This window comes from [Clostridium] clostridioforme AGR2157 (assembly GCF_000424325.1).
GTDB classification, from domain to species: Bacteria; Bacillota; Clostridia; order Lachnospirales; family Lachnospiraceae; genus Enterocloster; species Enterocloster clostridioformis_A.
The window spans coordinates 1-57399 of record NZ_AUJR01000036.1 but is presented as its reverse complement, the minus strand read 5'-3'; the positions used below and the strand labels follow the sequence as shown (position 1 = coordinate 57399).

Sequence of the window (57399 nt, the reverse complement as noted above, 5' to 3'; positions counted from 1 at the left end):
AACGCTATAATGGGGATAGGTTCTTATATGGCTTGCCGGAACAGGAGGCTGTATGGGAAAAGAATACCTGCGTGAACAGGAATCAGCAGGGGCCAGCGGGTTCAGCCAGCTGGAGGACAAGGTAATGAAGACAGCGGCACAGTTTTTCGGGGAGGATTTGCTTCCCTATGCTGGTATAAAGGGCCGGATTGCCTGCGTGGCACCTACAGAGCATGTCCATCTGGAGATGCGAAGGCTGGAAGAAGACTTTAATTTCATCATGAAGGACGGTTCGTGGAGACATCTGGAATTTGAGAGCGACAGCATACGGGAGAAAGACTTGAGACGGTTCCGGGAATATGAGGCTTACATAGGGCTTACATATGATGTTCCGGTCACCACAACTGTAATATGTACATCCCGGGTGAAAATCCTGAAAAAGGAACTGGTCAACGGAATGAACGTATACAGAGTAGAGGTGGTTCGGCTAAGGGACAGGAATGCGGACAAGGTCTTTGAAAAGCTGAGGCGGAAAATCAACCGGGGCAAGACCCTGAGACGCCATGATGTATTTCCTCTGCTTTTGACCCCTTTGATGTCGGGAAAGATGGAGATGAGCCAGCGGATTTACCAGGGCATGGAGTTTCTTCAGTGTAAGGAACTCAAAGCAGGGGATGATGAGCGAAAAAGAATGCAGTCAGTACTATATGCGCTGGCAGTAAAATTTTTGGACAGAGATGAATTAAAGATGATAAAGGAGAGGATCGGAATGACTGTTTTAGGCAAAATGCTGTTTGAGGACGGTGTGGAGAAAGGAATAGAAAAAGGCGTTCAGCAGGGGCTGGGGCGCGCAAATGCGCTGAATATGAAGCTGGCAGATGCAGGTAGGGCGGATGATATCATCCGGGCAGCATCGGATAGGACTTATCAGGAACAGTTGTTTAAGGAGTTCGGAATTTAGTAATTTTAAAAAACTTTATATAGCAGACTGCCCATCGGCTTAAGGATTTTTTTGAGTATATTGGCCTTTACTGAGTAGTGTTGTTCATTGTAAAGAGCAGACATTGTACCACTTAAATACGCTTTATTATTGTATTGATTACAGAACCATCATTGGTAAACCGAAACTCAATATTAGAAAAACCTTGAATAAATTACCAAAATCTGCTATTATATAAACATAAAAGAAACAACCGCCCACAAGGGGTTAGCTGAATATGAAGATAGAAATACCACCCTCTTAACTGCCAAGTATCAGGGTGGTTTTTCTATGTAGCTTCTTACAAAACGTAAAAACGAATGTAAATAATGCCAAAAGGAATAGACCAAAGGTCATCATATCCTTAAAATCAAAATGATTTTTCATTGGCATCACCCCCATTAGAATGAGGCCAACACACCCTGTAACACGATAACTTCTTAAAACAAGAATAGCATAATTTACCAGGAGTGTCATTAATTACTTATATGTTACAATTAGTTTGTCAGGAAAATTCCTGGGGATTGAAAAAAAAAGTGCATAAAACAATAACAGACTCTTCTTTATTTTTTCATCAGTCCGAACTTTGCCTGCATCCATTTTCCGGCACTGACTTAGTCACAATTACATCCGCGTCATACCCCAGCAAATGCGGTATAACAACGGTTCCCGCTTTCACAGGGGCGGTCAGGGTACATTTCTTTATCTCACCCATTGCATCAAAAATCCGGTCCCGGGGTATGGGGTTTGTCAGCCTCACGCTGGCCAGGGGGAGTATACCGCCCTTTACCAATACAGATGTGGCAATATTTCTCTGGGGGTTCGTCAATTCCTGTTCCACATACGCCCTGCCCTTTGGGCATGCGGCGCCCTCCACGGAGCAAATCCGTCTGGTTCCGTCTTCCCTCTCTTCAATCTGCGCCCTTATATCACATCCGTTGGGGCAGATAATACATGTATATTCTCTCAACATTCAGCGCTCACCTCCAGCCGGCTCAGGGACACCAGTTTATCTGCCTTAACGGCAAGTTCAATCATCTCGGCCGGTATCGCCTTCTTCATTTTCCTGGATGCCACCAATATTCCGTCCTGCCTTACCTCAATGCGGCATTCCTTCAAGGGACTGTTTACCCTCAGGGACAGCTTAAAATCCCTGGTGCCGCTCACTCTCTGGGGAACGGTATGGTTAATATGGCTGTCTGTTCCTATATCGATGGGACAGGGGGCCAGGCATCCCTTCTGCACATATTCCGCGGCTGAATCCGCCAAGCTCTCTGCTTCCATGGAAACAAAGTCCACTAAATCATGGACGTGGAGCACGTTTCCCGCGGCAAAGATTCCCGCCACATCCGTCTGGAAATGTTCATCCACCACAGCGCCTTTTGTCCTGTCATCCAGGGTCACGCCAGCGTCCAGAGAAAGTTCATTTTCGGGAATCAGGCCCACGGAAAGTATCAGGGTATCACACTTGTATTCCTTTTCTGTTCCCGGAATGGGTCTTAAGTGTTCATCCACCCGGGACACCGTGACGCCTGTCAGGCGGTTGTCCCCGTGGACAGCCGTTACCGTATGGCTCAGGTACAGCGGAATGCCGTAATCATTCAGGCACTGCTCCACATTGCGGGGCAGGCCGCTGGGATATGGCTGGATCTCAAACACGGCCTGGACATGGGCGCCTTCCAGCGTAAGCCTGCGGGCCATAATCATGCCGATGTCGCCGGAGCCCAGGATGACCACTTCCTTTGCAGGCATTGCATTGTAAAGGTTAATATAAGCCTGGGCAACCCCAGCCGTAAACACACCGGCAGGACGCTCACCCGGGATTCCCAAAGCGCCTCTGGTGCGCTCCCTGCATCCCATGGTAAGGATGACGGACTTGGCCTTCCACACCTTAAGCCCCTGGCGGGTTGCTGCTGTGACAGTCCTGTCTTCTGCCACCTCCAGCACAGTCGCGTCCGTGATATAAGGAATTCCTAATTCCTCCACCTCATCGATAAATCTCTGGGCATATTCCGGCCCGCTCAATGTGGTTTTAAAACGGGTCAGTCCAAAACCGTCATGAATGCACTGCCTGAGTATTCCTCCCAACTGTTTTTCCCGTTCCACAATCAATATGTTATGTATTCCCTTCCTGTATAACCGGACAGCCGCAGCCAGTCCCGCCGGTCCGCCGCCCACAATGAGTACGTCCATTTCCATTCCCTACGCCTCCTCCCGTACTCTGCCGAAAAACATCTGTGAATCTTTTCTGGCATACCTTACTTCTGTTTCCTTTTTTCCCAATTCCTCTTCTATCATCTGCGCAATACGCATCTGGCAGTATCCTCCCTGGCACCGCCCCATCATGGAACGGGTCCTGTATTTGACCCCTGCCATGGTGTCAACTCCCAATGGATTATGGATGGCTGCCAGGATTTCCGCCCTGGTTACCTTTTCGCATCGGCAGACGACCTGGCCGTAATCAGGATTCTGCCTTATCATCTGCTCCTGCTCTTCTTTAGTCATCCCGGCAAAATGAGGAATTCCTTTTCTCACAGGATTAAACTCTGGATTCGGCGTCAGCTTCTCCCTTTCTTCCATAAGGCTGATTGCATGACGGGCAATGGGGACTGCCGCAGTAAGCCCTGGAGACTCGATGCCCACCAGATTAATGGCGCGGGGCGCAATGTCATCCCTTATCTCTATCTTAAAATCCTGTATAACCCCGTTCTCATCCACCCATTTAGGCAGAATACCGGAATAGTTGCGGATATAATCCTTTTTATGGATACATGGCCACAGGTCTGAGCTCTTAGCCAGGTAATCCATATTTTCCTGGGGGACACCATAGTATGTAAAATCTGTTACCATCTCCGCGTTGGGACCAATAATGACATTGCCGTCTGTAGTGTTGGTCACATGGATTCCCATGTATGTGTTGCTGGGAACCGGATATACAGGCATGGGAAGAAGAGGACCTGTGCGCTTGTCCAGAATAATGTAATCACCCTTGGAACCAATCACCTTATATCCGCGGATACCCAGCATATCGGATATTTTACCGCAGCCCAGTCCCGCACTGTTCACCACCCACCGGGTGTAAAATTCACCCTTTGGCGTCGTAAGAATATAATTGCCCTCGCTGTCCCGCCGTATTCCTGTCACTTCATGGTCAAAATAATACGCTGCCCCGTTGGCATGGGCATTCTCCGCCAGGGCTATGGTATAATTGAATGGGTCCACAATTCCGCTGTTCGCCGAAAACATGGCAAATTCCCCTACCACAGCAGGAACCAGTTGATGGAGCCGCTCCTTTCCGATGAGCTCCAGTCCTGAAGCCCCATTTTCCTCCCCCTGCCTTATGGTCCGTTTCAGGGTTTCCATGTCCTCCGCCGTATTGCCCACCAAAACCTTACCGCAGCGGATGAACTTAAAATCCAGCTCCTCTGCCAGTTGTCCCATGAATTGATTGCCTTCCACACAGAGCCTGGCCTTCAACGAGCCTGTGTCATAGGCAAACCCGCCATGGACCACACCGGAATTCCTGCCGCTGGTCTCATAACAAACATCCAGGTTCTTTTCCAATACGCCTATTTTCAGACGGTATCTGGACATTTCCCTGGCAATGGCGCTGCCCACCACGCCGCCGCCGATAATGATTACATCATACAGTTGTTTCATGCCGCTTTCCTCCTAAAGGATAATTGCAAAAATTCATCCTATGAATATATTTTATTTTTACCATATTCGGCGGGTATAGTCAATACAAAATCGAAGAAAACGAAAATATTTATAGGATGAATATTTTTCTATTTTCATTCCGCCACAAAAGTTATCCTTATCTGAAAACAAGCACAAAAACCTGCTAACAAAAGTGCAAAAAAAAGACCGGATAACCGGTCCTTTTTATGGTGAGTTATTTTGAGAGCCATAACCACAGCGCCCCCAGCCTCAATTCTATTCCATACTTTCCACTATTACTTATTTCCCGCTATTCCTCAACTCTCATCCCCCTGCTTCTCTTCCCGCATTTCGCCTTTATACCGGTTGTCATTATACATCAGGTGGAAATACATAGCCTGCTGCGCCTCCACAGGTTTCCTGTCCCGGATAGCCTCAAATATCCTGCGATGGGATTTAAGCGTCTGCTCATACTCTGTTTCCTGGACAGCGCCGGCAAACACACGGACGCCGTCTGTGATTACCGGCACCAGGTTGGTCATGACCAGATTATGGGAACAATTTGCAATCTGGGCGTGAAACTGCGAATCCTTGTCCGAATAGTCCTCCCTGTGCATCATCTGTTCCTCCAGCCCCAGAAGTATGTCCTCCAGCTCGCGGATATCCTCCTTCTCAGCGTTCTGGGCTGCCAGGGCCGCAATGGGCGGTTCCAGCATGACACGCACCTGGATCAGGTCCTCTGTCAGTTTTCTTCGGTCCTCTATCATGGCAAACCCCAGGGGATCATCGGATACACCGTTTTTATCTGAAATAAAGGTGCCTGAACCCTGGCGTATGGTGACGATATTTCTGGACATGAGGATTCTAAGAGCTTCCCGCACCGTGTTGCGGCCAACCCCCAGAAGTTCCACCAGCTCGGCTTCCGTGGGAAGCTTATCTCCGGCCGTATAGCCGTCCTTTTGTATCATCTCAAAAAGCTTTTGGGAAGCAATCTCCCCTAAGGTCTGTTTTTCCATGTTTCCTCCTGCCTGATGCATTACACCTTTACAATCTTATATCCCGCCGCCTTGGAAAGCCGGTTCATGATGGCCTGCCCCAGGTGATCCTTCGGAAAGCTCTCCGAAAATATGTAATCCACTCCCAAATCATCAAATTCCCTGAGCAAAGCGTAAAGATTATGGGCCACGGATGCCTGGCTTTTTCTTGCGCCGATGCTGCGCACCGCGCCGTCTGTATAGCAATCCCTGGACTCGTCCGTACAGATGACTCCCACCTTGTATCCGGCCTCAATCTTCTCATGGGAGAGCTCCTGCACCTTGCGAATCATGGCCTGAAGCTGTCTCTCATCCAATCCATTTTCCGGGTCCGCGCCCGTGTTCCGGTCTGTTCCATTCTTCCAGTCTGTTCCGTTCTCCCGGTCTGTTCCGTGCTTCCGATCTGTTCCGGTCTTCCAGTCCGTTTCAGCATTCGGCTCCACCAGTGTAAGGTCAGCCTTGGGGGCATAGTGCTTATACTTCATTCCCGGCGCCTTTGGCCTGACATCCGCAGAAAGAGGGCCCAGGATAGCCGGGTCCACGCTCACCTCCCCCAGCACCTCCTCAAGCATTTCCATGGTGATGGCCCCGGGCCTCAGAACAGCCGGCACTGCGGATGAAACATCCACTATGGTGGACTCCACCCCGATTCCCACGGGACCCCCGTCTATAATCATCTCAATCCTGCCGTTCATATCCTGCCATACATGGTCGGCCGTAGTGGGACTTGGACGGCCAGATGTGTTGGCGCTGGGCGCGGCCACAGGTACTCCGGCCAGGGCGATGAGCCGGTTTGCCACCGGGTCGTCCGGCATCCGGATTGCCACGGTATCCAGCCCGCCGGTTGTGCCGCAGGGGACCTTGTCACTCTTGGGAAATATCATGGTCAGGGGACCCGGCCAGAAAGCCTCCATCAGCTTCCTCCCTGCCTCCGGTATCTCCTTTACAAGAGGCGCAACCTCCTCCATGCAGGAGACATGGGCAATAAGAGGATTATCGGAAGGCCTCCCTTTTGCGGCATAAATTTTCCTCGCCGCGTCCTCGTCCAGTGCATTGCCGCCCAGACCGTATACGGTTTCCGTGGGAAATGCCACCAGGCCCCCAGAACGCAGTATACCGGCTGCCTCCCTCAGTTCCTCATCCTTTATATGATTCCTGTCTTCTATAATAATTCTTTTTGTCTCCATGATTCATACCTCGATTGTTAAATACCGTTTGCTCTATGTCCAGTTTATTTTAGCACCCGCCACAGCCAATGTAAAGCCGGGAAATCTCACCTATCCGGCTCCTGTCTCTTGAAGATTAAGGACATTTCGTGTAAACTTAAGTCATCACAAATGACAGGAGGCTTTACCAATGAACAACATTAACAGCGTAATGAAAGAATTCAAGGCATTTATCCTCAAAGGAAACATCATCGACATGGCTGTGGGCGTCATTATCGGCGGCGCTTTCAGCAAGATTGTGACTTCCCTTGTCAATGACATCCTGATGCCCCTACTGGGCGCCCTGACCGGCGGCGCAAGCTTCAACACACTCAAATATGTCATCCATCCCGCGGCCACGATAAACGGGGCAGAAGTAGAAGAAGCCGCCATACTCTATGGCAGCTTCCTGCAAAATATATTGGATTTTCTCATTATCGGCGTGTGCATGTTCTTTATGATTAAGACAGTTGCCGTCATCAGCAGCCGGTTACGCCATGAAGAAGAAGTCAAGGAAGAGGCACCTGCACCGGCTGGGCCCACACAGGAAGAACTTCTGGCTGAAATCCGCGACCTTTTGAAGGAACGAAAGGACATAGCCTGATATTCCTAAAAGAAACGTATCCGCTTGGCATTCTCCACAAATTCCCTGTTATTCCTGGTCCTTGCGAAAAGGTCAAGTATCTTTTCCACTGCGTCCTCGGGTTTCAGGGAATTGGTGGCTTTGCGGATGATATCCACTGCCTCGGCTTCCTCCTTAGACAGCAGGAGATCATCCCTTCTGGTACCGGACTTCAATATGTCGATGGCCGGGAAGATACGTTTCTCAGACAGTTTCCTGTCAAGCACCAGCTCCATATTGCCGGTGCCCTTAAATTCCTCATACACAACATCATCCATACGGCTTCCCGTCTCCACCAGAGCAGTGGCCAGAACGGTCAGGCTTCCGCCCTCGCGCATATTTCTGGCTGCGCCGAAGAAACGCTTTGGCATATGAAGGGCCACCGGATCCAGACCGCCGGATAATGTACGGCCGCTGGGCGCGACCGTCAGGTTGTATGCCCTTGCCAGCCTGGTAATGCTGTCCAGCAGGATGATAACGTCACGTCCGTGCTCCACCAGACGCTTGGCCCGCTCAATCACCATCTCGGATACCCTCTTATGACGGTCAGGCAGCTCGTCAAAGGTAGAGTAGATGACCTCTACATTGGGGCCCACAATGGCTTCTTTTATGTCCGTAACCTCCTCAGGGCGCTCGTCGATCAGAAGGATCATCAGATGCATGTCCGGATTATTGGTTGTGACTGCCTTTGCTACCTGCTTTAACAGTGTGGTCTTGCCTGCCTTTGGCGGGGATACAATCATGCCACGCTGTCCCTTGCCAATGGGAGCCAGAAGATCCAGGACACGCATGGCCATTGTATTCCTCTCGCCAGGTGTTTCCATGTGAAGGCGCCTGTTGGGGAAGATTGGTGTCAGGTCCTCAAAGTTGGGCCTTGTCTCCGTGGCGCTTAACGGATAGCCGTTCACCGTCTTGATGTAGAGCAGGGCCGCAAACTTCTCTGTTGCAGACTTCACCCTGCGGTTTCCCACTATTATATCTCCTGTTTTCAGATTGAAACGGCGGATTTGGGATGGCGCCACATAGACGTCGTTTTCACCTGGAAGGAAATTTTCACAACGGATGAATCCAAATCCGTCCGGCATGACTTCCAGTATGCCGTTTGCCTCAATCCCGCTGTCTAACTCAGCCATATCCTGGCTGGATAGGCCGATTGCGTCACTCCTATTGTCCGCTCTGGTAAAACGCTCTCCCTCACTCTGGGAAGGCGCGCTGTTCTGTCCCATGCTGTTATTCATACTGCTGTTTCCATGGGGTTTGGGAGACTGGGTCCTGTTCTGCGTATACTTGTTGTCGTACCCTCTTGAAACAGGGCGGCGGTTATCCGTTCCTCTGCTGTCATTCCGGTTTTCCTGATAATCCTGGCTCCTTGACTGGTTACGCTCAGGGGCATGGGACTGGTCCTGGGAACGGTAGGATTCCTGGCTCCGAGACGTTTCCTGGCTCCGGGGCATATCCTGGCTGCGGGGCGTTTCAGCCTTTTCTTCCCGTTTTATCTCCGCCGGCTTTACTTCCGGGTTTTTCTCCGCCTCATCGCAGAGCAAATCAATGATTTCTGCCTTTCTCAATGAGCTGATGCCCTTAATTCCACGGCTCTTGGCCATTTCCTTTAGTTCTGAAAGAGGCAGGGTCTGCAGTTTTTCACGCATAGTATCTCTCCTTATTAAATTGAATTCTTCACCCGCAAAATGAGCCGGTGTATGCCTTCTGTCTAAGTTCATATTATCTTCTGTTCATTCAAATTCGGGGTTTATTCCAGATTTGGGAATTGCTCAGGGACTAACAGACTGCCGGCAGTATCAAGAAAACTGCCAGCCAATCTATGTATAGCCCTATTATATACACGAATATCAGAGATTGTAAAGTTAAAATTTGAGAAATTCAGCTTTTAAGCCATTTCATATGCGAACTTATCTGTTTCTCGTAACCATTGTCAGAAGGTTCGTAAAATACGGTTCCCTCCATTCCGTCAGGCAGATACTGCTGCTGCACATAATGCTTGGGATAGTCGTGGGCATACCGGTAGCCTGCCCCATGCCCCAGCTTTTCCGCTCCCTTATAATGCTTGTCCTGCAGATGGACAGGCACAGGCATGGTCCGTTCATTCCTCACCGCTTCCATGGCCTTCTGTACCGCCATACAGGCTGCGTTGCTCTTTGGCGCCGTGGCCACATAGGTCACTGCCTGTGAAAGGATGATATTGGCCTCGGGAAGTCCGATGCGCTCTGCGGCCTGGGCTGCGTTTACCGCCACCACGAGGGCCTGAGGGTCCGCATTTCCCACATCCTCCGCAGCGCATATCATAATTCTTCTGGCTATGAACTTGATGTCTTCCCCCGCGTACAGCATCCGCGCCAGATAATACACGGCCGCGTCCGGGTCCGACCCGCGCATGCTTTTAATAAACGCGGATATGGTATCATAGTGGTTGTCCCCGTTCTTGTCATACCGGACAGCCCTTTTCTGAATGCATTCCTGGGCCACTGCCATATCAATGTGAATCCGCCCGTCCGGTCCCTTTGCAGTGGTCAGTACCCCCAGCTCCACGGCATTTAACGCGGCCCTCGCATCCCCGTTGGCCGTGTCCGCCAGGAAATCAGCGGCATCCTCGTCAATGTCGGCATCGTAAATGCCCATTCCACGTTCCCTGTCATAAACCGCCCTGCGGATCAGCTCCTTGACATCGTCCTTTTCCAGGGGCTTAAGCTCAAATATCCTGGACCTGGAAAGAAGCGCTCCGTTTACCTCAAAATAAGGATTCTCCGTAGTGGCCCCTATCAGTATCAGCGTCCCGTCCTCCACAAAGGGCAGAAGGTAATCCTGCTGTCCTTTATTAAATCGGTGGATCTCATCCACGAACAGTATGGTCTTCCTTCCATACATGCCAATGTTGTCCTTGGCCTCCTTCACCACTTCCTCCATGTCCTTTTTTCCTGCCACCGTGGCGTTAATCTGCCTGAAATCCGCACTGGTAGTATTGGCAATGACCTTGGCCAGGGTTGTCTTACCGGTTCCCGGAGGTCCGTAAAAAATAATAGACCCCAGCTTATCCGCCTGTATGGCCCGGTACAGCAGCTTATCCTTTCCCACAATATGCTGCTGCCCCACCACCTCGTCCAGGGTCCTTGGACGGAGCCTGGATGCCAGAGGCGACTCCTTCTCCATATCCTTTTCTCTCATATAATCAAATAAATCCATATCTGTATTCTCCTCAGTCAATCAGCAGTTCATCCACCGTAACAAAAGTATAGCCCCGCTTCGTGAGCGTGTCAACGATTTCCAGGGCTGCTTCCACAGAAGTGGGAAAAATATCATGCATCAATATGATATCCCCGTTCTCCACCTCCTTTAGCACGCGTTTCACAACACGGTTGGTATTGCGCAGTTTCCAGTCCAGCGAGTCCACGGACCATAGAACGGTGGTCATGCCGACCCTGCACTCCAGCTCCTCATTCCAGTCCCCATAGGGCGGGCGCATATACTGGGGCCGCTCTCCCGTAATCCCTTCTATCATCCGGCTGGTTCTGTCCACGGCCTGGCAGACCTTTTCAGAGCCGGCCTTTGTGAGCTGCACATGGCTGTAGCTGTGGTTTCCAATCAAATGCCCCTCTGCCTTCATGCGCTTTACGATTTTCTCGTTTCCCACTATGTTCTGTCCCATAAGGAAAAAGGATGCCCGGACATTTCGCTCTTTCAGCCCGTCCAGCAGTTTTTCCGTGTAATCCTCATTTGGTCCGTCGTCAAAGGTCAGAGCCACAAATTTCCCTTCCAGCCCCTTGACCCGGTCCAGGGTATCCCCTCCCTCCCTGACCCAGGAGCCCTTGTCAGCGGACACATGGGCCGGCATTTCCCCCCTTACCGCATGGATAAGGCCGCCTAGCAGCAAAAGGTCCGCTATGCAGACAGCTGCCAGGATTTTTGACTTATTTATCAGCTTCACCCTGTTTTCCCTCGCTTATTTCACATCCTTATCTATCCAGTATATGTGCAGGGACAATGTAAAAATGCTTTTACCTTTTCCTGACTTTCTAAGACTTCACAAAATGTGTGAAAAGAAGAAAACAGCGCCGGGATGTTCCCGGCGCCGCTCGGCTGAACTTACATCATATTGAATTACTGTCCTGTTCCTATTGGTGTGACCACCACGCCCGGTCCGCCGGATGAACCTGTGACAGACTGACCGGAACCCGGAGCCTGGTTAGATACCACGCCGTTCTGTGAAGGCTGAGGTGCCTGTCCTCCCTGGCTGCCGTCCGGCGCCTGAGTCCGGACATTTCCTGTCTGGACATTTCCTGTCTGGCCGTCCCCGGTTTCATTTCCCGTTTCTTGAACAACCTGGCTGAGCACTCCGCTTCCGTCAGCAGTATAGGCCACGCCGCCTATATCCACGGTGGTGCCTGCCGCCATCCGGCCTGTGGACGGGTCCATGTAGTAGTGGAGTCCGCCCACATCTATCACACCTTTAGCCATACGTCCGGAGCCCTCAAAATAATACCAGGCCCCATCCATCTCACGCCAGCCCGTGGCCATGGCGCCGGACCCCTTAAGGTAATACCGCTCACCGCCTTCATCCAGCCAGCCTGTCTGCATCACGCCCTCCTGGTTGCTGTAATACCAGGTTCCATTGTCATTAATCCACCCCCTGGAAAGGGCTCCTAAGCTGTCCAGATAGTACCACTTCCCGTTCTGGCTGGTCCAGCCTTTTGCCATGGCCCCATTCCCCTCGAGGAAGTATCTGCGGCCGCCTTCATCCAGCCAGCCTGTCTGCATCACGCCCTCCTGATTGCTGTAATACCAGGTTCCGTTGTCATTGATCCAACCCTTGGAAAGGGCTCCTGAGCTGCCGAAGTAATACCATTTCCCGCTGTCGGATTTCCAGCCGGTTATCATCTTGCCGGTGGCGTCATCCAGATAGTAAGACTTGCCGGACTGGTTGAGCCAGCCCTTGAACACCAAACCGTCCCCGTCCATATAATACCACGCGCCGTCATCCTGAATCCAGTTGTTCTTCTGCTTTGCATAGTTCTGGTAATAGTAGGTCTGGCCGTTGATGGTCCTCCACGTATTAGCCGGAATCACGGAGGTGAAATCCCTGAACTGAAAATCAATATCCACATTTCCGCTTATACCGTTTACAGCGCCGGTGCTGGTTGCCTGCCACATAACCGGATTCTGGTAGGCCGGTTTGGCGGAATAGCGCGCCACCCATACAGGATAGTTCATCTTGCTCATATCCAGCTTATTGACAAGCCAGTTGTCATTGGCATAGATGACCGGATAATAGCCCGCCTCTGAAATCCGCCCGCAGAACGCATTGGCGATGGCTGCCAGCTCATCCTTGGACAGGGTTCCCTGGGTGGAATCCTCCATGTCAAACGCCACCGGATAGGAGACCGGATAATCGTGAATCAAGTTGAGGACAAAGTTCGCCTCCTCCACCGCCATCTCCGGTGTCATGGCCAGGGAATAGATATATACGCCCACCTTGACGCCTGCCGCGCTGGCCTGCTGGATATTCCTGTGGAAATAAGGGTCCACCGCGCCCTTTGAACGGGTGCCCAGCATGACGAAGGACACGTCGTCCGCAGCTACCTGGCTCCAGTTGATATCCCCCTGCCACCTGGATACGTCGATTCCCCGGAACAGCACATTATTGATGGCTGAGCCGTCCGGCATCTGGTATACGCCGTTTGCCTTCTTCCACGCATTAGGATTTGCGGTGGAAGCAGACTGTCCTGAAGTGCTTCCTGTTCCGGAGGTGGTTCCTGTGCTGCCAGTGGAACTCTGCCCAGGCCCTACGGGAGATATGACCGTGGCGGACTGGGTCTCCCCCGGTCCCACGGCCAGGGTTGTACCTGCGGGCACGATTGTACCTGCCCCGATGAGCCCTGCCAGAGCGAGTGCGTGGCAGCGCCTCATTATCTGCGTCGTATTTTTCATAGTCTTCTCCTCATCCCTTTGTATTTTTCAAAAAAAGAAGGGATGTCCAGCCATCCGCTGTCACACCCCCCTTATTAAACTGCAGTAAATCAACCTGGTCCGTCTGTCCGTCCTGGTTCAAGCGCAGTTGATGAGCCGGATGGGCTGTTATTGGAATTGCCGCTGGTCGGGCCGTTTGTACTGTTTCCGGATCTGCCTGGTGTGCCGCTGCTGTTTCCGGAGCTGCCCGGTGTGCCGCTGCTGATACCGGAGCCGGAAGAACCGGATACGCCAGGTCCGCCGCTGCCGCCGGAACTGACGGAATTATTGTTCACGGTACCCGGTGTCTGGGCCGATACGCCGTTGGCATTCTGGCATATGCCGCTGCCGTCAAAATTATACTGTACGCCGTTGATGGTAGCTGTCGTGCCTGCAATCATCTTGCCCTCGTTGGCAGGGTTCAGATAGTAGTACTTGCCGTCCAGCTGAATCCATCCCGTCATCATATGTCCATTGCTGTTGAAGTAATGCCAGGAATTATCAATCTGCTTCCAGCCTGTGGACATCTTACCGTTGCTTGTATCCATATAATATTTGTTGCCTTCGCTGTCGCTCAGCCAGCCTATCAGCATCCGGCCATCCGTATTCAGGTAGAAATAATCATTATCCACTTTAGCCCAGCCCGTCATCATCTTGCCGTCCGTGCCAAAGAGGTACCAGTTGTCCTTAATCTGTGCCCAGGAATTAACCACGCACTTTCCGTTGCTCTGGAAATAATACCATGCGCCGTCCATCTCACGCCAGCCGGTTGCCATGGTTCCGTTGCCACGCATGAAGTAGTAGTCATTGCCAATCTTCAGCCAGCCTGTAACCATACTTCCGTCGTTCAGCATATAATACCACTTGCCGTCCTCCGGATTAATCCAGCCCATGGCCATGAGGCCGTTCGGCCTGAAGAAATACCATTTTCCGTCAATCTGCTTAAAACCAGTAGACATATATCCCGTGGATAAATCCATATAATACCAGCCCTCGCTGGTCTGAAGCCATCCTGTATGTATCTGTCCATTATAGATATAAGTCCAATTATCATTGGATTTACTCCATCCGTCTGCCGCATAGCTGGTAAATACAGACCCCAATGACATGGCCCCAATCATACCGGCTGCCGCGATTGCTGCCCAGTACTTTTTATATCCCATTTGTCATCCTCCTCGCCTGGTATATCTGGCCAGGGGCATAGTAGTCCCCAACCTTTTACATATCTTCGATTATAGCACAATCCCATATTCATTTGGTAACAAATTTATTACAATTTCCGTAATTTACTATAATATTTTTTTGCATACCGGTACATGATAATGGTGTATTCCCCAAACTCCTCTCCCAGGAAGCTTTTATATACAGCCCACAGACACCACAGGAATCCGCCCAGAGCAGCATTGGCATAAAGGGCGAACAGTTCGTCCTCCGAGGGCTCCCTCCGGAGATAAAGCCTGAAGAGCCGTTCCATGTCCTCTTCATTGTAATAGGAATAAATAGCGCACATGGACACATCCATCACCGGGTCACACATGCCTGCATACTCCCAATCCAGAAGTTTTACACTGCCGTCCTCAAAAAAGAGAAAGTTATCCACATTTGCGTCAATATGGCACAGGCATTTTGGGCGTTCCATGGAATCAAGCGTATCCATAAGCCAGTCCATCCCCCTCTTCACTTCCTCGTAATCCTCAAACAAAAGAGTCCCGTGGCTCCCGCACAGCTTTTCGTAAAAGCTGATTCTTTCCCGGATGTCAAAGGAATGGGCCACCGTGATGCCAGACTGATGAAGGCAGCGCACCATGGACATGCATTTTTCCATATCATCCCAAACCGCTGAATCCGCATTTCTGGTGCCTTCATAGTAATCCGCTATCTTATACCCCGTCTTTTCGTTCATGTACAGCACATGCTCGGTAATTTCAAGTGGAGCAACCGCATCGTAGACAGTTTTTTCCTGTTCCCTGTTAATCAGAAGTTCTGTACCCGGACCCGGTATGCGGCAGATGCAGCGGCGGTCCTCCACCTTAAACAGAAACGACTTGTTGGTCATGCCTGCTTTCAGGCAGCGGATATCCTTAATGTGGGATTCCGGTACATTGAATACCTCTGCGACCAGCTTCATGGCCGCATTGTCAGAATGATTCTGATAGCGGGGGTCAAACAGGCGCAGCTCCTCCAGGTTCTCAAACTCATATACCTGGTCATCCGGCTGACGGTTCACATCCATCTCTATCTCATCCCATCTGGAAGCTGCCAGGCCGCTGGCTTCCTGGGCCGCTTCCAGCAGTCCGCCGGCTTCCTCCTCCAGACGCTGTCTGGCCTCTCCTTCCAGCATGTCCGCATAGACCTGTTCCCAGTAGAACTGCTCTGTTCCCGGCGTCTTATAATAGGCTTCCAGCACGGGAAGAAACTGCCGTGAAAATTCCCGGGAAAAATAAGCCGGACCATACATGACCCACTGGTCCCGCCCGCCTACTTTCACATCCGTGATCCTTCCCTTTTTATTAAAATAAAGGCACCATTCCCTGGTTTCTCCCCTCTGAAAGACTGAGCTGTACCAGGCCCCGCATTCATAGGCATGATACATGTTCTTCCGCATCCAGTTGTCCGATGACAGGATGTACATATTGCGTCCTTCCAGCACCTTCCTGGCCCGATAGATGGTGGTCAGGGTGTTTTTGCTGGTATATTCAGGATTGTACAGAAGCTCCACACCGTATTTATCAATGAGGTATTCGAACTTCTCCTTCAGATATCCCACTGCTATGGTTATGTTCCTTATACCAACTTCGTGGAGCTGCTTAATCTGACGCTCAATCATACGCTCCCCAAAGACCTCCAGGAGCCCCTTGGGCGTCTCAAAGGTCAGGGGTACAAAACGAGAACCGAATCCGGCTGCAATAATAAGAGCGCCGTCCACCTTATATTGGTCTAACAGTTTCTGTCCAGCGGGCATAAGCCTCCATCGGGCCTTGCCCTTTTGGCTGCTTTCCTCTCCTATATATCCCTTTGCCAGGCATTCCTTAATCAAACCATTGGCCGTGCCCAGGGAGACGTCCAGCTTTCCGGCCAGCCCCCTTTGGGTGATATCCGGCTGCTCCAGCACCGCCCTGCATACAAGTCCATGTCTGTCCATTGTGTAATCCTCGCTTCCCTGCCTGTTTATGTTCAAATTTATCATTTTATAAAAATATATGAACATTATATCACACCCGCTTAAAAAAGCAAGCAAAATGGAAATATTTCCTTTTTGAAACCATAAGCACTAAAAAGCCAGGTTCCGAAGCATTTCCCGGAGCCTGGCTTTCCTACCTATAAACTTACACTTCAAATATCAAATCCCCATAACTTGGCATTGGCCACAGTTCCTTATCCACAATCATCTCCAGCTGGTCCACAGGAGCCCTGAGTGCTTCCATGGCCGGTACTACCTGGCTGTGGTAGACGACTGCCTGAACCTTACCGCCCTCGGCGGCGGAGGCCTTTTCTGTCACCTCCAAAAGGTGGGCAAGGGCTGTCCTTATCTCAGTGAGCAGCTTTGAGGTCTTTATAAGCAGCTCTGTCTGGGTGCTCACATCTGCCTCCTGGCATACGCCTTTCACGGCTCCGATGGATGCAGCCAGCTGTGTGGTATACTTGATGACTGCCGGGATGATGGACTTGCTGGCCATGTCATACATGGTCCTGGCCTCAATGTTAATGGCTTTGGAATAGTTCTCATATTCCACCTCAGACCTGGATTCCAGCTCAGCCTTTGTAAATACCCCAAACGCCTCGAACAGCTTCACTGCCTTATCCGTTGTCAGGGCCGGGATTGCATCCACCATGGAGCGGATGTTTGGAAGGCCTCTTCTCTCAGCCTCGGCCACCCACTCATCTGAATATCCATTTCCATTGAAAATGATTCTCTTATGGGCGGCCAGGGTCTCCTTGATGAAATCATGTACAGCCATATCGAAGTCCTCTGCCTTCTCCAGTATGTCTGCCGCTTCCTTAAAGGCTTCTGCCACAATGGTGTTCAGCACGGTATTGGGAGAAGCGATGGAATCCGAGGAACCCACCATGCGGAACTCGAATTTATTGCCGGTAAAGGCAAAGGGTGATGTACGGTTCCTGTCCGTGGCATCCTTATCCAGGTCAGGAAGAATGTCAACGCCGGTCTTTAAGGTGCCGCCCTGTTTGGAGTGGGTGGCTTCGCCGGTGCTGCACAGCTGATCGATTACATCCTCAAGCTGCTCTCCCAGGAAAATGGATATGATGGCAGGCGGCGCCTCGTTGGCTCCCAGTCTGTGGTCATTTCCCACAACGGATGCAGATTCCCTAAGAAGGTCTGCATGGACATCCACAGCCTTGATGATACATGCCAGTACCAGGAGGAACTGGATGTTTTCATGAGGCGTGTCGCCAGGATTCAGAAGATTGGTACCGTCATCAGCGGTCAGGGACCAGTTGTCATGCTTACCGGAACCATTGACGCCCGCGAAGGGCTTCTCATGAAGGAGGCAGGCCATGCCGTGGCGTCCGGCCACCTTCTTAAGTGTCTCCATGACAATCTGGTTGTGGTCAACAGCCTGATTCACACCCTCGTAGATAGGCGCAAGCTCATGCTGGGCCGGAGCCACCTCGTTGTGCTGTGTCTTGGCAGGCACGCCTAATTTCCACAGCTCTTTATTTACATCGTTCATGTAAGAACCGATTCTCTCACGGATGGCGCCAAAGTAATGGTCCTCCAGCTCCTGGCCCTTGGGAGGCATTGCGCCGAATAAGGTGCGGCCGGTGTAAATCAGGTCCTTGCGCTGCAAATATTTCTCTCTGTCTACCAGGAAATATTCCTGCTCCGCGCCTACGGACGGTGCGACCCGCTTGGCTGTGGTGTTGCCAAAAAGACGGAGTATCCTTAAGGCCTGCTCATTGACAGCCTGCATGGAACGCAGCAATGGGGTCTTCTTATCCAGCGCCTCCCCCTTATAGGAACAGAAGGAAGTGGGGATGCACAGGGTCACGCCGATGGCGTCTTCCCGCAGGAAGGCCGGTGAGGTACAATCCCAAACCGTATATCCCCTTGCTTCAAAGGTGGCGCGCAGGCCGCCGGATGGAAAGGAGGATGCGTCCGGCTCGCCCTTAATCAGCTCCTTGCCGGAGAATTCCATGATTACTTTTCCGTCGGAGGGAGCAGAGATAAAGGAATCATGCTTCTCTGCAGTCACGCCTGTCAGCGGCTGGAACCAGTGGGTATAGTGGGTGGCTCCCCTCTCGATTGCCCAGTCCTTCATGGCATGGGCAACCACATCTGCAATACTGGGGTCCAGCTCTGCCCCGTCTTCAATCGTTTTCTTCAACTTCTTGTACACGCTCTTTGGCAGACGGTCCCTCATCACCGCATCATTGAATACATTTTTACCGAACATCTCCGAGACATTCAATACATCGCTCATAGAATTATCCATCCTCTCTTTTTTTATCTTCCTTTTCCAAAATCGTTTCTAAAATCCTCAGGTCATAGTTCTCTCAGGTCATACATCTCTTTTCACGTAATTATATTAAGTCCGCACGGATATATAATAAAAAGGCGTTCCCCCTCTGAGAGAGAACACCTTTGTTCTTTATTAAAATAAACCATTTCCACCGAAATTGCAAGTGGTTTTTAAATAAAAATACATTTTTATTCTTTTGCCTTGCCAACAGAACCGAACAGCTCCATCTTTTCCTTAACAGTTGCCCTGATAGCATCAGCGCCCGGAGCCAGAAGCTTCCTTGGATCAAAGCCCTTGCCCTTCAGGTCCTTGCCAGCCTCGATGTATTCCCTGGTGGCTGCTGCGAAGGACAGCTGGCACTCTGTGTTTACATTGATTTTTGCAACGCCCAGGCTGACAGCCTTCTTAATCATATCCTCAGGGATACCTGTACCGCCGTGAAGAACCAGAGGCATGTCGCCTACAGCTGCCTTTACCTGCTCTAATACGTCGAAACGAAGGCCTGGCCAGTTCTCAGGATATTTGCCGTGAATATTGCCGATACCTGCTGCCAGGAAGTCAATTCCCAGATCAGCGATGGCCTTGCACTCCTGAGGATCAGCGCACTCGCCTAAGCCTACCACGCCGTCTTCCTCACCGCCGATGGAGCCAACCTCTGCCTCCAGGGACAGACCCATGGCATGTGCTACCTTAACCAGCTCCTTTGTCTTCTCGATGTTCTCTTCGATGGGATAGTGGGAACCATCAAACATGATGGAGGAAAATCCTGCTTTGATACATTTATAGCAGCCATCGTAAGTACCATGGTCCAGATGCAGGGCAACCGGTACCGTGATGTTCAGTTCTTCCATCATAGCCCGGACCATGGCTGCAACTGTCTTAAATCCCGTCATATACTTTCCTGCGCCCTCGGATACGCCCAGGATAACCGGAGATTTCAGTTCTTCTGCTGTCAGCAGTACGGATTTGGTCCACTCAAGGTTATTGATGTTGAACTGGCCAACTGCGTACTTGCCTTCCCTTGCTTTCTCAAGCATGTCTTTTGCTGAAACTAACATATTATACCTCCTTATAACTTTGTTATTTTATTAACCATCTCACCCATTATATCGCATACGCGAACAAAAAGGAAGATGGTTTTTATTAAATCAGCTGAGGCCAAGGATGTCCTTTACCTCGTTCTTCATATCATCCACGCCGCACTCCCTGTTATGGTGGATGGCTGCATGGCGGATTTCCTCCACTGCCTGGGGAACAGCGACGCCGGACAGGGCGCTTAATGCATCTACGATTTCAAATTCATCCTTGCCCTCCAGTCCTTCCCTGCCTGCAATGGCTTCCATGACACTGCGGGAGAATTTATAAGGGCTGGCAGTGGACGCTATGACTGTCTTTGTGTCATCCCCGCTTTCCTTCCTGTAATTTCCGTATACGGCAGCCGCAACGCCTGTATGGGTGTCGATGAGATAACCCGTATCATCAAACAGCTTCCTGATGGTGACAGCGTTCTGCTCCTGTGTGGCAAAGCCTCCCACGAAATCGGACATGAAGGCGCGCATCTCAGGCGTCACCTCATATCTTCCCTCCTCGGAAAGCCCCCGCATCAGGTTTTCGTTGGCCTGGGCATCACATCCTGTACTCAGATAGATGAGACGCTCCAGGTTGCTGGATATAAGGATATCCATGGACGGTGAATTGGTGAGGATGAACTCTCTCTTCCTGTCATAAATTCCTGTGGTGAAAAAGTCATACAGGACTTTATTATCATTGGAGGCGCATACCAGAGTCTTTACAGGAAGTCCCATACGCTTCGCAAAATAGGCTGCAAGGATGTTGCCGAAATTACCTGTTGGCACCACCACATTGATTTTCTCGCCCTTTTCTATCTCTCCTGCTTCTAACAGTTTGGCATAAGCATATACATAGTACACAATCTGGGGAACCAGACGGCCAATGTTAATGGAGTTTGCCGAGGAAAACCGGAAACCCTTTCCCGCAAGCTCTGCTTCCAGGTCCTTGTCCCCGAAAATTTTCTTCACGCCGGTCTGGGCGTCATCAAAATTGCCGTGGATTGCCACCACAGAGGTGTTGTCCCCTTTCTGGGTACGCATCTGAAGCTCCTGGACCTTGCTGACTCCGTCCTTGGGATAGAATACAATGATCCGGGTCCCGGGCACATCCGCAAATCCGGCCATGGCCGCCTTGCCCGTATCCCCGGACGTGGCCGTGAGAATGACGATTTCCCGGTCCACATGGTTCTTCCTGGCCGCTGTGGTCATAAGATGCGGCAGGATGGACAGAGCCATGTCCTTGAATGCAATGGTGCTTCCATGGTACAGTTCAAGATAATATGATCCGTCAGCCTTTGCAAGGGGCGCTATCTCCTCTGTATCAAACTTGCTGTCATAGGCCCTGGCAATACAGTCCTTAAGCTCTGCTTCCGTATAATCTGTCAGGAACAGCTTCATGACCTCGTACGCTGTTTCCTGGTATGTCATGGACGCCAGCTTTTCAATGGGCACATCCAGCTCCGGAATACAGGACGGCATGAACAGGCCGCCGTCCTTTGCAAGGCCCTGTAAGATGGCCATGGAAGCCGTCACTTCCTTTTCACCGCCTCTTGTACTCTGATAGGTTAATCCCATACTCTTTTTCCTCGCTTTTAAAATTCTCAATTAGTAATGTTACCAAAATATTAACATATTTCCCGGACAGACGCAACTGTAAACACGGATACCTTCCTTTTCCGCCCTTTATCTGGTATACTGATACAGCCTGTCCCGATACTGCCGTGTCCTCATCCCCCGCAGGATCCGGGGCAGGCCCAATAAGCCCGGGAGGAACATCATCATGACCTATGAACATATAGTTGCCGGAACCTTCATAAGCCGGCCCAACCGCTTTATCGCCCATGTGGAGACAGAGAACAGGACGGTGGTATGCCATGTAAAGAACACCGGACGGTGCAGGGAGCTTCTGATTCCCGGAGTCACGGTTATACTGGAATTCCATTCGGATGCAGCCCTTTCCGGAAGAAAGACCGGGTATGACCTGATTGGCGTATATAAAAACGGTCTGCTCATCAACATGGACTCCCAGGCCCCCAACAAGGCTGCATGGGAGTGGCTGGCCTCACTGGGCGACGGCCAATGTACGGAAAAAAAACGCTCCCCCCTTGGTTCTTATGTACCCTTTGACATACGGCGGGAGGTCACCCACGGCGACTCACGGTTTGACCTGGCATTCTCCCTGAGAAACCGGAATACGAAAGCAGTGTCCCCGGCCTTCATGGAAGTCAAAGGCGTGACCCTGGAGGAAAATGGTCTGGCTATGTTTCCTGACGCGCCCACGGAACGGGGCATCAAACACCTGAAAGGCCTTATAAGGGCCCATGAGGAGGGCTATGAGGCTTATGTCCTGTTTGTCATACAGATGAAGGGTATCCGGGGTTTTACCCCCAATGACATTACCCATCCGGCCTTTGGGGATGCGCTCAGGCAGGCCCGTGAAGCCGGCGTTCATGTACTGGCATATGACTGCCTCGTAACCCCCGATACCATGACTGTGGATTCGCCGGTAAAGGTCATGCTGGATTAGATCGTGTCATAACATACACTTCAAACGCTCCGGGCCAGGGCTTCCGCGAAGGAGGCCCTGGCCGGTTTAGAATTCATGTTGAATATTATAACCCCAAGCTGCAGGTATTTTAGGAGCGGCAGTTATTCCAGTTGCTGCAATTGTTCCAGTTACGGCAATTATTGCAGTTATTGCAGGAGCAGCGGCAGTTTGAAGCCCCAGCGGTCCGGCCTGCTGCCTGGGCAGCCGTCCTTGCCTCAGCCGACTGATTACAGTTGTGGTTGGCATAGAACCCTGCCATATATCCCTGCCAGTATAAATCGCAGGTCCGGCCTGTTCCACCGAATGACTCGGACGTACCGGCTGCGGCCGCGGCCGCAGTACTGCCGCAGTTTCCACTGGCAGCCGCCGTTCTGGCAAATGCTGCATCCTCGTCATAATAAGCTCCCTCATAAGTTCCTGCATATCCATTCCAACCATTACAATCATTATAATTCATAGTGTTAATCTCCTTTCATCTAGGTTGTACTTTATTATACGGGGCTGGGCCAAAAGTGTGACAACCTTCCTTTTATTCCCACAGATACGTGCTCTGCATATAATATCATAACAAACCTGAACGGTGATTCACTATGGTCTATCCGTTACATGAACTGAAACCGGGAGAACAGGCGGAAATCGTCTGGGTTATCAGCGAACCGCCTATGTCCCTGCGGCTGGAAGAGCTGGGTTTTACAGCCGCAGCCCAGGTGACCTGTATTCTGAAGGGCCGGCGCGGCCACATGTCCGCCTACCAGATACAGGGCACAGTCATCGCCCTCAGGCCCCAGAATGCCAGGGAAGTGCTGGTCCGGGCTGTGAAGCCAGTTTAAAATATCTTCCGCTGAACCATCTACTGATCATTGGTCAGCTTAAAGTAATCCAGAACATAAAATACCAGGCTCAAAATCATGCCTACCACGCAGGCCAGCACCATACCGGTGAGCTGCACATTTCCAAACTTCACGGCAATTCCTGACAGGCCTGTGACAAATATGACTGAAGTAAGGGCCAGATTTCTGGAGTTTCCGTAATCTACCCTGGAATCCACCAGAATGCGCAGACCTGAGGTTCCAATCATACCGTAGAGAAGGAAGGAAATACCGCCGATAACAGGACCAGGTATGGTGCTGATAAGGGTGGAGAACTTGCCGATGAAGGAGCATACAATGGACAGCACAGCTGCTCCCGCAATCACGTGCACACTGTATACACGGGTGATTGCCATGACGCCGATGTTCTCGCCATAGGTGGTGGTGGGCACGGAACCTATCAGTCCTGATATCATGGTGGAGAAATTATCTCCGAGCAGAGAGCGGTGAAGGCCCGGATCCTTTAACAGGTCCCTTCCCACAATCTTGCTGGTGACTACCTGATGCCCGATGTGCTCGGAGGTAATGACCAGGAGCACCGGAAGGATAATCATGATAGCTTCCAGATTGAACTTAGGCGTGCTGAAATTAGGCAGGGCAAAAACAGGAGCCGCCGCTACCTCGGCAAAATCCACGATACCGCAGGCCAGGGCCGACACATAGCCCACAATGACTGCTATGAGAATAGGGATTACCGAGAAGAACTTTCTGAACAGGATGGAACCAAATACAGCAGTTCCCAGGGTAAACACGAACACGATTATCTTTCTGGGGTCCAGCACCTCGTCCAAGAGCCCTGCATTACTGGCCGCTGAACCGGAGAGCTCCAGTCCGATGAGCGCCACTACCGGGCCCATGGCTGCCGGCGGAAGGACCACTTCAATCCACTCTGTTCCGAATTTATATACGATGAATGCCAGGATACATCCGCAGAAACCCACTGCCACGAACCCGCCCAGGGCATATTCATATCCAAAATTACTTATGACCACGCCTGCCGGTGCCAAAAATGCAAAGCTGGATCCCAGATAGGCCGGCGCCTTTCCCTTTGTTACTCCGATAAAGAGCAAGGTGCCCGCGCCGTTCATGAACAGCACCACAGCCGGGTTTATGCCAAATATGAACGGCACCAGGATGGATGCGCCGAACATGGCGAACATGTGCTGGATGCTGAGGGGTACCAGCAGGTTAAAGGGTACCTTGTCCTCTACTTGAATGATGCGTTGATTTTCCATTGTCGTCCTCCTTAGTTGTTCACTTGTTTCATACTCTTTTTCCTGCCGCGCGTCTCCGCCCTGAGCAGTTATGCCCCCGGCTTATCTTACCCCTATCAAAACACCGTTCGCAGATAGAGGACGGGTAATCCCATGACAGTTCCTTCCCGCAGGCTGAACATTTGCGGGTATAGCTGGCACATTCCGTCCTTAAAATACGGCTGATTTCCTCCTCTGTGCTGCGCCTCTCCTCGGCCAGGTTCTCCACCTGCACAGGAAGCCCCACCTTCCTGGAGAACTGGAAATAAAGGTCCAGCATTTTATAGTAGCTCTCCAAATCATACAGGTCTTCCCCCGGACTGTAAGGAAACTCCAGTTCCGTCACGTCACGGTAATCCCTGCAGTAATCCTTCCACAGGTCCATAACCATCTTATTGTCTATGTCGATGGAACAGGTGATGAGCTTATAAATTTCCTGCCGGGAGTATTCCCCCATATCATCCCGGTGTACATGCTCAAAGCTCATATACAGCGCCAGCAGCTCGTCCACCTCCATCTTCTCATAGATGGAAGGCGTATCCAAGCCGGCCCATATCTTAACCAGTGTATCAATCTCAGCAGGAAGGTTAAGAAGCTGCTCAGGGAATCCCACATATGCCTTCATGATGGGCATGGGCATTCTGGAAAGGCCGTCCTCAATGACCTCCGCCTCGTCGATGGCAGCCACGAATCCCTCGTCGTAAAGACCGTATCTTCCGGCCCGTCCAGCAATCTGTTTTATCTCCTCCGGATTCAGGGAACGCTTATTCACCCCGTCAAACTTGCGTGTCTCCACAAACACGATTCTGCGTATGGGCAGGTTTAACCCCATGCCGATGGCGTCAGTGCTGACCACCACCTCTGTCTCCCTGGCCAGGAACCTGCGCACCTGTTCACGCCTGGTGGCGGGAGGCAGACTTCCGTAAATAACGCTGCAATGGATTCCCTCGTTCTCCAGATGGGCTGCCAGGGCCAGCACTGATTTCTTGGAAAATACTATGAGGGCATCGCCCTTTTTTAAATCCCGTTTCAGATTATAGGGCTTTTTCTCCATGGTCAGCCTGGTGTTTCTCTTATGGCGCACCACCCTGTACTGGTCGCCGCACCGCTTAATCATCTGCACCACAATATCCTCTGCCTCCGGAGCCATGCACAGGTGAATTTCCTCTGCCCGAAGCCCCAGCACTGCCCTGGTCCAGTTATGTCCGCGGTAGGGGTCGGCTATCATCTGGCACTCGTCCACCACCACGATATCGAAATATTCGTGGTCATTCAGCATCTCCACGGTACAGGACTGGCAGACAGATCCAGGCACCTCCAATGTCTCCTCTCCTGTAACCATGGAACAGGACAGGCCCTCTGTGTTGAGCTTGTCATAGACCTCCAGGGCCAGCAGCCTTAAAGGCCCGAAGTAGGCGCCATGCCTGCACTCCTTAAGACGCTCCAGGGCGTCGTGGGTCTTACCGCTGTTGGTAGGGCCCACATGAAGAATGAACCTGCGTTTCATCTCCCTGGCCCCCGGGTATTCCTGCTCCGGCTTCTGTTTCACAGACTCCAGGATTCCCCTCTTGATGGTTTTCGGAATGTAGAACAGCTGGTACGCTCTCTCAAGAGAATTGGTGAGGAGATAACGGCGGATGCCCTGCATCTTCAGCACCTGTTCCAAATCCTCACGGGACAGGCCGTTTACATATTCCAGGTCCTTCCGGGCAAGGGCTTCACAGAATTCATTCATCTGACGGCAGCTGGCTTCCCACTGCTCCAGGGCCGGCCCTGTCAGGTGACCTTCCCTGCGCATGAGATAGGCGCACACCTTTGACAGCATGGCGTGGACATCGCTGAGTTCGTTGGACTTCACCAGCGGCTTCAGATTGGCCTCAGTCAGCCGGCTCAGGCGTTTCCTGAGTTCGGCACCTTTCATGGCCCGGTAGCGTTTGTTCACATTCCCAAAGAACAGGCCCTGGTAATATTCCGCCAGATACTGCTCGCAATCCTTTTTTATCTCCATGGACTTCCTCTTTCTTTCAAATATTCGTAAAAGCAGCCAGACGCATATGTTTCCATATCCATCTGGCAGCACATTATACCATGGTTGTATCTACAAAATGTTCAAACCCCGATATACCATATTCTGCACACACGCTGTTGATTCCATCCACTATTTCCTCCCGTGAGTAATTGGCGGTGTAGAGTTCGTCATCCTTCAGCTGGTTAAGGTACATATAAAATGTAAGGGCCATCTCCAGGCAGTCCAGGCTGTCCGTGTCCAGCTCGTCGGTAAGAAGGTTCTCCGCATCATTGATGTTTCCCTCATCAACCAGGTCCTTAAGCCTCTTATATACCCGGTCAAGGTCCGTATACTTGTCCTCATCCTCCGGAAGGTCATAATCAATATCGTTCTTGCCAAGAACCAGCCTGGCAATCGCCCTCACCAGATCGCTGATTGTCCTCATAACATAATCGTCCTGATATCCCATATCGTTTCATCTCCTGAATTTAGTGTATTCTGTTTATGGCACATTTAAACTTAGTATAGTTGATAACCTTTCCTCCGTCAAGCAGTCTGTTGTCACAATGATGAACCAATGGCAGATAGGGACCTGGCTGCCATGCACCCAAAGGTTTTACGGCACATACGCTATCCTAAGACTCAATCTGCCCGCCCGCAGGCAGATTTATATTTCAGGAGTGACTGGATGGAACACCCACATTTTGTCATCGCTTTTACCGGTAATGAACAGACTGGCAAGGAGGTCTTATTTAAAAAGCTCACTGCCCAAAAAGGCTCTGTTAAACCTTCCTGCATACGGGACATGTCCTGCCCCCATGGTGATTTTCTATATGACAGCCGCTGCTATAAGGCAGTAAATCTTCCCGGCATCCTGTCCCTCAGCTCCCCATCAGAGGAAGCCAACTGCACTGCAACCTATCTCTGCTCAGGAAATCCGGATGCCATCCTGGTGATAGGCCATGCACTTCATCTGGAAATCCTTCTGGGGCTATTAAAAGAAATTCTGAGTCTTGGACCGGTCAGGGATTCTTCCATCCCCGTTGTACTGTGTGTCATCCGCTGTGAAGAAGCCAGACGGCAGGGCATCCGCATTGATTTTTCACTTCTTCACGATGTACTCCAGATTCCGGTCGTCCCCCTTCATGGATACGGCAAGGAACAGATGGACGACTTAAAAGCAGTCCTCCACTATGCCCTCCAGCCCCATCACAAGCATGATTTTCACTACGACTGCCTGGACTTTTCCCCCTGCCGTCTGGCTCATGAGTGTATGATGGCTGAAATAAAAACATCCCATGGAAGGCAATGGAACATACGTCCGGAAGCGGGATGGAACAGAATAATTTGTAAGGCACTGCTGCTTTTGCTTTTATTTGGACTTACCGCCTGTCTGTCAGTCCGGCTCACGGATTGCTTCTGGCCGTTATTTTTCGAAACTGAAACCATCCTGTGGGCTTGGGCAGAATGGCCTGGAATGCCTGCCTGGCTGATTGCCCCCATCATCCATGGTGCATTTTGCGCCGTGTCATGCACCATACTCGTGATGCTTCCGCCGCTTTTTCTGCTATTTCCTCTGTTAGGATTGTTGGGAAGAAGCGGCTGCTTTCCCCGGGCCGTATATCTGTCTGACCTGCTGACGGAGTTTTTTATTGAAAAACCCTGCAATACCGCCAGCCGTTACAAGCCACACGGCATATTTTCCACCCTTTGCTCCTGTACCGCAGACCACACCATTCCCATCCTTGACAGGGCAGCGGCGGCGGCTGTCACGTCCGGCATTCTCATATGGTTTCTTGGCAGCATGGCATACGTTGGACCGGAAACTGGTCATTTAGCCTTCCTGTCCCCAGGCATATCCGGCGGGAGCCTGTTGGAAGTCATCATACTTTTTCTTGATCATCCGGCCCGCCTCCTTGGACTGGACGGCACCATACTGACTGCTTTTATCCTGGGTATTTTTTCTCATGGAATGACACTTCCCGCCATGATGATGATATATCTGAAAACAGGAGGCGCTCCTTCCCCTTCATCCCCCTTCATCCTTGGACAGCTGCTGGCAAATCACGGATGGACCTGGCGCACAGCACTGTGCACCTGTCTCATGGCCCTGACCCGCTTTCCAAGCCTTACTGCCTGTCTGAAGCTGCGCAGAAGGCCTGGCCATACCCTGTACTTCTTATCAGGACGGCTGCTGGTGTTCATTCTCGGCATCATCCTGTGCTCTCTCATAGCTCTGACAGGCAAAGTATCCGGTTGACACCTTCGCTCCATCATGATTCAGCAATACCTTTCCCTCACATAAAAGCATTCCCCGGAACATGGCCCTGCCCCGGAAATATCTTCCAGGGCATGTCCCCCATTTTCTGGGGATTCTTTCTTGACTGCCGGGTCTCCTGAGCCTATAATGGAACTAAGCAAACAACAGGATACATATATGGACATTCAAAAACGCAGGACGTTCATCATCAGCTTTATTTACTTTGGAATCATAGGTGTGCTCTGCTATATAGGATTAAAGAAACTCCTGCCCATACTGATTCCCTTTATGGCAGCCATGGCTATTGCAGCCTTGCTGGAACCGGCAGTGTCCTTGCTGGACAGACATATGAAGGGCGGAAAGGGCGTGGCCGCCGCGGTTGTGCTGCTGGTTTTTTATGGTTCCATTCTGACAATCATGTGCGTGTCCGGCAGCCAAATCCTGGCATCTATCCAGGAACAGGCAAAAAAACTGCCCGGCATCTACAGCCAGACCATCGAACCAGGTCTGTCCCATTTCTTTTCCTTATTGGAGAACAGTTTCCCGGGCCACAGCATCCACATATCTGCCCTTGGACAAAGCCTGGAGCATTTCATGGAAAATGCTTCCGTGGGCATCTCCTCCGGGCTGCTTGGCTGGGGCGCCTCTGCCATAAGCGGGATTCCCGCCCTGTTCCTTGATTTCATCATCGCTGTGATAGCATCCTTTTTCCTGACAGGCAATTACAGGGAGACGCTGGATTTCCTGCTGTGCCAGATTCCTGAGGACAGACGGCAAATGCTCTTACAGGTACTTCTCCATGTCCGTAATGTTGCCTGCCGGCTTCTGAGGGCCTATGCTCTCCTGATGCTTCTGACATTTACGGAACTTTATATCGGTTTCCTGGTGCTGGGCATTCCGGCCAGATTCACTCTTGCCTGCATCACCTCGCTGGTGGATATCCTGCCGGTCCTGGGCACAGGCACCGTGCTTCTTCCCTGGGCATTCATGGCCTGGATGACGGGATCGGGAAGCCTGGCCCTGGGCCTTGTGTGCCTGTACCTGCTCACAGCAGTGGTCCGCCAGACCCTGGAGCCCAAAATCATCGGCCATCAGATGGGCCTGTCCCCCGCAGCCACCCTGCTGTGTATCTTTGCAGGCGGCAAGCTTCTGGGTTTGACCGGTATATTCCTGTTTCCCATAACCGCCACCGTACTGGCCGAACTGCACAGCGGAAATAACCTCCCCACTCAGGACCAGGTTTAACCTCCAGTCTCCCCCTGGCTCCCCCATGTTTACGTTATGACCATTCCCACCGCCTGCGCTTTCCCCACTTACGCTTTACCCACCCACGCTTTACCCACCATGCTTTACCCACCGCAGCATCCCACCAGGCAAGAACACAACCATACTCCAAAGGCAGGTGTTGTATATGAAGTTCTTCCATAACGTTACAGCCAAGATTCCACCGGCGTTTTCCACTAAAAACACAGCAAAATCCCCCGGACCCCAAAACGCGGCTCCTGAAAGAACAGAAAAAAAAGTCCGTTCCCTGGTTTTCTTCGCAGCCGGCCTGGTTCTGGCTGCTGTCTCTGGTCTGCTGGGGCTCTGTGCCCGGACGGTGCCCGGGTTTGCCCAGTTTTACTCCGTCACCGTGTACCCTCTCCTGGCAGGGACATTAGGACGGTTCTGCAGCCTGTTTCCATTTTCCCTTTCCGAAATCGGGCTGTATTTCCTCTGCCTGCTTTGCATATGCTACATGATTCTGCATATCAGACAGCCTGTTGCGCTGTTCTCCCGTGTCCTTTTTCTTTGCGGTGTCCTGTTATTTCTGTTCACGGTAAACTGCGGCATCAACTATTACCGGACTCCCTTTTCCTATGAGGCAGGTATTGCTGCAGAAAAATCCTCCACCGAGGAGCTGCTGGCGCTGTGCCGTTATCTTACAAACCAAATCAACAGCTCTCTGCCGGAAATAGACCACTCAGGCGAACTCCTGGACGGTCTGTATCCCGGGCAGACAGAAGCAACCCCTGCACCCTCGGCCCGGGAACTTTCCAGACTGGGTAAGGACGGCAGGGCAGCCATGATTCGGCTGGGCCAATCCTATCCCCAGCTGGGTGGATATTATCCCTATCCAAAACCCCTCATCAACTCCAGACTGCTGTCCGTACAGCAGCTCTGCGGCATCTACTCCCCCTTCACCATAGAGGCAAACTACAACAGGGAAATGCCCTACTATAACATCCCCCATACCATATGCCACGAACTGTCCCATCTGAAGGGCTTTATGCGGGAAGATGAGGCCAACTTCATCGGATATCTGGCATGTATCGGCTCCGACTCCCCGGACTTTCGCTACAGCGGCTACCTGACCGGCTGGGTCTACGCAGGCAATGCCCTTGCCAAGGTGGACCCTGAAAGTTATTATGACCTCTATACAAAGCTGTCCCCTCAGGCAGCCCGGGACCTGGACTGGAACAACCAGTACTGGGAGCGTTTTGAAGGACCGGTGGCAAAGGCCTCCACCCAGATGAATGACAGGTATCTTAAAGCTCACAGTCAGGAGGACGGCGTCAGAAGCTATGGCCGGATGGTGGATTTGATGCTGGCGTATTATAAGGACCAACTATAGTCTGGCCCATATCACCGGCCGTAACCCGGCAAAATGTCAATCCCGGAATAACCCCAAAATCCCACCCGGCCTCCGTCCCCACGGAGCTTTTATATCATTGCATTTACCAGGGTATATTAAATGCTGTGGCAGATGTTTGGTACTCTGCCCGCTCTGTTATTCATACAGGGCAGGACTTAAGCAATTTTCAAACACGCTCTGTAATCAAGCAATCAAGGAGGAATTAATAATGAAAAAAAGAAAAAGCCTGGCGGCACGAATCACCGAAGCCCGGGCAGCCTCAACCCGGACAGCCCTGGCGTTCACAGCCGCGGTACTGGCAGCCGCCATGGCTGTCACCGGATGCTCCGGTGCAGGCCGGACAGATACAGAACCGGAAAGCCAGGCTGAAATCACAGCCGGCCCGGCAGTTAACCAGCCTGAAAGCCTAAAGCAGCCCAACGGCGGCCAAACCGGCGAAGGCCCGGCAGCCTATGTGGATGATTTCTATGATGCGGTAAACCATGACACACTGGAAAGCTGGGAGATTCCGGCTGAACAGGCCGATATGAGCTGGTTCAGGAAGGCGCGGGAGGACAATTATTCCAAGGTACATGACCTGATTCGCCAGGCTTCATCCGAAGCAGGCCAGGCAGGTCAGGAAGCGGGAAGCGACCTGTACAACATACGCGCGCTGAATTTGACCGGGCTGGACCGGGAGACCAGGGACAGGGAAGGATACGGCCGTACAGCCGGAGCATTTTTAAAGGAAATAGATTCAGCGGACTCTGTATCTGAGCTTCTGAAGGCATGCCTTCAGTTCCAGAGGGATACCGGCCTGTTGAGCCTTATGGGCTGGTATTATGAAGGGGACAGTGAGGACTCCTCGGTAAAGGTCCTCTATCTCTCGCAGCCGGATTCCGGTCTCAGGAGGGAAGTCTGGTTCTCCGAAGATGCATCCAACCAGAAGCGGGTGGAGGAATACAAAAAATATCTCACAAAGCTTCACGAAAACAACGGCCTGAGCCCGGAGGAAGCTGCGGCCACCGTAGCCCGGGTAACGGATATGATGAAGGAACTGGCATCCTCCACCCTTAAGATAGAGGAGGTCTATGACGCGGAAAAAACATACAATGTCTGCACAGCCGGCGAGGCAGCAAACCTGTATTCCGGCGCCCTGCCCTTCAGCCTTCTAAACAGCATATTCGGCATACTGGAAGGTGAAAAGACAGTTGTCTCCCAGCCGGATGCCTGCAGGAAGCTTGGAAGCTATCTGAAGGAAGAAAACCTACCTCTCCTGAAAGAATATGTCAAAACCTGTCTCTATTCGGATCTGTCCATGATGACAGACACCGCTTCCCTGGCTGCTGCCCAGGAGTATCAGACAGCGGCAGGCGGTATAGAAAAGAAAAAGGATTTTGAGAGGACCGTGTCTGAAACAGTCCAGGAAAAACTTGGTTTCCAGTGCGGCCGTGTATTCTGTGAAACCTATTTTAACGAGGACGCCAAACAGGATGTGGCTTCCATCATCCGTCAAATCATAGATGTATACGACAACCGCCTTGCCCATATGGAATGGATGACAGAATCCACCCGTCAGGAGGCAAGGAAAAAACTGAAAGCCATTACAGTCAAGGTTGGTTATCCCGACCAATGGCCCCAGGACAAATACAGCCTGGTACTGAAATCCCCGGACGAGGGCGGCGTCTACATTGACAATATCATGGAAATCCTGAAGGCATCCCAGGACTACTCCTTTAAGACCAGACACGACCCGGTGGACCGGAATGAATGGGGCATGACGCCCCAGACAGTCAATGCCTATTATAACCCCGGAAACAACGAAATCGTGTTTCCGGCCGGAATCCTTCAGGCCCCGTTTTATGACCCGGAGGCAGAGCCTGTGGCCAACCTGGGAGGCATCGGTGCTGTCATCGGCCACGAAATCACCCATGCATTTGACACAAGCGGTTCCCAGTATGATGAAAAGGGAAACCTGCGGGATTGGTGGACTGCCCAGGATAAACAGCGTTTCAGGGAACTGGCCCAAAAGGTCATTGACTACTATGATACCATGGAAGTAAACGGCATCCAGGTAAACGGTACACTGAGCGTTACGGAAAATATCGCCGACCTGGGCGGCGTTTCCTGCATAACAGAAATAGCCAGGGAAAAGGGATATGACCTGAAGGAGCTGTACCATGCCTATGGTGTCATATGGGCCACAAAATACAGGGATGAATACCTTTCCTACATCATGACCAATGATACACATTCCCCTGGCATCACCAGGGTAAATGCCGTACTGTCCGCCACCGATGACTTTTATACTGCCTTTGGAGTCAAGGAGGGCGACGGGATGTACCGCAGGCCGGAGGACAGGCCCCATATCTGGTAGAAATATTTTCATATATCCAAAATGTCAGAGTCCGGGAAGCAGCTGCCTCCCGGACTCTGTATTGCCATTATTACTCTTCTCTCTTCTTCCTGACAATCAGCCAGATGATTACAAACCCGGTGCATAAAATCATAACCTGAAATATAAGGATGACACAGATGCCTGCCAGCACCAGAAGGCCTACAACCCTTAATCCGCTGTCAGAACTTCCCTCAAGGTCCGTTCCTGCCTGGCCCGCGTCCTCCTGTGACGGAACTTCGGATCCCTCACCATCCTGCTCCAGTCCCTGGAGCCTGCGCACATCCCCGGCCAGGGATTCCAGTTCCCTGCTGTCAAACACATCCCGCAGCCCGCAGCGGTTCATGGTGCCGCAATAAGGTGCATCCAGACCTTCATGCAAAAGTCCCATGTAGGTATCCACAGCGCCGTCCCAGTCGCTCCTGGACATGGTCCAGAGGTCAAGGGCCGACAGCGCCGAGGTTCCATATCCCATATAGTACAGGGGGCTGTAAAACAAATGGGACACATCCACCCAGTCATAGCACACACCCTCATCGTAGACATCATAATACCATCCATGATAGGAATCCTGTATCTCTTTGAATGTGCGGTTCATGTCCTCCAGACTCATGTCCGGCTCCATGTAAACAGCTTCCTCAAATTCCTGCAGCATGCAGGACATAATTGTCACATACAGCATATCCGTAACGGACTCAAACTCAAAGGCCTCTGCCCCTTCGCCGAACATATCCCCCGCATACTGGTTGGCCAGCATCTCCAATCCCTGTGACTGGACCTCGCACACATCCACACTGTAACCCTGGAACAGCTCAGGCACCGAATTATAATAATAGGAGCTGAAATGCCCGAATTCATGAATCAGGGACTGGTAATCCGTAAATGTGTGGTTTCTGTTGATGAAAATAAATGCGTCTCCATAGCTTGGGAACCCTACGGTATAATTATTATCCACCCGGTCCTGTCCGTCTTCCCCTGACCGGATATCATACAGCTCATTGTCCTGCATATACCGGAAAATCTCACCCAGCTCAGGATTCACCGACTTGACCGTTCTTCCCACACAGGCCAGTATATCCTCTGTGGAACTCTCTTCCATAAGGTCCAGGGAGTCATAGGATTCCTGGGCCACATCCATATGCCAGATGTCATTATTCAGGGAAACAATACTGGTCTTTACATCCGAACAAAGCCCCTCTGCATCCTGAAGGGTATAGTCCCTTCCGTAAACAGCCTCAAAACAATACTGGGCGTAGTTATCATAGCCCTTAAGCTCCGCTATCCGGCGGCGCACCTGAACCAGTTCCCGGAACTTGCTGCCCAGCACCCGGTTCTTTTCCCTGACCAATGCATCCTCTATCTCTGCGTACTGCCCGTCGTCAAAGTCCGGTTCCCGTTCCAGCCGGCTGTAGCTCCACTGTCCGCCCTCCAGCTCCACCGTAAAATCACCGGCAGCCAGTTTGTCATACTCCCTGAGAAGCTCCTGCTCCTTCCGGTTCAGTTCGGTCAGCTCCCCTGTATTTTCCCTGTAATATTCGATGTAGGGCGCATTTTCAATCCCCATCTTATCCGTCAGGACTTCTTTATAGGATGAGTTCATGCCCTTCTTAAGGCAGGCCGCGGCCTTATCCCCCATCTCGGAATAGATGTCCGTGGTATATGCCTGCTCTGCGGCAGCCTGCTCATCCGACACATCTGCGTCATATTTCAGCTGGGCCATATAAGTCAGGGTAGCCAGACGGTCATACTCATCCACAATGGCATCGTAGAGCCTCAGCACTTCCTCATCCCGGCCTTCAACGGCACAGGCCTGTTCAAAGTCAGCCATGGCCTGTTCCATGACGGCCGGGTCATAATGCTCGTATGGCCTCTGGGAATAGGGTACGGCTTCATGGACCTTCACACCGGCCCCGCCGGCATTTCCCGCTGCCTGGGCAGCCAATCTTTCCTGAGCCGCGCCGCAGGCGGCAATGGACAGGGACATGACCAAAGTCAGGGCCAGCGCTGCCCCGCGCCTCAGATTCCTTTTCCACATTCCTCTATTCACAGCAGGCCCTCCTTACATATTATGGTATACGCCTATTGTAACATCCCGGACGGTTTACCGCCAGTTGATTTAACGCCTAATCTCCCGTCCATACTCCCTGCCTAATCTCCGGTCAGCCACCCTTCCTCCTCCGGAAGCAGGAAATAGTTATTGTCCCTGTCCGAATCAGCAATCATGGCATCCAGCTCCCGAATCAGATAGCTGTCCGGCATGTTCCTCTCCCAGAACCGGTATCCCTTGGTGCTCTTTATGCCCTTGACGTCAATTTCCCGTCCTGCATAGTAATCAATGTATACCCCCGCATATGTAGCTGCCATGGAATGTTCCACGTCTGCTCCCAGGTTCTTCACAACGCCCCTTATCTGGTCACTGATCAGCTTTTGTATGTATCGGTAGGACCAGTCCTCAAAATCCAGCAGGTCCGGATTGGTGCTTCCGTTTTTCCGGGCCCAGGCCGACACATCCACGGCTCTGGTGGCATAGGAAATACTTCCGTCCTCCTCCCATAACACCTCTCCATACTGGCAGGGCGGTATGCTGAGGGCATCTGTCACGATTTCCTGTATGCCGTAATTTCCTTCCGGAACTCCGGGCCCGCTCTTATGCTTGCGTATGCGCTGCACATGCAGATGTCCGCTGAAAAAAAGCGGGAGCTCATATTTCTGAAGAAGGGAAATCACCTCCCCATTGTTGTCCATGGCGCACTGGGTGGTATACATCCTGCTCTGGGCCAACAGATTATGGTGGGCAATGGGTATCACAAACACGCCCTCCTCCTTTGCCCTGGCCAGCTGTTCATCGGCCCAGGCCATGGTGCTGTCTTTCAGCCTTCCCTCCACCCTGTTATCCGGCTCATATTGACAGGAGTCCAGCATCAGGAGCCAGTTTCTGTCATCCAGGGCATAGACATAGCTCAGTGAGCTGCTGTCCCGGCCCAATGCCTGGTCATAACCGTATTCATGGTAAATCTCATGGAATTCAGGTCCGTCAATATAGGGAGCCGGCTCTTTCCGGGCGCCGTAGTATACCGCAGCGTCGTGGTTATTGATATCATGGTTTCCCGGTATCACCAGGACCTGTATGCCGGCGTCCTGGACCCGCTTGAGTCTTGCCGCCAGCTCCCCATGGTTCATTCGCTCCCCGTTCATGGTAATATCGCCGCTGAGAACCAGGGCAGAGGGCCGCTCCTTTATGACCTCGTCCAGAAATGCTTCCAAAAGCTCAGGCAGATACTGGACCACCTTTCCGTCGCACCGCTCCACGAACAGCCGGAAAGCTTCCCCGCCGTCCCCGGCTAAAGCGCTTTGATAGTGAAGGTCTGTTGCCAGGATCAGCTTGGGCGGTATGTAGGGCTCCTCCGGGGCTGCCGGAGGGCTCCACATACCGGTGAATTTCTTCTTCCACTCCTTATAGCCCTCCTGCCTGATTACTTCATCCTGGGGTTCCCGGGCCTGGGAATCCGTAGCCAATGCAGGCCCGGCCTGCTCCTCCCATTCCTCCCCTGTTTCCGCTTCCCGGGTGCCCTCAGGCACCCCGCTGCTCTCAACCGATACAGGCCCTGAAGGCTCCATTAAAGTCTTTAAAACGTGCAGTACCCCAAAGCATGCCATAAATACCATGGCATACATCAGGGCACTTATCATCCAGGTCTTTCTCTTCATGCAGTCTGCTCTTTCCGTATTAACTATCGCTGTGTTATATTATGCCCAGTTCCTTCATGGCATACGCGATTCCGTCCTCCTCCACATCCTTTGTCTCGAACGTCGCGTAGGGCTCCAGCACCTCGTCATGCTTTCCCATCAGGATACAGTTCCTTGCGTAGCGGAACATGGCAAGGTCATTGCCGCTGTCACCGAACACATAGGCGTCATCCAGAGAGATGCCATAATGCTTCAATACCAAATCAATGGCAGTTGCCTTGGAATGTCCTCTGGGCACACATTCATATTCCCCGTTTCCCCGGTCTATGATTTCCATGTCCCTGAGCCGTCCAAAAAGCTCCTTGGGCCTGCTGTTTTCATCCGAGATAAGATAAAACTTATCATAGTCATAGCAGTCGTCTTCCCAGTCATATTCAGACAGACAGCCCGAACGCCTGAGCGACGCCTTCAGCTGCTCCACCCTTGGAATAGGTGACTGTGACCTGTGAATGTGGATTCCGTCCGACGCTTCAAGGGCTCCGTCCAGTCCGCACGCATCAATATGGCTCTTGATATCCAGCCCTCTCTCATGAGGAATGTGGTAGCTGTACATTACCCTGCCCTCCGCAAGGATATATGTCCCGCAGCCGCACAGATATCCGTCTGCTTCCACCAGCTTCTTAATTTCACCCAGATGGGCATATACACGGCCTGTATTGATGAACACCAGATGTCCCTTTGCCCGCGCCTCCTTCAGCGCCTGTACCGCACTTTCGGGAACCCGGCCTGTTTTCTCAGACAGGAGGGTTCCGTCAATATCATAAAATAAAGCTTTCGTTTTCTTATTCATCATCTCTGAACACAATGGTCTGTGCTTCCTCGTCCATGCTCTCCACGATTGCCAGTGACTCCAGCCGGATTCCCTCTGAACGCAGCAGGTCTCCGCCTACCTGGAATCCCTTCTCGATGACAATGCCCGCGCCTACCAGCTCAGCGCCGGAATCCCGTACAAGGGCAGCCAGGCCCTCCAGAGCCTTTCCATTGGCAAGGAAGTCATCAATGAGCAGCACCTTATCACCGGCTCCCAGAAACTCTTTTGACACAATGATATCATAAACCCTGCCATGGGTGTAGGACTCCACCTTGGTGGTATAAACCTCGCCTGCAATATTTTTGGTCTGCGTCTTCTTGGCAAATACAACCGGCACATCAAAATACTGGGCCACAATACATGCAATCCCGATTCCGGAGGCCTCAATGGTAAGAATCTTGGTGACCTCCACATCGGCGAACCTGCGCTTGAATTCTTTCCCAATCTCTCCAAAAAGCTTGATGTCCATCTGATGGTTTAAGAAGCTGTCCACCTTCAGAACGTTTCCGGCTTTTATCTTGCCGTCCTTGCGTATCCTGTCCTTTAAAATCTGCATGTACGAGTCCTCCTTTTTCTTTTGGCAATCCTTCTTTACTGTGCGGCAGTTGTCTCTGCAGCTGTGGTTTCTGCCGGAGCTGTGGTTTCCTCTGCGGCAGCAGTCTCTTCCGCTGCCGTTGTTTCCTCTGCGGCGGCAGTCCCTTCTGCGGCCGTTGTCTCCTCTGCCGGAGCAGCTGCATCCTGGGCTTCGTTGACTGCGTTGTCCGCCATGAACTTCATGACCTTCTGGTTCAGGGCCATTTCATCCAGGGTCTCCTGGCCGAAATATTCCACTGCGGCCTCGAGGGTCTGGCCGTTCAACTCCGCAAATGCCTGACGGTCGGCATCCTCCAGGGTAATGCCCTCCAGCTCGGCAACCTTAAGGATGACCAGCTGGTTCTTCACATCATCCTTCACTGACGCGTAAACAGCTTCCTGTAATCCGGGCACATCCATGCCATTGGCCTTAGCCATGCCGGACAGGTTGGTGCCGTACATCTTAGCCTGCTCTTCATACTGCTTGATGCGGTCATTATAACGTCTGGAAAGGGTATTCCTGTTCAGCTTGAACTTGGAGTTCTCAACCACATTCTTAAGTACATACTGCTGAATCTGAAGGTCGGCAGACTGCTGCTTCTGCTTTAAAAGGTCTTCCTTAACGCTGGCCCTGTACTCATCCACTGTCTTGAAATCAGAAACACTCTGTACAAATGCGTCGTCCAGTACGGCTGACTGCTTTTCCTTTACAGCATTCACAGTCACTTCAAATACAACGTCCTGTCCTGCCAGGGCTTTTTCGCTGTAGTCCTCCGGGAACGTCAGGTTCAGTTCCTTCTTATCGCCCTTCTTTGTGCCAATCAGTCCGTCCTCGAATCCGTCGATCATTTTGCCGGAGCCCAGGGTCAGGTCCTGTCCTTCGCCGGTGCCGCCTGCGAATTCCACTCCGTCCTGTTTTCCCACATAATCAATGTTGACAATGTCGCCTTCCGCGGCTGGCCTGTCCACTTCCTCAATTTTAGGATTCTGGCTGAGTACCTGGTTGATTTTTGACTCCACCTCGGCATCTGTTACCATAACAGCCGGTACATTTACCTTCACGCCCTTATACTCTGCCAGCTCAACTGTGCCGAGATTTTCCTTTCCTTCTGTCTGGCTGGCCCCGCAGCCTGTCATGATGGAGGCCGCAACCAGTCCGCATAAACATATGAGTGCTGATTTTTTCATTTTACATATCCCTTTTCTATCCTGATTTCACACGCAGGACCTTGAATTATCCTTATTTTTCCATTCATCCCCAAATAGCGTGCGCTGTACATAGTTATATCATACCTGTCCGTGAAAAAAAAGACTTTCCACCAATTTCATGAAAATTTAAGCAACAGTCCACAGACTATTTGTAGAATGCCTTAAACGCCTTATACGTATTATAGACATCCAGCTTGGAAGCCAGCTCAAAAGGAGAATGCATGGAAAGGATGGGCACGCCCAAATCCACGGTATCCACATCCATGTGCGCCACGAACTGGGCAATGGTACCGCCGCCGCCCACATCCACGGCTCCCAGCTCACCGGCCTGCCAATACACGCCTTCTTCCTCCATAATGGCAATGACCTTTGCCATGGTCTCGGCGCTGGCATCGTTGGAGCCGGACTTTCCCCTGGCTCCCGTATACTTGGTCAGCACACAGCCTTTGTTGATATAGCTTGTGTTGCGGCCCTCGTACACATCCGGAAAGCTGGGGTCAAATGCAGCGTTCACATCCGAAGAAAGGCACAGGGATTTTCTCATCACTTCCCTTGGGCTGACACCTGCCTGTTCCGCCAAATCTTCTATGTAATGAAGCACAAAATCCGAATTCAGTCCCGTGTTGCCGGTGGAGCCGATCTCTTCCTTGTCAGCCAGAATGGTCACCGTGGTGTGGGCCGGCTTCTTTGCATCTATCTCAGCTGTCAGGGCCGTATACGCGCAAACCCTGTCATCCTGCCCGTAAGCGCCTATCATGCTGGCGTCAAAACCAACGTCCCTGGCCTTTACAGCGGGAACCATTTCAATCTCAGCGCGGAAAAAGTCCTTTTCCGTAATTCCGTACTTCTCATTTAAAAGGCTTAAAGCCATCAGCTTTACAGGCTCTTTAACCTCCTCATCCTGGAAGGGGAGGGAGCCAACCACAATATTCAGTTCCTCTCCCTTTAACCCGTCCTTTAAGGGACGCTCGTTCTGCTTGGCAGCCAGATGGGGAAGCAGGTCCGTCACGCAGAATACCGGCTCCTTCTCATCCTCTCCAAAGGAAACCTCCACGGTCTCTCCGTTTTTCTTCACCACCACGCCGTGCATGGCCAGGGGAATGGTTCCCCACTGGTATTTGCGGATGCCGCCGTAATAATGGGTTTTGAAGAATGCAATATCCTCCTTCTCGTACAGAGGATTGGGCTTTAAATCCAACCTGGGGGAATCAATATGAGCTCCGTTGATTCTCAGGCCCTGGTCCAGGGGCTTCTTACCAAATGTGGTGGCAATCAGTGATTTACCGCGGTTCACATAATACACCTTATCACCAGGCTTATAGGATTCCCTGGAGTCAAAGGGCTTATAGCCTGCCTTTTTAAGCATCTTTACAGCTTCCTTCACACACTCCCGCTCGGTCTTTCCCGCATCCAGAAATTCCTTATAGCCCTCGCAGTATTTGAACGCCTTTCCCGCCTGCTCCGGTTTATCCTTTCCAATATGAGGGAACGCCCATGTAAGCTGTTCCTGTAATTCCTGTCCTATTGTATTCTTAGCCATTATTATCCTCCTGGTATATTTTATTTTATAAACTGATGCTTTACTGACTTAAGTTATGACGGTTGCGGCATTTATAATTCAAATGTCCGTTCCCGTCCGCCGCGCGGCTCCACCCCGCCCCATCCGGTCCTGCCTGCCGCCTTACGGCGGCTGTGCTTCACATCCAGCAACAGGGCGGAGGACTGGGCATCACCGGACCTGGCGGCGGCATCTATCATCTTCTTAATCTCAGCGTCTCCCAGCCGGGCTGACCGGGCCATGAAGCCCAGGATATCCCGCTCTCCACGTTCAATCAGTCCCTTTGTGCCTTCCCCGGCATGAATCCTTACATAATCCCAGTACTCATCCTCTGCATTTTCCCTTAAACCATAGGGCCAGTACAGGCGGTACAGGGCCAGGCGCACCGCCAGCTCCGGCTTTTCCTGGACCTTTACATGGGGAAACAGCCTGTCGTATTCATCGAAACGGAAATCCCCTCCGTCAAAACAGTACCGGTACATATGACCGCAGCCATGCATCTCCCTCATGATGATGCGGGCCGGTGTGTTTTCCACGGACTCCTCAAAAAATTCCGGAAATATAAGCTTTGCCAGAAGCGTACCCGAACCGGACCTGTAATTTACGGACAGGGTCTGGTGAAGCTCCGACAGGATGTCCTTAAAGCAGGACTTCCTGCCCTTGGCAATACGGATATCCAGGCATTCCAGGCCTGTACAGCCGGTAAATACCCCGGCTCCCCAGTCCTCCACGGCACTGTTGCATGAAAGCCTCTTCAGGCCGTAGCAGTTGTAAAAGCCATAGGCCCCCACCTTCCTGATTGTATCCGGCAGGCTGATTTCCTCCACCCGGCTGCCGCAAAGCTCCGGCTCTCCCTGGTACTCACCGGGCGGCGGTTCCCGCCTGCGGACTGTATCTGAAAAAAGGTAGGCGGCCAGCTCTGTCACCGGCATGCCGTCAGCCGTCCCCGGAATCTCCAGACTTTTGTCCAAACCATAACAACGCTGGAGGCAGATCCCGTCCAGCGTTTTTTCATATAATATTCTCATGGTATCAGTTTAATCAGTTTAGTGAATTTTTTCAAGACTATTTTACTTCCAGCAGGTATTCCCATACGGATGACCGCCATTTCACTGACTCCCCAACCGCCTGACTCCATTTTCCGATATCACTATATCCATCATCTGGTCGTGGGGCTCCATAGGTATGTCCGCGCGCATGATTCGTTCCCTGCATATGACTGCCTTCACGGCCCGGGTCCCGCCCAGATAGCGGTCATAGTACCCGCCGCCGTACCCCAGCCGCCTGCCGTCGTAACTGCATGACATGCATGGCACAATGGCCAGATTGATTTCCTCCGGCTGTATGACCGGAGCATGTGCTCCCGGTTCCAATATACCGTATTTTCCTGCCTCCAAATCCCGAAGGCTCCTGATTTCACGTACCTCCATGATCCCTCTGGCAGTGCACTTGGGAACACCCACCCGTTTTCCCTGCCTTAAAGCCTCCTCCAGTATGGGCGCTGTATTAATCTCACCGCTGGTTCCCACAAAGCAGAACAGAGTCTCCGCCTGCTCATATTCCGTCAGCCCGGTCACATGCCGGAATATCTGAAGGTCCGCCTCCTTTGTGTACCCTTCATCCAGCGCTGCAACCGCCTCTTTTGTCTCTCGACGCAATGCTTTTTTCCGGTCTTCTGATGTTTTCAGATCCTCCAAAGCCATAGATGCTTCCCCTCCCTGTCAGTATGATTTCTTCTATTTTATAGACCACATATCCTGCGTCCTTAACAGCCTGTTTAAGCTCATTGTTTCCGTACTTCTGTTTCATCCGCACCAGAGCCTCGCCTTTTTCCAGGTCCACCTGGGCCCACACCCCTTCCAGGCTGTTGAGGGCATTTTCCACATGGCCGGCACAATTACCGCAGGACATGCCGTCCACCTTGAGAATCCGTGAATAGGGATAATGGGACTTATCCTTATCACTGACTTTGATTTTTTTCACCGATGCCTGGGACGAGGCCCCGCAGCACCCGGAGGTTAGTTTTTTGGCGTAGCTCTTGAGCCCAATTATTGCAATGACAATCAGAACTGCACATATAATGGCTGTTGACATAATATCATCTCCCTTTTGCTTAGCTAATGTGTGGTTTATGTGATAAGATTAGCATTGGCTAACCAAAATGTCAATTCCTTCCTTCTGCAATCTTTTATTTCCGCATTCTCCCCCATCCAACAAAGCAAACATGTCCTGAAAGCCCGCCCTCCATATAAAAGGCAGCTTCCAGGACACCCAATCTTACTCTGCTGGCTCTGCGCCCGCGAATATTTCTTAACACACAACTATTTCTCTTTCATCATAGCCTTAACAAGGGCAGCCCCCGCAAACAGCATAATAAATATAAAGGGGAATGCCGCCGCAAGGAAATTGTCTGAAGCGGTTTCAATCCACCCGCAATCAGAAGTCCCACAGCCAGAAGAGACTGTACAACGCCCCACAGAACCTTTCTTCCGTTCTTCGGATTCAGGTCTCCCTTGGATGAGAACATGGCAAGCACAAAGGTACCGGACAATAAGGACTGCGTATGTCTGAGCTGTCCACAAATGCAGCATGGAACCCGGGCTGAATCCATCCTCCATATTATCCCTCAGCATATCATCCTCCATGGGCATATTCCTGACTTTTAGCTATATTTTCAGTGTACATTGTTTTATAATATTTGTCAAAAAGAAAACGAAAGCCCTTTCCAGTCCAATGTTCTACCATATGTCCCGGTTTCATATAGTGTAACAGGAGGTGCATATGAATATTTCACAAACAATAGCCGGGATTCTGTTCGTATCCGTACTGGGGACCCTTCTCCATTTCACCTACCGCTGGTCCGGCCGCAATCCTCTCATCGGCCTTATTGCCCCTGTCAATGAGTCTGTCTGGGAACATATGAAACTGCTGTTTTTCCCCATGCTCCTGTTTGGTCTATGGAGCTTAAAGGGCGTGACCGACGCCTGCCGCTTATCTGCATTTCACGCAGGACTGCTTATGGGAACGCTCCTGATGCCAGTGCTGTTTTACTCCTATACAAGCGTGCTGGGACGTAGCATTTTGGCTGTGGATATAACACTATTTTACATTTGTGTAATTGCTGCCTTTCTCATATACCGCGGACTGTCAGGGAGCTGTCTTTTGGAAAAATACAGTCATATGACATCCATGACCGTGTTTCTTTTATTGATTTGTTTTCTGCTGTTTACTTATTTTCCGCCGGGATTTTCTATTTTTAAGGATCCGGAAGGGTGACGGAGGTATGACGGCAGAATGACGGCGAAACCAAAATTTTAACGCCATTAAATACTGACTGGAATGGGACTTTGAAATAGCCGATATCACCCGTAACAGAACTTCGAAATAGCCCGTTATCGTCCATTTTGGAATTTATAAACTGTCTGTAATTATACGCTGATTTGCGTAAGCTAATGCCCGTCCGGCCATGCTGCATAATCTTAGAATGCAGTATGGCTGACGGGCATTGCTATTTCGCCATTTATGCAGATTATAATGACATTATACACTGTAAATACAGGTTCTGTATTCTCATAATACGGTCCATTCATACCCGTCAAACCGGTCGATTCATTTTACCGGACCGGCTCGTAATCCATGGCAGACTCCTGGCCGGTGGACTCCAGTTTGAATATGACAGGCCGCAGTCCGTCATTGCAGCTGCATATGGCGACTCCCGGCTTTCTAATCCAGTCTCCGTAATAAAACAGTTCATTTCCCGCACCATGGGCCAGGGCAAATACGTACTGATAAATGGCTTTCCATGCCTCATCACAAAGCCCTTCAGGCTTTGCATAATCCGCATAAAATACCTGCCCTTCCTTCATCATGGGACAGGCAGTCAGGCCCTCTGCCCCGTATTCCCGGGCCAGTTCTTTGTCCAGGGTGGTTTTTAAAACAGTTATCTTTACTTTCCTCATGTTCCGAACCTCCTTTGTCACTGCGGTTTCCCGATGATATAATATCCGGACAGCTTAAACCTATTTTTGGATGATTTGCGTCCATTCCCTTGATTTAAAGTATTCATTGATATGGTATTCCTGTTGTCCCATATCGTTTCTGGGTTTCCCCAATCCATCTTTGATATAACCCCTTCTAAAAGCTATGGTAATGAGACCATTTGATTCCAGCATAAGCCTTCTGATTGCCTTTAGAGGCGCGTGCCTGCTTTCTTGTAAGAGACTCCTGATAGGATTCCTCAATGGCATTGGCAAACATCTCTTGAAAAAGTTTTCATGCAAAGAAAGATCCAGCCGTTCATCTACTACTGATCTTTACAAGTCTCTCCCATATATGATTCAGAAAATCCCGATACCCGCAATATGTATCTTCAAAACTGCAGCACACTTCCTCCTGCATCCGCCTGCAGCCTCCTCCGCAGAGCTTCCGGTATCGGCAATCGCCGCAAAGTACGGGGAGCTTCTCCCTCTTTTTGCATGCCGATACAGCTGAACGTTCGTAGACTGTACGCAAAGAGTCCCGCGTCAAATTACCTACTGCAAAAGGATCCAGGCAGTAAAAATCACAGGGATACACGGTTCCGTCTGCCTCCACAACAATCTGCGGCTGGCAGTATCCGCCGATTCCGCAAGCTGTTACAAGCCCTCTGGAAAGCAGCTGGACCAGATCATCAAACAGCTTCACGCTCCGGTACTGTCCGTCACAGAGTTCCTTATACCATAAGTCAAACAGTTCCTGATAAAATGATGCAAACCGCTCTGGCGTCAGCGCAAACGCTTCCGTTTTGGAACACGTAAGATCACGCAAGCATGGCGTAAACTGAACGTATTCAATTCCAAGCTTTTTAATTTCATTCCAGACCTGTTTCGGATGTCTGGCTATCTGCCGGGTTAATGTGCATAGTACATTGTATTCCACACGATACCGCGTAAGCCGCCTGATCGTTTCCACCACACGCCGGTATGTTCCATTCTTTTTTTCGTCCGTCCGCGCATGATCATGTGCTTGCGAAAGAATATCACAGGAAATTCCAATCAGAACATGATTCTCTGTCAGAAATTCACACCACTCCTCATTCAAAAGAAGGCCGTTGGTCTGAATCGTGTAAAAAATCTGCACCTCTGTTTTCTTTTGCTTTATATACTCAGTCAGATTCCGGTAAAAATCAAGCCCTGCAAGCGTTGGCTCTCCGCCCTGAAAGGACAATGTCAGCCGGTCTCCGGCTTCCAGTTCAGTCAGAATGTGATCGAGCACTGTTCTGGCAACCGACTCCGTCATAATCCCAAAGGAGGACACCTCCCGCAAACTGCTGATATCATCATAAAAGCAATAGCTGCAGCGGAGATTACAAAGTGACGATGCCGGTTTCAGCATCACGGTAAGCTGTTTCATCTTATCTGCACCTCTTATCTGATCACCCTGATCGATCTTCCCTCATAAATGCGCGGCTTCATCAGATACGAATATCCATTATCCGAATAATCCTTCTGTCGGATCATCTGCATCAACCGGCTTCCGACCAAAACTCCCATTTCATAACCAGGATGGATCGAGCAGGTAATGCCTGTTTCTTTCCAGTCCTTATTGGAATAATCAAAGCAGACAAGGGAATAATCCTCCGGAACATTCTTTTTCATCTCCTTCAGACTGGCCAGTACAGACTGCAGGATCATATAGTTACAGCAGACCACGGCAGTACATTTTTGCAGACTCTTTAAAAATTTTCCAATCTCCTTATAAAAGCCGTCCGAATGCGCTTCATTGGAAATGCACCACTTCACATAATCGTCTTCAAATACAATCCCGGCGCTTCTTAATGCACTCACATATCCTCTGAATTTTTCAATACTCTGATAATTATCGTACACAAAGATGCCGGCTATATTTTTATGCCCTGCTCGAGTCAGCAGTCCGATCAGTTCCCGAGCACATTTATAATCATTATTGATCACACGGGGGTACTTTAACTCTTTGTAATAGTTGTTATAAAAAATCACCGGGATTTTTTTGGAATAAATGTTCCGATAACAGTCCAGATTGGGATTTAAAAGACTTGCCTTCACACCATCCACAATAAACCCATCAAAGCCCTGATGCGCTACCACATCCAGACAGTTCCGCTCACTGGAAAATTTATTGTCCGTAAAGAATGTCTGCAGATCTGCATCCGTATCGGTCAGTACTTCCCGAATCCCGTCAATCAGACCGGAATTCGCGTTGGAATCCTGGCCCTGCAGAATCAGTCCGATCTTCAGACAGGAGTTTTGCAAACCGACTCGACTGGATAGCGCAGTCGCTTTATTAATATAGGAACCGCTCCCTTTGACCCGGATCACAATTTTTTCCTCTACCAGTCTCGCCATGGCCAGCCTGACTGTATCCCGGCTGACCTGAAACTGACGGCAGAGTGCATTCTCAGACGGGAGCCTCAGATTCGCCGAAAATTTATTTTCGTCAATATACGCGCGAAGCCGGTTATAAATGATGTCTGACTTCTTTTTGTTAGTAGATAACCCTGTATTCAATGCACTCCTCCCGCCAGTTCTTTTTCAATTTTTCTTCACACTACAGATGGAAGTTCTGCCATTTTCAAACATTATTCCCCATCTACAATGCGCGGACGGCTATGTTCCGCCTTCTCGATCCATCCAAGCAGTTTCTCCCGCAACTCCAGCCGGACCTTGTCATATGCCGGATCATGGATCAGATTATTCAACTCATACGGATCCGTCCTCAAATCATAGAGGAAATCATCCGCATACAGATCCGATGCTGCACAAGCACCTCCATCCTTATCCGGTGCATAGACAGAATACAGATAATACCTGGTTCGGATACATCTTCCAACACGGCTCTCCGAAATCTGCGAGAACACCTCATCAGGTCTATTATCTGTCTTTCCGCAGACAACGTCAAGAAGATTCTCCCCGATCATGGCGTCCCCCACATCGACACCGGCAATCGCCAGAATCGTCTTTGGAAGACTCTCCGTGCTGACCAGCTCCTCTACTTCCTTTCCGCCCTGATAGGGACCCCCCGCTATAACAAGCGGTACATGAGTCGCCGCCGCATGGCAGGTACGCTTGTAATCGTCGTAGCCATGCAGATGACTGTCTGTATTTCTTGTCATAAAATGGGAACCATGATCTGATGCAAAAATGATGACGGTATTCTCATACAGATGCTCTTCCTTCAGTCTCTCAATCAGACGCCCCAGATTCTCATCCAGGCTTGCACACTGTCCCAGGTAATCCGGATACTCTTCTGCCGCATTTCCCTTTAACGCTGCCAGATCTCCCGGAAGGACAAAATTCTTGTATTTTTCTTTGGATCCATGCGGTCCTTCATAATGCTTGTGATCATTCTGATGATGCGGTTCAATCTGGGAAATCGTCATAAAGAACGGTTTCTTCCGGTCATACTGATCAAAAAACTGCAGCGCCATATCCATAATGCAGTCTGCCCGGTAGCCTTTAAAATCGATGCGGTTATCATTTTCATCAAAGACATAACCGTCATAACCATGAGAAGTAAATTCCAGAACATCCGCCGTTCTCCAGAATCCGGTATAGCCGCCGCGCAGCTCTTTCGGAATGGCTGTAATGGTATGATCAATCACCGGCGCTTTCTCAAGTTCTCCATCACTTGCCAAATGCCATTTTCCAATGTAGGCTGTCTCGTATCCAGCCTCCTCGATATAATCTGCAAGTGTTTTTACACCTTTTGGAAGCATAATATTATTCCGAAAGCACCCAGTCTCCGTAGGATATTTTCCCGTCTGAAACAATGCACGGCAGGGTCCACAGACCGGCTGCGGAGAATAAGCGTGATCAAACTTTACGCCTTCCTTTGCGAGGCTGTCCAGATTCGGCGTAATGTCCAGAGGCTGTCCGAAACAGCCGCAGGTATCCGCTCTCTGCTGATCTGTAAAATAAAAGATAATGTTTTCTCTCATGGTTTAAACTCCTAGTATAATAATGGTGTAGTCAAGAGTGACTACTGGTTAATAGTTACAAAGTCCAATTTAAATATATTTGTATAGATGCCGAAGGAGGATTCCCCCTCCATCAGAGGGTCTATAAAGCATAAAATATTTATCATGTCTGCGGCTTCCATAATGCACCAGGCTGGTTTGACTGCTCCGTCATCAATCCTATAATCACTAAGAATAGCACAAATTTGAACATAAGGAAACTACATAATGATAAATTTGATTCAAAAAAGGCTGCCAAAGTTGGTCTGGACGCTTCCCTGAAAACTTCCATTGTCCCGGATGATGACATCATTGACCTCCGAAACCAGGTCCGCGACTACTATTACTTCAAAGACCTCCAATCGGCAATCGTCCTCAAGCTGAATGCGGAACTCAAAGTGTCCTTTCCTGCTTACCTGCAGGTGTTCAGCAAGGTCACGACACAGACTTCCTTGAAGCTGCTGCAGGCATATCCTCTTGCTTCGGACATGCTCGCAGCCCCAAAGGATGAAATCACTGAAATCATCCGGAGTACGGCGCGTTTCGGGGAAAAGTATGCACTTGCCAAATATGACGCCATCTGCGCCGCTGCAAGGGATGCCTCTGTATTTGGGCGCGCCCTGCCCAGCAATGCACTCCGCATCAAGATGTACACAGATTCCTACCAGGAATACCAGAAGCATCTGGACTCCATACTGGAAGAACTGCACAAAGCTGTAGACAAGCTGCAAGGGAAGCCTGTTTATGAACGCATTAACCTTCTTCAATCCCTTCGTGGTGTCGGCTTTTTAAGTGCGGTTGTCCTAATTGCGGAAATGGGCTCCTTTGACCTGTTCCCTTCACCCAAGAAGCTCTACGCTTACTTTGGGCTTGATCCGGCTGTAAAACAGTCTGGCAAGTTCAACGGGGATAAAGTCCATATGTCGAAGCGGGGTTCAAGCCTTTATTTACGATTATTACATTCGCAAATGTACCTGTAAGAAAAAGAATGTTGCTGTTGGCGCGGTCATGCACAAGATCTGTAACATTATTTTCGCCATGCTTAGGGATAACAAGCCTTTTGAAATCATCACGCCCGAAGAGCACTGCAGCCGCTATGCGGCAGAACATCTTTTTCAAATCATTCCTTGACATTTCTTAGCTGGACTTTTCGGGCATTGCGTTCCATAACTTTGCTTCTCACAATCATAGCCACTGCACCAACGATCAGCGCAATAAAAATCAGACAGTACGGACTGCTTACAAAAATGGATGGATTTCCTTCTGAGATCAAAAGCGCACGGCGGAAATTAGTTTCTGTCATATTCCCAAGCACCAGACCGAGGAGAATCGGAACTGTCGGGAAATCAAGCTTATACAAGATCCAGGCAATCACGGCAAATGTCAGCGTTACTGCTACATCGAAGTAGGACTTATTCACCGAATAAGCTCCCGCAAAGCAGAAAATCACAATGATCGGTGTAAGTATTTCCTGCGGGATAGAGACAACCTTAGCAAACAGTTTCGTCAGATATTTTCCCTGCAGCAGCATGAAAAGGTTTACAAATAAAAGCCCGATCATGATCGCGTACATAATATCTCCCTGTGTCGTAAAGAGGCTTAAGCCAGGATTCAGTCCATTGATCATCAGCGCGGACAGCATGATGGCCACGCAGCCGTCTCCCGGAATTCCGAGCGTAAGCAGAGGAATGAGCGTTGCACCGGTTACTGCGTTGTTTGCGCTTTCCGCAGCAGCAATTCCTTCTACCGATCCGTGTCCGAACTCTTCCTTGTGCTTCGACATATTTTTCGCCACGTCATAGCTGAACCAGGATGCCATAGACGCTCCGGTTCCGGGAATGATTCCGATAATCGTGCCTATAATCGAGGAAATAAATGCCGGGCGCACCATGCGGCGGTACTCATCTTTACTGATTTTTCCATCATCTGCAATTCTGGACGTATCCAGCTTTAAACGATCCGGCTTCAGTTCTGCCTTTTTCAAAATCTCAATCAGCGCAAACAGGCCGATCAGGCAGATTGCAAGATCCAGCCCCAGATACAGTCTGGAAATGCCAAAGGTAAAACGGTCATAACTGGTTTGCGGATCCGCTCCAATACAGGAAACAAATAGACCGACACAAGCTGAGATGATTCCCTTAAGCATGCTCTTTCCGGAAATTCCGGCGATGATCGTAAGACCGAAGACACAAACCAGAAAATATTCTGCCGTTCCGATGTTTGCTGCAACCTTCGCCACCTGCGGTGCTAAAAACAAAAGCGTTAAAGCGGAGAATATACCTCCAAATGTAGATGCATACAGAGCTATCTTCAAGGCCGCCTTTGTCCGTCCTTTTTCTGACAGGGGATGTCCGTCCAGCATGGTGGTGGCTGCATGCGGTGTTCCCGGCGTATTGATCAAAATTGCAGATACGCTTCCGCCGTAACCTCCCGCGCAGTAAATTCCAAGCAGAAACATCATGCCCGGGATCGCTGTCATCTTGTAGGTAAACGGCAAAAACAGGATAATGCATAAGATTACGGTAAGTCCGGGGATTGCAGCAAACACAGAGCCGATAAACACCCCGAGATTCATCCAGATAAAGTTTTCCGGTGTAAACAGCATTTTCAGCGCCGGTCCGATATAAGCACCCATCTCACATTCCTCCTCTAAAATTTTACGTTCAGTCCAAAACAGAACGCCGCCCAGATCAGCACAGCCAGCCCCAGCGTAATCACATAATAGCTTTTTTTCCGGCACCGGAAATAAAGCAGGAAACTGACTGCACAGAAAACAGCGCCCAGCACAAACAGATCCGTTACTTTGCAGATCAGATAAGTCATAATGAGGATGCCGAGAATCAACAATGCCTTGATCTCTGTCAACAGATGAAACGTATACGTCTGAACCGGTTCCTTTCTCAGCAGCTTTGAAACATTCTGAATGATCAGAATCAAGCTGCAGATCATCATGAGCAAAAATAAAAGTCTTGGAAATACTCTTCCATTTACAACATCACTTTCCGAAACAGAGACCTGTTCCGGCATGATCAGAAACAAAAATGCCCCCAATGCAAAAAATAATATGGCTCCGACCAGATCGGTCGGAATTGTAAATTGCTTTTCCTTTAATCTGGATGCGATCTGATCCAGTTTCTTTTCCTGCATCGTTTTCCTTCCTCCCGTTATTGCAATGAATATGTCTCACGGCTGACATAACATCAGATCGCCGCGGCTAAGTGTAAAATGAGAATGCTGCCGTTACACAGCATCCTCATGATTATGATATTTCCTTCACTGGTTACTGTACAACCAGATCCTTGTATTCGTTTACAATGCTCTTTACGTTTTCAATGTGTTCCAAAACCTGATCATTGGTCATGGTGTCTACCTCCAGAAGCATGGTATCCGCCAGCCACTCGCTGACACTCTGGTCTGCAAGGATTTTGTCATAGAGTTCTTTTAATGCCGCAATCTTCTTTGCATCCGTACCTTTGCGTGCAAGGATCAGGCAACGGTTTCTGAAGTAAGGATATCCGTACTTACCGACACCTTCCACTCCTGCAAACGGACCGTCTGCAATATCCTCGCCATCAAAGGCACAGACAATGCTGACACCATTCTGCTGATAGGTCTCTAAAATCTGGGACTGATGGGATACTGCAAAGTTTGTCTCTCCCTTTGCCACAGCTTGGGCTGCCTCAGCCGCTGAGCTGTACGCAACGATCTTGATCTGGTCTCCATAGCCCATGGATCCAAACAGTGCAGCCGCCAAAAAGGCCTCCGATCCGGTTGCTCCGTTTGTTGCAATGGAAATCTGATTTCCCTGATCCATGTAAGACTTTAATTCATCGATAGAAGTGATTCCAAGCTTTGCATCTGCCGACATGACAAATACGGAGGAATACAAATTTTCAACAAATTCAAAATCGTCATAACTGAACTGCATCTTCGCCGGATCCAGAATTGAGGTAATGGAAAAAAGACCTTCTCCTGCAAATACCAGTTCCGAATCATTTGCTTTTGTTTCTGCCACCCAGCTGTTTACCGTTGCCGCATCCCCTTTTACGGCATCCGCCACCAGTACAATCTTGTCTGAGTAAGTGTTTGAAAGACTGGCTGCTTTCTGGCTTACCATGGCTGCCACACCAGATGGCGCCCACGGACAGGTAACCGTCCAGGTTTCCGTCTTTTCGGAACATCCTGCAAGAGACATGACTGCAGTCAAAGCAGCCAACCCAAGTGCTAACATTTTTTTCTTCATGACCCTTCTCCTTTTGTTAATTTTGATTTTTTCATACAACAGTTTCTTTTTTATTAGTTCAAGATTAACATACGTTTTTTTTACTTTCAACAACTTCATTCTATTTTTTCACAAAGCTGTAGGTTTTGCAGCTTTATGTGCAAAAGCTGTAGGGGATTTTGATAATTATTAGACACATTGTCACGATAAAACTTCGAAAGACAGCGAAGCCGCCACTTTCATGACCCCCGCCAGCCCATAACCCAAATCGGATTCATCTTACACTTCTGCAGCAAAACCAGGCATACAGCGAAGATGCCTGCCAGCACTCAGTTGGTATGTACTAGGGCGATCTGCTCTGCGCTTCCCCAGAATACGGAAATCAGAATGAGGATCCCGGCAGATCCGATCATAGCTACCACAGCCGGACGAAGAGAATTCAGGATTCCCTGCAAAAGCTTCATATTCTTGTATAAGATAGAACGTAAGTAGGTAATCATCCGTACCTTGATTTTTCAAAATAAGCCGCCCCAAAAGGGCGGCTCAAATTTTATTCTTTTGTTCGAAGTTCTTCCGGAAGTTCGCCCGACCAGGGCAGAAGCCGATCCAGGTCTTCCGGCTTCGGGAACGGGTCCATCCGCCGCAGCTGATCCAGAACGTATGTAAGATAAAGATAGGGTTTCACACCATTTAAAAGCGCTGTCTCTGTGATACTGTAAACCACAGCGCTGGCACCGATTCTGGCCATGGCCTGATATGCGACCGTTTCTTTCAGCTGCTCCTTCGTGAAATCCTTTTTCAGTGCGGTAAGCGCTGCGTCAAACCGGCGTCTGGCATGGGTAAAGCATCCGGAAATGATGATGGAATCCTTCAGCCCATGATATGCCTGATAACTATCGCAGGTAAGATATCCCTGAAACTGGTCTCCCAGGAAGTTCGCCGGATGATAACCGGCGCGTGTCCGCTCATAATCAAAAAGAACCATCTGCGGGGCTTCGCTGTAACGGTCTGTCAGATAAACCCACATCCAGTTTTGAGTGGACCCTTGCTTCTCCGATTCGCCGATTACCTGAAGACGTGTCTCATCGCAATGGATATATCGGCTTTTCAGGAATTCTTCCTTCATCGGTCATAGAGCCGTTTCAGGTATCTGTCTGCGCAGTTGATGATCCAGTTTGCCATGGTCTTTGTTGACAGCTTTAAATCATATCCTGCGAATTCCCGTTCCTGTCTTGCCAGCGGCATGCCGTTGACATATTTTGCATTCATGATACCCGCAACCAGAGATGGAGTGGCGATTCCTCTCATGTTTTGAAAAGATTGTATCAGAAACTATAAAGGCTTGCTCTATGCAGTCTACATATTCGGTGTCATAAGAATAGGGAGGCTCCTTTTTTAATTGGAAGAAAATATTAGAAATAAAATCAATGAAATCTAAAAAATATGTTGTCTGACAAGATGCTATAAAAAACTCAATTTGTTTTTTCTTATCATTAAAATATCCTTTGCTGGGTACTAAACTTTTAGTTCCGATTTCTCGTGAAAAAGTAGCACTGATACTTTATATTCATATACATCTGGTAATTCGTTAGGATTAGCATTTCTTTCTGAATAGAGTTTAAACATATTAATACCTCCAATACAATATATTATAATGTAATTATGTGAAATATAAAAGAGCCTTTATAAATTCGTTTTTCCATCATTGAAAGATAGAAAATAATTTGCTAAAATATCCGTAGGGAACAATCATGTTATTACAAGGTGTTGGCCTTCCATTTTACATAAGATGGGAGGTGGTGCGAATGAAATTTGACTTCAAGGACTTAATGGCCTTTGGTATGTTCATTCTCGCATTACTGACCTTTATCTTAAAGATTAGTCAGTAGCGTTTTCTTAATCCCGGAAACGGGTACAGAAAAACCACCCTTGTAAACTTGGCCGTTAAAAGGGTGGATTTTTCTATCGTTGATATAGGCCAACCTCTTGTACGAGGTGGTTGTTCCTTTTTTATTACACTTCTATTATAATCAATCCACCTATGAAATTCAAGTGATTCTTAAAAAATCCTCGTTAAATCGTCACGCCAGCGATAACAATTCACCTATATTTCACCTCATATCCATCAAAAGCGCCCTATTTTCTAGCCGCCGCCCACGAACTGATTTTTGCGTTGGATCTTCCGCAAATGTTCCAAAATCAGCTGATCGTTCAGTTCCGGAACAATCTTCTGGTTACTCCACCCCCAATTTGATCCTGAGAATATACCATATAAAATCTCCGCATCAGTTTTAAATTCTCTGCAGAATAGCCTTTGCCATAATTTTTTGTCAGGAATTTAGATAATTCCTTTAAAAGCTGCCTGCCATAAGCGGCACGATTCTCCCCATTCTGCTCTTCCTCGACAATCTTTCTGCCGATCTCGTAGTATGCGTAAACCATGGAAAGGTTGACGGCAGTTTTGGCATTTCTACGAGCTTCTTCCAGAATGTTAGATATACTCTGAAAGAAATCCTGATTAATGGAAAATGTTAATTCATTCTTATCCATCGCCGCCCTCCATTAAATCAGTATCTCCTACGGTACATAGCATTACATACACTCAGGGCTGATACTCTTATATCCATGCCAGGGGGTCCCGCTTGTCATAATACCACCTCGCCACTATCGCTTCCTCTTTCTAGTATAAATGTTTTTAAATAACTTTATGTTATTCCCCTTTTATGGTATACTCTTATTCATACCAAATTCGGAGGAAAGAACTTATGCCTAAAAACGCAAATTCAATTTCGCTTACTGATGACGAGTTGCGATATCTGACATCAGTCACTCAAAAAGGAACGGTTCAGGCCAGAGTTTATAAAAGAGCAAAAATACTTCTCTTAAAATCCCAGAGGCTTTCCAATGAGTTTATTGCGGCCTATTCCAACAAAACGAAAAAGGAAAGGCCAAAAACAAGCTGAATCATAAAGCTATTTAATGTTAACTATACTAGTGCTATTATACAGGAGCAGACATGAGATCGCAATACGTTTTTTAGAACATTTGTTCTTTTCATATTTAGCCACTGTTTTTGGTTTGCATTGAAAGACTTACGTTTAAAGCTGCGGCACCTGTCCAATCTGACTTCCTCCCAGGCAGTCCCGCCGAAACTCCTCTTCCGTTTTTATGAACAGATTGTCATTATTGTCCGTATCCCAGAACCCAATATAAATCTCACCCTTCTCGGTCCGAATGGGCCGGTAAAACAGTTCTTCTCCCCAACCGCTATCTGCCATTGATTATTCTTGCGCGATGAAATCGCGCTTCCGGAAATCTGGAAATCAGATAACCGGAAGACGGAAATCATCTCTTGCGAGTTTACTCGCGTAGG

The 57399-nt window shown here is 50.1% G+C and carries 45 protein-coding genes and 4 pseudogenes; 11 read left to right on the top strand and 38 right to left on the bottom strand.

The features are described from left to right. Nucleotides 1-52: 52 nt before the first annotated feature. Nucleotides 53-940 carry a hypothetical protein gene (locus tag G614_RS32180; RefSeq protein WP_027642724.1) on the top strand — a complete coding sequence of 296 codons (888 nt, stop codon included), beginning with the start codon at nucleotides 53-55 and terminating at the stop codon, nucleotides 938-940. Between the two features lie 592 nt (nucleotides 941-1532). Here the strand turns inward: G614_RS32180 and G614_RS0115725 are convergent. The 5 genes from G614_RS0115725 to G614_RS0115705 all read right to left on the bottom strand — a co-directional run bounded on the left by G614_RS0115725 (nucleotide 1533) and on the right by G614_RS0115705 (nucleotide 6839). Beyond that, a complete protein-coding gene (locus tag G614_RS0115725) occupies nucleotides 1533-1931 on the bottom strand; it encodes a DUF1667 domain-containing protein (RefSeq protein WP_027642723.1) in 399 nt (132 codons plus the stop codon). Further along, nucleotides 1925-3157, bottom strand: coding sequence for an NAD(P)/FAD-dependent oxidoreductase (locus tag G614_RS0115720; protein ID WP_027642722.1), 1233 nt, complete (start codon nucleotides 3155-3157; stop codon nucleotides 1925-1927). The genes G614_RS0115725 and G614_RS0115720 overlap by 7 nt, the downstream gene beginning before the upstream one ends. A gap of 3 nt (nucleotides 3158-3160) precedes the next feature. Beyond that, nucleotides 3161-4618, bottom strand: coding sequence for an NAD(P)/FAD-dependent oxidoreductase (locus G614_RS0115715; protein ID WP_027642721.1), 1458 nt, complete (start codon nucleotides 4616-4618; stop codon nucleotides 3161-3163). A gap of 317 nt (nucleotides 4619-4935) precedes the next feature. Beyond that, nucleotides 4936-5634 (bottom strand): FadR/GntR family transcriptional regulator, encoded by a 699-nt coding sequence (locus tag G614_RS0115710; protein ID WP_027642720.1) that lies wholly within the window; start codon nucleotides 5632-5634, stop codon nucleotides 4936-4938. Between the two features lie 20 nt (nucleotides 5635-5654). After that, entirely contained in the window at nucleotides 5655-6839 is a 1185-nt protein-coding gene (locus G614_RS0115705; RefSeq protein ID WP_027642719.1) for an L-threonylcarbamoyladenylate synthase, read from the bottom strand. A 169-nt stretch (nucleotides 6840-7008) separates the two neighbouring features. Here G614_RS0115705 and mscL point away from each other — a divergent pair, with 169 nt between their 5' ends. Further along, nucleotides 7009-7461: a large-conductance mechanosensitive channel protein MscL gene (mscL, locus tag G614_RS0115700; protein WP_044917948.1), complete on the top strand. Its 453-nt coding sequence runs from the start codon at nucleotides 7009-7011 to the stop codon at nucleotides 7459-7461. A gap of 5 nt (nucleotides 7462-7466) precedes the next feature. Here mscL and rho read toward each other — a convergent pair whose 3' ends face one another. The 9 genes from rho to thrC all read right to left on the bottom strand — a co-directional run bounded on the left by rho (nucleotide 7467) and on the right by thrC (nucleotide 21562). Further along, nucleotides 7467-9128, bottom strand: a complete 1662-nt coding sequence (rho, locus tag G614_RS0115695; RefSeq protein WP_027642717.1) for a transcription termination factor Rho — start codon at nucleotides 9126-9128, stop codon at nucleotides 7467-7469. A gap of 232 nt (nucleotides 9129-9360) precedes the next feature. After that, entirely contained in the window at nucleotides 9361-10677 is a 1317-nt protein-coding gene (locus G614_RS0115690; RefSeq protein ID WP_027642716.1) for a replication-associated recombination protein A, read from the bottom strand. Between the two features lie 13 nt (nucleotides 10678-10690). Beyond that, nucleotides 10691-11419, bottom strand: a complete 729-nt coding sequence (locus tag G614_RS0115685; RefSeq protein ID WP_027642715.1) for a polysaccharide deacetylase family protein — start codon at nucleotides 11417-11419, stop codon at nucleotides 10691-10693. Between the two features lie 173 nt (nucleotides 11420-11592). Then, the gene (locus G614_RS0115680; protein ID WP_027642714.1) at nucleotides 11593-13419 is read right to left on the bottom strand and encodes a GH25 family lysozyme; all 1827 of its coding nucleotides are present in this window, start codon (nucleotides 13417-13419) and stop codon (nucleotides 11593-11595) included. An 89-nt stretch (nucleotides 13420-13508) separates the two neighbouring features. Continuing rightward, a complete protein-coding gene (locus G614_RS0115675) occupies nucleotides 13509-14600 on the bottom strand; it encodes an N-acetylmuramoyl-L-alanine amidase family protein (protein WP_027642713.1) in 1092 nt (363 codons plus the stop codon). Nucleotides 14601-14707: 107 nt separating this feature from the next. Further along, nucleotides 14708-16579 carry a phosphotransferase gene (locus tag G614_RS0115670; protein WP_027642712.1) on the bottom strand — a complete coding sequence of 624 codons (1872 nt, stop codon included), beginning with the start codon at nucleotides 16577-16579 and terminating at the stop codon, nucleotides 14708-14710. Between the two features lie 184 nt (nucleotides 16580-16763). Further along, nucleotides 16764-18878: a glutamine synthetase III gene (locus G614_RS0115665; RefSeq protein ID WP_027642711.1), complete on the bottom strand. Its 2115-nt coding sequence runs from the start codon at nucleotides 18876-18878 to the stop codon at nucleotides 16764-16766. A gap of 227 nt (nucleotides 18879-19105) precedes the next feature. Then, a complete protein-coding gene (gene fba / locus G614_RS0115660; protein ID WP_027642710.1) occupies nucleotides 19106-19975 on the bottom strand; it encodes a class II fructose-1,6-bisphosphate aldolase in 870 nt (289 codons plus the stop codon). A 90-nt stretch (nucleotides 19976-20065) separates the two neighbouring features. Next, nucleotides 20066-21562 (bottom strand): threonine synthase, encoded by a 1497-nt coding sequence (gene thrC, locus G614_RS0115655; RefSeq protein ID WP_027642709.1) that lies wholly within the window; start codon nucleotides 21560-21562, stop codon nucleotides 20066-20068. Between the two features lie 205 nt (nucleotides 21563-21767). On the opposite strand from thrC, the gene sfsA reads away from it, so the two are divergent. After that, nucleotides 21768-22514, top strand: coding sequence for a DNA/RNA nuclease SfsA (gene sfsA / locus G614_RS0115650; protein ID WP_027642708.1), 747 nt, complete (start codon nucleotides 21768-21770; stop codon nucleotides 22512-22514). A gap of 109 nt (nucleotides 22515-22623) precedes the next feature. Here the strand turns inward: sfsA and G614_RS0115645 are convergent, their stop codons facing one another. After that, complete coding sequence (locus G614_RS0115645; protein ID WP_027642707.1) at nucleotides 22624-22992, bottom strand: hypothetical protein; 369 nt, start codon at nucleotides 22990-22992, stop codon at nucleotides 22624-22626. Between the two features lie 133 nt (nucleotides 22993-23125). Here G614_RS0115645 and G614_RS0115640 point away from each other — a divergent pair, with 133 nt between their 5' ends. After that, a complete protein-coding gene (locus G614_RS0115640) occupies nucleotides 23126-23365 on the top strand; it encodes a FeoA family protein (protein ID WP_027642706.1) in 240 nt (79 codons plus the stop codon). Between the two features lie 20 nt (nucleotides 23366-23385). On the opposite strand, the gene uraA is transcribed toward G614_RS0115640, so the two are convergent. The 3 genes from uraA to G614_RS0115625 form a co-directional block, all read right to left on the bottom strand. Then, nucleotides 23386-24639 carry a uracil permease gene (uraA, locus tag G614_RS0115635; protein WP_027642705.1) on the bottom strand — a complete coding sequence of 418 codons (1254 nt, stop codon included), beginning with the start codon at nucleotides 24637-24639 and terminating at the stop codon, nucleotides 23386-23388. Between the two features lie 28 nt (nucleotides 24640-24667). Further along, nucleotides 24668-26665 carry an SUV3 family DEAD/DEAH box RNA helicase gene (locus tag G614_RS0115630; RefSeq protein WP_027642704.1) on the bottom strand — a complete coding sequence of 666 codons (1998 nt, stop codon included), beginning with the start codon at nucleotides 26663-26665 and terminating at the stop codon, nucleotides 24668-24670. A gap of 73 nt (nucleotides 26666-26738) precedes the next feature. Then, entirely contained in the window at nucleotides 26739-27134 is a 396-nt protein-coding gene (locus G614_RS0115625; RefSeq protein WP_027642703.1) for a DUF6483 family protein, read from the bottom strand. A gap of 219 nt (nucleotides 27135-27353) precedes the next feature. Here G614_RS0115625 and G614_RS0115620 point away from each other — a divergent pair, with 219 nt between their 5' ends. The 4 genes from G614_RS0115620 to G614_RS0115605 all read left to right on the top strand — a co-directional run bounded on the left by G614_RS0115620 (nucleotide 27354) and on the right by G614_RS0115605 (nucleotide 33916). Beyond that, nucleotides 27354-28925 carry a FeoB small GTPase domain-containing protein gene (locus G614_RS0115620; RefSeq protein WP_027642702.1) on the top strand — a complete coding sequence of 524 codons (1572 nt, stop codon included), beginning with the start codon at nucleotides 27354-27356 and terminating at the stop codon, nucleotides 28923-28925. Nucleotides 28926-29102: 177 nt separating this feature from the next. Then, entirely contained in the window at nucleotides 29103-30170 is a 1068-nt protein-coding gene (gene ytvI, locus G614_RS0115615; RefSeq protein ID WP_027642701.1) for a sporulation integral membrane protein YtvI, read from the top strand. A 166-nt stretch (nucleotides 30171-30336) separates the two neighbouring features. Next, the gene (locus G614_RS0115610; protein ID WP_027642700.1) at nucleotides 30337-31539 is read left to right on the top strand and encodes a DUF3810 domain-containing protein; all 1203 of its coding nucleotides are present in this window, start codon (nucleotides 30337-30339) and stop codon (nucleotides 31537-31539) included. A 229-nt stretch (nucleotides 31540-31768) separates the two neighbouring features. Continuing rightward, nucleotides 31769-33916 (top strand): M13-type metalloendopeptidase, encoded by a 2148-nt coding sequence (locus G614_RS0115605; RefSeq protein WP_027642699.1) that lies wholly within the window; start codon nucleotides 31769-31771, stop codon nucleotides 33914-33916. A gap of 70 nt (nucleotides 33917-33986) precedes the next feature. Here the strand turns inward: G614_RS0115605 and G614_RS0115600 are convergent, their stop codons facing one another. From G614_RS0115600 to G614_RS34480, 10 genes and pseudogenes are all read right to left on the bottom strand, one after another. Beyond that, nucleotides 33987-35981: a M3 family metallopeptidase gene (locus G614_RS0115600; RefSeq protein ID WP_027642698.1), complete on the bottom strand. Its 1995-nt coding sequence runs from the start codon at nucleotides 35979-35981 to the stop codon at nucleotides 33987-33989. Between the two features lie 101 nt (nucleotides 35982-36082). After that, the gene (locus tag G614_RS0115595; RefSeq protein WP_027642697.1) at nucleotides 36083-37642 is read right to left on the bottom strand and encodes a metallophosphoesterase; all 1560 of its coding nucleotides are present in this window, start codon (nucleotides 37640-37642) and stop codon (nucleotides 36083-36085) included. Between the two features lie 34 nt (nucleotides 37643-37676). Continuing rightward, nucleotides 37677-38486 carry an HAD-IIB family hydrolase gene (locus G614_RS0115590; RefSeq protein WP_027642696.1) on the bottom strand — a complete coding sequence of 270 codons (810 nt, stop codon included), beginning with the start codon at nucleotides 38484-38486 and terminating at the stop codon, nucleotides 37677-37679. Continuing rightward, nucleotides 38464-39048: a xanthine phosphoribosyltransferase gene (locus G614_RS0115585; protein ID WP_002587229.1), complete on the bottom strand. Its 585-nt coding sequence runs from the start codon at nucleotides 39046-39048 to the stop codon at nucleotides 38464-38466. The genes G614_RS0115590 and G614_RS0115585 overlap by 23 nt, the downstream gene beginning before the upstream one ends. Nucleotides 39049-39083: 35 nt before the next feature. Continuing rightward, nucleotides 39084-40253, bottom strand: coding sequence for a trigger factor (gene tig / locus G614_RS0115580; protein ID WP_027642695.1), 1170 nt, complete (start codon nucleotides 40251-40253; stop codon nucleotides 39084-39086). A 166-nt stretch (nucleotides 40254-40419) separates the two neighbouring features. Continuing rightward, complete coding sequence (locus G614_RS0115575; RefSeq protein ID WP_027642694.1) at nucleotides 40420-41814, bottom strand: aminopeptidase; 1395 nt, start codon at nucleotides 41812-41814, stop codon at nucleotides 40420-40422. Between the two features lie 71 nt (nucleotides 41815-41885). Then, the gene (locus G614_RS0115570) at nucleotides 41886-42860 is read right to left on the bottom strand and encodes a leucine-rich repeat protein (RefSeq protein WP_027642693.1); all 975 of its coding nucleotides are present in this window, start codon (nucleotides 42858-42860) and stop codon (nucleotides 41886-41888) included. An 81-nt stretch (nucleotides 42861-42941) separates the two neighbouring features. Next, nucleotides 42942-43535: a 5-formyltetrahydrofolate cyclo-ligase gene (locus G614_RS0115560; RefSeq protein ID WP_027642692.1), complete on the bottom strand. Its 594-nt coding sequence runs from the start codon at nucleotides 43533-43535 to the stop codon at nucleotides 42942-42944. A 28-nt stretch (nucleotides 43536-43563) separates the two neighbouring features. Beyond that, nucleotides 43564-43926 (bottom strand): annotated as a pseudogene (locus G614_RS27645) (heavy-metal-associated domain-containing protein); the annotation flags it as partial. A 227-nt stretch (nucleotides 43927-44153) separates the two neighbouring features. Then, a pseudogene (locus tag G614_RS34480) lies at nucleotides 44154-44380 on the bottom strand (BCCT family transporter); the annotation flags it as partial. Between the two features lie 233 nt (nucleotides 44381-44613). Here G614_RS34480 and G614_RS0115545 point away from each other — a divergent pair. Continuing rightward, on the top strand, nucleotides 44614-45108 hold the full coding sequence (locus tag G614_RS0115545; RefSeq protein ID WP_022202962.1) for a DUF6512 family protein: 495 nt from the start codon (nucleotides 44614-44616) through the stop codon (nucleotides 45106-45108). A gap of 338 nt (nucleotides 45109-45446) precedes the next feature. Here G614_RS0115545 and G614_RS0115540 read toward each other — a convergent pair whose 3' ends face one another. The 4 genes from G614_RS0115540 to G614_RS0115520 all read right to left on the bottom strand — a co-directional run bounded on the left by G614_RS0115540 (nucleotide 45447) and on the right by G614_RS0115520 (nucleotide 49786). Continuing rightward, nucleotides 45447-45791 carry a TIGR04076 family protein gene (locus G614_RS0115540; RefSeq protein ID WP_027642690.1) on the bottom strand — a complete coding sequence of 115 codons (345 nt, stop codon included), beginning with the start codon at nucleotides 45789-45791 and terminating at the stop codon, nucleotides 45447-45449. A 337-nt stretch (nucleotides 45792-46128) separates the two neighbouring features. Further along, nucleotides 46129-47223, bottom strand: coding sequence for a radical SAM/SPASM domain-containing protein (locus G614_RS0115530; RefSeq protein WP_027642688.1), 1095 nt, complete (start codon nucleotides 47221-47223; stop codon nucleotides 46129-46131). 14 nt (nucleotides 47224-47237) lie between these two features. Beyond that, nucleotides 47238-48356 (bottom strand): GntR family transcriptional regulator, encoded by a 1119-nt coding sequence (locus G614_RS0115525; protein ID WP_027642687.1) that lies wholly within the window; start codon nucleotides 48354-48356, stop codon nucleotides 47238-47240. Nucleotides 48357-48427: 71 nt separating this feature from the next. After that, entirely contained in the window at nucleotides 48428-49786 is a 1359-nt protein-coding gene (locus tag G614_RS0115520; RefSeq protein WP_022202966.1) for a sulfatase-like hydrolase/transferase, read from the bottom strand. A gap of 176 nt (nucleotides 49787-49962) precedes the next feature. Between G614_RS0115520 and G614_RS27640 the strand changes: the two are divergent. Beyond that, nucleotides 49963-50935, top strand: a pseudogene (locus G614_RS27640) (transposase); the annotation flags it as partial. Here the strand turns inward: G614_RS27640 and G614_RS0115505 are convergent. From G614_RS0115505 to G614_RS0115470, 5 genes and pseudogenes are all read right to left on the bottom strand, one after another. Next, the gene (locus G614_RS0115505) at nucleotides 50925-52544 is read right to left on the bottom strand and encodes a tripartite tricarboxylate transporter permease (protein ID WP_330366918.1); all 1620 of its coding nucleotides are present in this window, start codon (nucleotides 52542-52544) and stop codon (nucleotides 50925-50927) included. The pseudogene G614_RS27640 and the gene G614_RS0115505 sit on opposite strands and share 11 nt — an antisense overlap. Continuing rightward, entirely contained in the window at nucleotides 52454-52951 is a 498-nt protein-coding gene (locus G614_RS0115500; RefSeq protein ID WP_022202969.1) for a tripartite tricarboxylate transporter TctB family protein, read from the bottom strand. Before G614_RS0115500 ends, G614_RS0115505 begins: the two co-directional genes overlap by 91 nt. A 133-nt stretch (nucleotides 52952-53084) precedes the next feature. Continuing rightward, nucleotides 53085-54047: a hypothetical protein gene (locus G614_RS0115495; RefSeq protein WP_022202970.1), complete on the bottom strand. Its 963-nt coding sequence runs from the start codon at nucleotides 54045-54047 to the stop codon at nucleotides 53085-53087. A 529-nt stretch (nucleotides 54048-54576) separates the two neighbouring features. Continuing rightward, nucleotides 54577-55325, bottom strand: a pseudogene (locus tag G614_RS35050) (IS66 family transposase); the annotation flags it as partial. A 912-nt stretch (nucleotides 55326-56237) separates the two neighbouring features. Then, entirely contained in the window at nucleotides 56238-56576 is a 339-nt protein-coding gene (locus G614_RS0115470) for a DUF1016 N-terminal domain-containing protein (RefSeq protein WP_027642683.1), read from the bottom strand. 215 nt (nucleotides 56577-56791) lie between these two features. Here G614_RS0115470 and G614_RS0115465 point away from each other — a divergent pair, with 215 nt between their 5' ends. Then, on the top strand, nucleotides 56792-56989 hold the full coding sequence (locus tag G614_RS0115465) for a hypothetical protein (protein WP_027642682.1): 198 nt from the start codon (nucleotides 56792-56794) through the stop codon (nucleotides 56987-56989). A gap of 135 nt (nucleotides 56990-57124) precedes the next feature. Here G614_RS0115465 and G614_RS0115460 read toward each other — a convergent pair whose 3' ends face one another. Continuing rightward, complete coding sequence (locus G614_RS0115460) at nucleotides 57125-57304, bottom strand: hypothetical protein (RefSeq protein ID WP_027642681.1); 180 nt, start codon at nucleotides 57302-57304, stop codon at nucleotides 57125-57127. Nucleotides 57305-57399: the final 95 nt, after the last annotated feature.

Bases quoted from the DNA above. Each gene is read 5' to 3' on its own strand.
- G614_RS0115585 (WP_002587229.1), bottom strand. From the start codon at position 39,048: ATGCAGATTTTAAAGGACAGGATACGCAAGGACGGCAAGATAAAAGCC.
- G614_RS0115470 (WP_027642683.1), bottom strand. From the start codon at position 56,576: ATGGATAAGAATGAATTAACATTTTCCATTAATCAGGATTTCTTTCAG.
- G614_RS0115595 (WP_027642697.1), bottom strand. From the start codon at position 37,642: ATGAAGAGAAAGACCTGGATGATAAGTGCCCTGATGTATGCCATGGTA.
- fba (WP_027642710.1), bottom strand. From the start codon at position 19,975: ATGTTAGTTTCAGCAAAAGACATGCTTGAGAAAGCAAGGGAAGGCAAG.
- G614_RS0115560 (WP_027642692.1), bottom strand. From the start codon at position 43,535: ATGGCTTTGGAGGATCTGAAAACATCAGAAGACCGGAAAAAAGCATTG.
- G614_RS0115605 (WP_027642699.1), top strand. From the start codon at position 31,769: ATGAAAAAAAGAAAAAGCCTGGCGGCACGAATCACCGAAGCCCGGGCA.
- G614_RS0115620 (WP_027642702.1), top strand. From the start codon at position 27,354: ATGGAACACCCACATTTTGTCATCGCTTTTACCGGTAATGAACAGACT.
- G614_RS0115465 (WP_027642682.1), top strand. From the start codon at position 56,792: ATGCCTAAAAACGCAAATTCAATTTCGCTTACTGATGACGAGTTGCGA.
- G614_RS0115705 (WP_027642719.1), bottom strand. From the start codon at position 6,839: ATGGAGACAAAAAGAATTATTATAGAAGACAGGAATCATATAAAGGAT.
- G614_RS0115610 (WP_027642700.1), top strand. From the start codon at position 30,337: ATGAAGTTCTTCCATAACGTTACAGCCAAGATTCCACCGGCGTTTTCC.
- G614_RS0115460 (WP_027642681.1), bottom strand. From the start codon at position 57,304: ATGGCAGATAGCGGTTGGGGAGAAGAACTGTTTTACCGGCCCATTCGG.
- G614_RS0115675 (WP_027642713.1), bottom strand. From the start codon at position 14,600: ATGGGATATAAAAAGTACTGGGCAGCAATCGCGGCAGCCGGTATGATT.
- G614_RS0115545 (WP_022202962.1), top strand. From the start codon at position 44,614: ATGAATATTTCACAAACAATAGCCGGGATTCTGTTCGTATCCGTACTG.
- G614_RS0115495 (WP_022202970.1), bottom strand. From the start codon at position 54,047: ATGAAGAAAAAAATGTTAGCACTTGGGTTGGCTGCTTTGACTGCAGTC.
- G614_RS0115665 (WP_027642711.1), bottom strand. From the start codon at position 18,878: ATGAGCGATGTATTGAATGTCTCGGAGATGTTCGGTAAAAATGTATTC.
- G614_RS0115520 (WP_022202966.1), bottom strand. From the start codon at position 49,786: ATGAGAGAAAACATTATCTTTTATTTTACAGATCAGCAGAGAGCGGAT.
- mscL (WP_044917948.1), top strand. From the start codon at position 7,009: ATGAACAACATTAACAGCGTAATGAAAGAATTCAAGGCATTTATCCTC.
- G614_RS0115630 (WP_027642704.1), bottom strand. From the start codon at position 26,665: ATGGAGATAAAAAAGGATTGCGAGCAGTATCTGGCGGAATATTACCAG.
- thrC (WP_027642709.1), bottom strand. From the start codon at position 21,562: ATGGGATTAACCTATCAGAGTACAAGAGGCGGTGAAAAGGAAGTGACG.
- G614_RS0115670 (WP_027642712.1), bottom strand. From the start codon at position 16,579: ATGGACAGACATGGACTTGTATGCAGGGCGGTGCTGGAGCAGCCGGAT.
- G614_RS0115540 (WP_027642690.1), bottom strand. From the start codon at position 45,791: ATGAGGAAAGTAAAGATAACTGTTTTAAAAACCACCCTGGACAAAGAA.
- G614_RS0115645 (WP_027642707.1), bottom strand. From the start codon at position 22,992: ATGAATTATAATGATTGTAATGGTTGGAATGGATATGCAGGAACTTAT.
- ytvI (WP_027642701.1), top strand. From the start codon at position 29,103: ATGGACATTCAAAAACGCAGGACGTTCATCATCAGCTTTATTTACTTT.
- G614_RS0115680 (WP_027642714.1), bottom strand. From the start codon at position 13,419: ATGAAAAATACGACGCAGATAATGAGGCGCTGCCACGCACTCGCTCTG.
- tig (WP_027642695.1), bottom strand. From the start codon at position 40,253: ATGAAAAAATCAGCACTCATATGTTTATGCGGACTGGTTGCGGCCTCC.
- rho (WP_027642717.1), bottom strand. From the start codon at position 9,128: ATGCGTGAAAAACTGCAGACCCTGCCTCTTTCAGAACTAAAGGAAATG.
- G614_RS32180 (WP_027642724.1), top strand. From the start codon at position 53: ATGGGAAAAGAATACCTGCGTGAACAGGAATCAGCAGGGGCCAGCGGG.
- G614_RS0115530 (WP_027642688.1), bottom strand. From the start codon at position 47,223: ATGAAACAGCTTACCGTGATGCTGAAACCGGCATCGTCACTTTGTAAT.
- uraA (WP_027642705.1), bottom strand. From the start codon at position 24,639: ATGGAAAATCAACGCATCATTCAAGTAGAGGACAAGGTACCCTTTAAC.
- G614_RS0115575 (WP_027642694.1), bottom strand. From the start codon at position 41,814: ATGGCTAAGAATACAATAGGACAGGAATTACAGGAACAGCTTACATGG.
- G614_RS0115640 (WP_027642706.1), top strand. From the start codon at position 23,126: ATGGTCTATCCGTTACATGAACTGAAACCGGGAGAACAGGCGGAAATC.
- G614_RS0115625 (WP_027642703.1), bottom strand. From the start codon at position 27,134: ATGGGATATCAGGACGATTATGTTATGAGGACAATCAGCGATCTGGTG.
- G614_RS0115725 (WP_027642723.1), bottom strand. From the start codon at position 1,931: ATGTTGAGAGAATATACATGTATTATCTGCCCCAACGGATGTGATATA.
- sfsA (WP_027642708.1), top strand. From the start codon at position 21,768: ATGACCTATGAACATATAGTTGCCGGAACCTTCATAAGCCGGCCCAAC.
- G614_RS0115570 (WP_027642693.1), bottom strand. From the start codon at position 42,860: ATGAGAATATTATATGAAAAAACGCTGGACGGGATCTGCCTCCAGCGT.
- G614_RS0115720 (WP_027642722.1), bottom strand. From the start codon at position 3,157: ATGGAAATGGACGTACTCATTGTGGGCGGCGGACCGGCGGGACTGGCT.
- G614_RS0115715 (WP_027642721.1), bottom strand. From the start codon at position 4,618: ATGAAACAACTGTATGATGTAATCATTATCGGCGGCGGCGTGGTGGGC.
- G614_RS0115500 (WP_022202969.1), bottom strand. From the start codon at position 52,951: ATGCAGGAAAAGAAACTGGATCAGATCGCATCCAGATTAAAGGAAAAG.
- G614_RS0115710 (WP_027642720.1), bottom strand. From the start codon at position 5,634: ATGGAAAAACAGACCTTAGGGGAGATTGCTTCCCAAAAGCTTTTTGAG.
- G614_RS0115690 (WP_027642716.1), bottom strand. From the start codon at position 10,677: ATGGATTTATTTGATTATATGAGAGAAAAGGATATGGAGAAGGAGTCG.